Annotated in this window: 29 protein-coding genes, 1 tRNA gene, 1 rRNA gene, 2 pseudogenes and 2 CRISPR repeat arrays (2 of these 35 only partly in view); of the genes and pseudogenes, 32 read left to right on the top strand and 1 reads right to left on the bottom strand. The window is 39.7% G+C overall.

Annotated elements, in window-relative coordinates; genetic code table 11:
- The 30 genes and pseudogenes from H8S51_RS14725 to H8S51_RS14585 all read left to right on the top strand — a co-directional run.
- Positions 1-1,640 (top strand): 23S ribosomal RNA (locus H8S51_RS14725) (it extends 1,253 nt beyond the left edge of the window).
- A gap of 176 nt (positions 1,641-1,816) precedes the next feature.
- Positions 1,817-1,887 (top strand) — tRNA-Trp (locus tag H8S51_RS14720).
- 335 nt (positions 1,888-2,222) lie between these two features.
- Positions 2,223-2,354: a hypothetical protein gene (locus H8S51_RS18135; RefSeq protein ID WP_256451901.1), complete on the top strand. Its 132-nt coding sequence runs from the start codon at positions 2,223-2,225 to the stop codon at positions 2,352-2,354.
- Complete coding sequence (locus H8S51_RS14715; RefSeq protein WP_118210366.1) at positions 2,336-3,913, top strand: phosphoadenosine phosphosulfate reductase domain-containing protein; 1,578 nt, start codon at positions 2,336-2,338, stop codon at positions 3,911-3,913. Before H8S51_RS18135 ends, H8S51_RS14715 begins: the two co-directional genes overlap by 19 nt.
- Positions 3,913-4,767, top strand: coding sequence for a DUF4007 family protein (locus H8S51_RS14710; protein ID WP_186899574.1), 855 nt, complete (start codon positions 3,913-3,915; stop codon positions 4,765-4,767). Before H8S51_RS14715 ends, H8S51_RS14710 begins: the two co-directional genes overlap by 1 nt.
- A 21-nt stretch (positions 4,768-4,788) precedes the next feature.
- Positions 4,789-8,322 carry a hypothetical protein gene (locus H8S51_RS14705; protein ID WP_186899575.1) on the top strand — a complete coding sequence of 1,178 codons (3,534 nt, stop codon included), beginning with the start codon at positions 4,789-4,791 and terminating at the stop codon, positions 8,320-8,322.
- Positions 8,323-8,340: 18 nt separating this feature from the next.
- Complete coding sequence (locus H8S51_RS14700) at positions 8,341-9,495, top strand: aminotransferase class V-fold PLP-dependent enzyme (protein WP_186899576.1); 1,155 nt, start codon at positions 8,341-8,343, stop codon at positions 9,493-9,495.
- A gap of 7 nt (positions 9,496-9,502) precedes the next feature.
- Positions 9,503-11,659, top strand: a complete 2,157-nt coding sequence (locus H8S51_RS14695) for a DUF262 domain-containing protein (RefSeq protein WP_118210362.1) — start codon at positions 9,503-9,505, stop codon at positions 11,657-11,659.
- Positions 11,660-11,745: 86 nt separating this feature from the next.
- Entirely contained in the window at positions 11,746-11,898 is a 153-nt protein-coding gene (locus tag H8S51_RS14690; protein WP_186899577.1) for a hypothetical protein, read from the top strand.
- A gap of 113 nt (positions 11,899-12,011) precedes the next feature.
- On the top strand, positions 12,012-14,030 hold the full coding sequence (locus tag H8S51_RS14685; RefSeq protein ID WP_118210361.1) for an AAA family ATPase: 2,019 nt from the start codon (positions 12,012-12,014) through the stop codon (positions 14,028-14,030).
- Between the two features lie 82 nt (positions 14,031-14,112).
- A complete protein-coding gene (locus H8S51_RS14680) occupies positions 14,113-14,625 on the top strand; it encodes a hypothetical protein (protein WP_186899578.1) in 513 nt (170 codons plus the stop codon).
- Positions 14,626-14,918: 293 nt separating this feature from the next.
- Positions 14,919-18,299 (top strand): type II CRISPR RNA-guided endonuclease Cas9, encoded by a 3,381-nt coding sequence (gene cas9, locus H8S51_RS14675; protein WP_186899579.1) that lies wholly within the window; start codon positions 14,919-14,921, stop codon positions 18,297-18,299.
- An 82-nt stretch (positions 18,300-18,381) separates the two neighbouring features.
- The gene (gene cas1, locus H8S51_RS14670) at positions 18,382-19,287 is read left to right on the top strand and encodes a type II CRISPR-associated endonuclease Cas1 (protein WP_118210358.1); all 906 of its coding nucleotides are present in this window, start codon (positions 18,382-18,384) and stop codon (positions 19,285-19,287) included.
- Positions 19,280-19,600, top strand: coding sequence for a CRISPR-associated endonuclease Cas2 (gene cas2, locus H8S51_RS14665; protein ID WP_186899580.1), 321 nt, complete (start codon positions 19,280-19,282; stop codon positions 19,598-19,600). Before cas1 ends, cas2 begins: the two co-directional genes overlap by 8 nt.
- A 99-nt stretch (positions 19,601-19,699) precedes the next feature.
- A CRISPR array of direct repeats spans positions 19,700-21,315; the repeat unit is 36 nt; unit sequence ATTATATCATACCAAGTGATAACAGGGAATTACAAC.
- A 139-nt stretch (positions 21,316-21,454) separates the two neighbouring features.
- Entirely contained in the window at positions 21,455-23,182 is a 1,728-nt protein-coding gene (locus H8S51_RS14660) for an IS1634 family transposase (protein ID WP_186899581.1), read from the top strand.
- A 95-nt stretch (positions 23,183-23,277) separates the two neighbouring features.
- A CRISPR array of direct repeats spans positions 23,278-23,775; the repeat unit is 36 nt; unit sequence ATTATATCATACCAAGTGATAACAGGGAATTACAAC.
- Between the two features lie 168 nt (positions 23,776-23,943).
- A pseudogene (locus H8S51_RS14655) lies at positions 23,944-24,993 on the top strand (tyrosine-type recombinase/integrase).
- Positions 24,879-25,409: pseudogene (locus H8S51_RS14650) on the top strand (IS91 family transposase); the annotation flags it as partial. The pseudogenes H8S51_RS14655 and H8S51_RS14650, both read left to right, overlap by 115 nt.
- 5 nt (positions 25,410-25,414) lie before the next feature.
- On the top strand, positions 25,415-25,588 hold the full coding sequence (locus H8S51_RS14645; protein WP_186899582.1) for a hypothetical protein: 174 nt from the start codon (positions 25,415-25,417) through the stop codon (positions 25,586-25,588).
- Positions 25,589-25,863: 275 nt separating this feature from the next.
- Positions 25,864-27,591, top strand: coding sequence for a type 2 periplasmic-binding domain-containing protein (locus tag H8S51_RS14640; RefSeq protein ID WP_186899583.1), 1,728 nt, complete (start codon positions 25,864-25,866; stop codon positions 27,589-27,591).
- 67 nt (positions 27,592-27,658) lie between these two features.
- Entirely contained in the window at positions 27,659-28,615 is a 957-nt protein-coding gene (locus H8S51_RS14635) for an ABC transporter permease (protein WP_186899584.1), read from the top strand.
- A gap of 12 nt (positions 28,616-28,627) precedes the next feature.
- Entirely contained in the window at positions 28,628-29,524 is an 897-nt protein-coding gene (locus H8S51_RS14630) for a carbohydrate ABC transporter permease (protein ID WP_117921926.1), read from the top strand.
- Between the two features lie 83 nt (positions 29,525-29,607).
- Positions 29,608-30,756, top strand: a complete 1,149-nt coding sequence (locus tag H8S51_RS14625) for a glycosyl hydrolase family 8 (protein WP_117921955.1) — start codon at positions 29,608-29,610, stop codon at positions 30,754-30,756.
- Between the two features lie 26 nt (positions 30,757-30,782).
- Entirely contained in the window at positions 30,783-32,186 is a 1,404-nt protein-coding gene (locus H8S51_RS14620; RefSeq protein WP_186899585.1) for a family 43 glycosylhydrolase, read from the top strand.
- A gap of 72 nt (positions 32,187-32,258) precedes the next feature.
- Positions 32,259-33,905, top strand: a complete 1,647-nt coding sequence (locus H8S51_RS14615; RefSeq protein WP_186899586.1) for a type 2 periplasmic-binding domain-containing protein — start codon at positions 32,259-32,261, stop codon at positions 33,903-33,905.
- A gap of 19 nt (positions 33,906-33,924) precedes the next feature.
- Positions 33,925-35,841 (top strand): alpha/beta hydrolase-fold protein, encoded by a 1,917-nt coding sequence (locus H8S51_RS14610; protein WP_186899587.1) that lies wholly within the window; start codon positions 33,925-33,927, stop codon positions 35,839-35,841.
- A 1-nt stretch (position 35,842) separates the two neighbouring features.
- Positions 35,843-38,731: a glycosyl hydrolase 115 family protein gene (locus H8S51_RS14605; RefSeq protein ID WP_186899588.1), complete on the top strand. Its 2,889-nt coding sequence runs from the start codon at positions 35,843-35,845 to the stop codon at positions 38,729-38,731.
- A 120-nt stretch (positions 38,732-38,851) separates the two neighbouring features.
- Positions 38,852-40,588, top strand: a complete 1,737-nt coding sequence (locus tag H8S51_RS14600) for an SGNH/GDSL hydrolase family protein (RefSeq protein ID WP_117921930.1) — start codon at positions 38,852-38,854, stop codon at positions 40,586-40,588.
- Positions 40,589-40,635: 47 nt separating this feature from the next.
- Entirely contained in the window at positions 40,636-42,195 is a 1,560-nt protein-coding gene (locus tag H8S51_RS14595) for a glycoside hydrolase family 43 protein (RefSeq protein ID WP_186899589.1), read from the top strand.
- Positions 42,196-42,312: 117 nt separating this feature from the next.
- Positions 42,313-44,070 (top strand): sensor histidine kinase, encoded by a 1,758-nt coding sequence (locus H8S51_RS14590; protein WP_118210368.1) that lies wholly within the window; start codon positions 42,313-42,315, stop codon positions 44,068-44,070.
- Between the two features lie 13 nt (positions 44,071-44,083).
- Positions 44,084-45,676, top strand: a complete 1,593-nt coding sequence (locus tag H8S51_RS14585; RefSeq protein WP_186899590.1) for a response regulator transcription factor — start codon at positions 44,084-44,086, stop codon at positions 45,674-45,676.
- A gap of 70 nt (positions 45,677-45,746) precedes the next feature.
- On the opposite strand, the gene H8S51_RS14580 is transcribed toward H8S51_RS14585, so the two are convergent.
- Complete coding sequence (locus H8S51_RS14580) at positions 45,747-46,550, bottom strand: enoyl-CoA hydratase-related protein (RefSeq protein WP_186899591.1); 804 nt, start codon at positions 46,548-46,550, stop codon at positions 45,747-45,749.
- A 179-nt stretch (positions 46,551-46,729) separates the two neighbouring features.
- Here H8S51_RS14580 and H8S51_RS14575 point away from each other — a divergent pair, with 179 nt between their 5' ends.
- Together H8S51_RS14575 and H8S51_RS14570 are read left to right on the top strand one after the other, a co-directional pair.
- The gene (locus H8S51_RS14575) at positions 46,730-47,908 is read left to right on the top strand and encodes a pyridoxal phosphate-dependent aminotransferase (RefSeq protein WP_117921935.1); all 1,179 of its coding nucleotides are present in this window, start codon (positions 46,730-46,732) and stop codon (positions 47,906-47,908) included.
- Positions 47,909-47,974: 66 nt separating this feature from the next.
- Positions 47,975-48,317: the 5' end (the start) of an A/G-specific adenine glycosylase gene (locus H8S51_RS14570; protein WP_186899592.1), read on the top strand. It continues 845 nt past the right edge of the window; the window shows 343 of its 1,188 coding nt (coding positions 1-343); its start codon is at positions 47,975-47,977; its stop codon lies off the right edge, out of view.

Here is a 48,317-nt window from a genome sequence, read left to right as displayed (position 1 = left end):
GGAGCAGTGGAGGGATAAGAAGAGAGAATGCCGGAATGAGTAGCGAGAGGAAGGTGGGAATCCTTCCGGCCGAATATCTAAGGTTTCCAGAGTAAAGCTGATCTGCTCTGGGTAAGTCGGGGCCTAAGGAGAGGTCGAAAGACGTATCCGATGGACAACAGGTTTAGATTCCTGTACCACATATAAACAGAACTGTGGGGACGCATGTGGAAAGCATAAGCCGGGAATGGAAATACCGGTACAAGCGGAAGAGGTGTCAGGCTGGCAAATCCGCCTGATAAGCCAAAGACGTGATGTGTAGCGAAATAAAAGTAGCGAAGTGTGTGAGCCATGTGCCGAGAAAAGCCGCTATTGTTTTATATGTGCCCGTACCGTAAACCGACACAGGTGGATGAGGAGAGAATCCTAAGGCCGACGGAAGAAGCATTGTTAAGGAACTCGGCAAAATGACCCCGTAACTTCGGGAGAAGGGGTGCCCACTTCAGGGTGGGCCGCAGAGAATAGGCTCAAGCAACTGTTTAGCAAAAACACAGGTCTATGCGAAACCGTAAGGTGAAGTATATGGGCTGACGCCTGCCCGGTGCTGGAAGGTTAAGAGGAGAGGTTAGTCGCAAGATGAAGCTTTGAATTTAAGCCCCAGTAAACGGCGGCCGTAACTATAACGGTCCTAAGGTAGCGAAATTCCTTGTCGGGTAAGTTCCGACCCGCACGAAAGGCGTAATGATTTGAGCACTGTCTCGACAATGCATCCGGTGAAATTGAAGTACCAGTGAAGATGCTGGTTACCCGCGCCAGGACGGAAAGACCCCATGGAGCTTTACTCCAGTTTGGTACTGGGATTCGGTACTGCACGTACAGGATAGGTGGGAGACTGAGAACTTGGGACGCCAGTTTCAAGGGAGTCGCTGTTGGGATACCACCCCTGCAGTATTGGGTTTCTAACCAGCCGCTGTGATCCAGCGGTGGGACAATGCCAGGCGGGGAGTTTGACTGGGGCGGTCGCCTCCGAAAGGGTATCGGAGGCGCTCAAAGGTTCCCTCAGAATGGTCGGAAACCATTTGAAGAGTGCAAAGGCAGAAGGGAGCTTGACTGCGACACCGACGGGTGGAGCAGGTACGAAAGTAGGACTTAGTGATCCGGTGGCATAAAGTGGGATTGCCATCGCTCAACGGATAAAAGCTACCCTGGGGATAACAGGCTTATCACTCCCAAGAGTTCACATCGACGGAGTGGTTTGGCACCTCGATGTCGGCTCATCGCATCCTGGGGCTGTAGCAGGTCCCAAGGGTTGGGCTGTTCGCCCATTAAAGCGGTACGCGAGCTGGGTTCAGAACGTCGTGAGACAGTTCGGTCCCTATCCGGCGCGGGCGGAGGATATTTGAGAGGAGCTGTCCTTAGTACGAGAGGACCGGGATGGACGGACCACTGGTGTATCTGCTGTCGACCAACGGCATGGCAGAGTAGCCAAGTCCGGAAGGGATAAACGCTGAAGGCATCTAAGCGTGAAGCCCCCCTCAAGATGAGATATCCCTCACAAAAGTGAGTAAGATCCCTTGAAGAGTACAAGGTAGATAGGGTAGAGGTGGAAGCACGGTAACGTGTGGAGCTGACTGTTACTAATCGATCGAGGGCTTGACCAAATAATAGCGAACGATGTTCGCATTGGAAGTTGCTTCGCAACTTCACAGATTATGTTATTGATGGTGTTCTGTATGAAGTTTTGAAGGTACTAAAGATAAGACAAAAGTCCTATTGATTTTTGTGAAGCTAATAAGTAAAATAATAAATGACGTATCTGATACGTCATTTTATATATAGGGGATTGGTCAAATGGTATGATAGGGGTCTCCAAAACCTTTGGTGGGAGTTCGATTCTCTCATCCCCTGCTTGTAGAAGCCTTGGTTTTCAAGGCTTCTTTTTTTCGTGTTGATTCTTGTTATATGTTTTCTTTTTTCACACACCATCCAGTTAATATTCTTCACATTTATATATTCCCATACTCAGCAGTTTCAATGTGAGAACGTTCCTTAAATCTTTTAAATTAAGATAATATATAATTGAAATTCTTCTTAACTAAGAATATAATATAGCTATATATTCTTAAAAAATAAGAAATCAGATTATAAAAATATCAGTAATAAAGAAAGACTTATGATAACATATATTTGCCATAATAGAAATGAAAAGACAAAAGAAAAATTTCCATGTTTTGGAACAGTGTGTGAGACGAGTACGTGTCAGTGTTGTGGAGGCAGAACGGATGTACAATCTGTCATTTACTGGTGTGAAAAATGTAATGTTCCAATTTATGAGAACAGATGCAGCAGATGTGGCATGGAGGCAAAAAAGCTGACAACGGATGTAAGACCAGTGTTTCCGGAAGAAAGGCTTTTGATTGAGATTATACTCAAAAAGCCTTTTGAATTTTTAGAAAAGTCTGTTTGGAATGGAACTGGAAATCATTATTATGTCGATGGAAAAAAGATTGCATTTTCTGTAAAAGAATTAAAAAAAACAGATGCAGACGAAGTTCGCAGACAATATGAAAAATATAGCAAACAGAATACATATTACTATTTTGATCAGATGAAAGAACGATTTACTGAGGCTAATAAAGAGCGGTATGAGCATATTACGCAGGAAGCAGGAAACTATATACGAAAAGCAGCGGGTGAGTTTAGTGCGATGGATATGTTTGTTTCTTTTAGTGGGGGGAAGGATTCTACTGTAACTTCTAATCTGGTATTACGGGCGTTAAGTACACCTCAGATCATGCATATTTTTGGGGATACAACATTAGAGTTCCCATTTACTTATACTTATATGGAAAGATTTAAGAAAAATCATCCAAAGACGCCAGTGATTTCTGCACGCAATAAAGAAAAGAATTTTGAGGAACTGTGCAAACTGGTTGGTCCGCCGAGTCGTGTGATGCGCTGGTGCTGCACTGTTTTTAAAACAGGAACGATACAAAAAAAGATACGTTCATTATACAGAGATAAAAACCAGATATTGACTTTTTACGGAATCCGGCGCAGTGAGTCGGTAAGCAGAAGTAAGTATGAGCGTGAATCTGACAGTCCGAAGATCACAAAACAGAGAATTGTATCTCCGATTATCGACTGGATGGATTTTGATATCTGGTTATATCTTCTTACAACAGGAATTGATTTTAATGATGCATATCGCCTGGGGTATGCAAGAGTTGGATGCTGGTGTTGCCCTAATAATAGTGGCTGGTCAGAGTTCCTGTCTAAGGTGCATATGCATGAGCAGTCAGAGCATTTTAGAAATATGTTGATTGATTTTGCAAAAAGTATCGGAAAAGAGGATGCCGAGGTTTATGTAGATGATGGATTCTGGAAAGCACGACAGGGGGGAAATGGTGTCGCATATGCGCAGAAATCAGTCGTGTCATTTACACCGTGTGCCACAGAAGAAAATACTTTTAACTATGAATTACAACGCCCAATTTCAGAACAGTTGTATGAACTTTTTCGTCCATTCGGATATTTGAATTTCGATATGGGAAATACAAGACTTGGAGAAGTCTTTGTACTTAATAAAAAAGAGCAGATAATTTTGAAACTGCAGGGAAGAATTGGAACGGCTAATCTCAAGGTTACCATTTTAAATACACAGCTTGCAGGGGCAAAAGATTTAAAAACAGCAGAAGAACGCATCAAATGTCAGCTTACGAAGTATCAGATGTGTATGGGATGTCTGGCATGCGAAAGTGTATGCAGGTTTAATGCACTTTCTATCAGAGAAAATAAAGATGGCGAGATTGGATACTATATTTCTGATGAAAAGTGTAAAAGATGTGGCGAATGTGTGAATCATTTTACGGCAGGATGTTATATGAGAAAAGTTCTGGCAATCAAAAGACAAAATACGGGGGATAAAGGATAGTGGGAAAAAATAAATATCGTTTTAAAGGACATGAAAGTTTTATCCTTCGTGAAGGATGGCTGAATAAAGGTTTATATGAGGTGTACTATGATCCGAAGGTTTTTTCGGAAAATTATGGAGCGGATGCACTTGGGGTAGGTCCTAATATGGCAAAGTCGATCCGCTACTGGCTTAAGTCGGCAGATCTGATTACAGATTCTCCTAAGACTGGGGCTGCACTTACTGATATTGGAAATTTGATCTTTACACATGATCCATGCGTGGAAGATTATTTTACATTATGGTTAATACATAGCAAAATTGCAAAAAACCGTGAACTGGCGACGGCATGGAATTTGTTTTTTAATGAAGTTTCTTATGAGGAATTCAAAAAACAGCAGATTTATGATGAGATGGAGGCGCTGGTTAGTGATTTAGATGGTGATATCCATATTGCACAAAGTTCTGTTTATGCGGACTGTGACGCAATTTTACGGATGTATCTGCCTGCAAAAGAGACAAATCCGGAAGAAAAGAATACAAGTCCATTTGGAAAGTTGGGATTATTGAAACACACCGAGGGGATTTATTACAGAAAACAACCGGATTTAAACAAATTACCAGAGGATATTATTTGGTTTTTGCTGGTGGATAAAGATAAAAAACGTACCTCCGTTTATCTGGATGATTTATGGAAAGAAATAGATGGTCCGGGAAAGATACTGCAGTTAAAACGTACCGCATTGATAGAGATGTTAGAACGTTTGGAGGAAAAGGATAAGATTGTGATGAACCGTACAGCAGGTCTGAATATGATTTATTGGCAAAAAGGGCTGACTGGGGAAAAAATCGTAGAAAATTATTACGAAAGATAAAGACATATAGGAGTTGCCGGAATGGAACAATGGAGAAATTTAATACATATCAACCGTAATTTTCAAAAAGCAGTGAATTTGCAGCTTGATATAGGAAATCATGGAAGAATTGAAAATTATATACCGACGCGGTCATCAATGCTGATATTAAACAGATATTTAAGAGCTGTGATGGGAGAGGCAAAGGAGCATGCTACTGTTTTGATCGGTCCATATGGAAAGGGAAAATCACATTTATTACTGGTACTGCTTTCCATTCTTTCCGGCGATCTGCCACAGACTGTTTTTGATAAAATACAGGTAACAGATAAAGAGACGGCAGATCTGGTTACAAAGATTAAACAGGAAAATAAAAAATATTTACCGGTACTTATTTCTTCTATCCCGGGCTTTTCTATGAATCAGATCTTATTATTTGCACTGCGCGAGGCATTGGAAAAAAATAATTTATCAGATATTGCACCGGAAACTGCATTTACGGAGGCTTTAAAAATCCTTGAGAAATGGGAAGTGGAATATCCGGATGTTTATGAAAAGTTTTGCGAGCATCTGAGAGAAAATCAGACAGATGAAAAGAATTTAAAAAAGGAATTGAAGAGAAAAAATAAGCAGTCATTGGAATTATTTAAAAATGTATATCCAATGCTGACGGCAGGAAGTACTTTTTTACCGTTGATGCAGTCGGAAGCTGTTAGGTCGTATCAGCAGATCACAAGAATTTTGACTGAAGAATGTGGTTATGCAGGTATCTTTATTATTTTTGATGAATTCAGTAAATACATCGAGGGACATGATAAAACCGGTTTTGCAGAGGATATGAAAACGCTGCAGGATATGTGTGAATTGGCAGAAGGTTCTGATCAGAAACTATTTTTTACGATGGTGGCTCATAAAAGTATTCATGAGTATACCAGAAGTATAGACATTTCTATGAAAAATGCATTTCGTGGAGTGGAGGGAAGAATTTCAGAGATATCTTTTGTGATATCTGCACAAAATAATTATGAACTGATCGCTAATTCAATTCAGAAAGAGGAGCCGGTATTTTCAAAACAATATGAAAAAGAGATTATGGAAAATGAGCAGGGAAAATTTTTGGAATTGTCCTATCAGCTTCCATGTTTTCAAAAACTTTTTTCAAAGCAGGATTTTGATCAGATCGTAGCGAAAGGTTGTTTCCCATTGACACCTCTTGCTGCATATGCTCTGCTTCATATTAGTGAGCGTGTTGCGCAGAACGAAAGAACGATATTTACATTTTTAGCAGATGATGGTCAGGGAAGTTTATCCTGGTTGTTGGAACGAAATAAAGAAGTGTGGGTAGGTATTGACAAAATCTACGATTATTTCAAACCAATGTTTCGGGAGACGGAAGATGCACCAATGATTCATTCTGAGTGGCTGAAAGCAGAGTATGCGTTGGGGAAAGCGGAATCAGAAGAAGAAAAAGCAGTCATAAAAGCAATTGCAGTGATACGTATGCTTCACAGAGAAGATGAACTTCCAGCACAGGATAGTGCGATCTGGTTATCATTAGGGATGCAACAGAAAAAATATTATCCTGCGATGGAAAGACTGAAAAAAGATGGTGTATTAATGTTCCGCAGCAGCGTTGGTGTTTATGCATTTCGCAGCAATGCTGGTGTCGACATGGAAAAAGAAATCGCTAAAAAGGTGAACGAATTGAATGGACACTGTAATTTTTGCAAGATTTTATCAGAAGTTGCAGATGTAGAGTACGAGGTACCAAAACAGTATAATCAGGAATACGCAATGACCCGGTATTTTCAGTATGAATATATGTTTCAGGAAGATTTTATTTCGCTGGAAAGTACAAAGTATCTGTATGATGAAAAGTTTTCTGATGGAAAAATCATAGTAATAATAGATAAGAACAAAATTCAGACAGATAAGATACAAAAACAGTTGGATAAACTTGCGGATAAAAGAGTTCTGGTGTTAGTGTCGGATCGGAATTTTGATAAAGAGGAATTACTGCTTAGGTATCAGGCGGTTATGATGTTAAAGGGGGATAAACGATTCATTGAAGAAAATGAGATACTGATTCAGGAACTTGAATTGTGTGCAGAGGATATCAGGTTTGAAATTAATATCTATCTGGAAGATTATTATCTGCCGGAAGGTAGAAAGGTTACAACATTCCAGGCAGGGAAGGAAAAACGTAAATGTAAGACGGCAGCAGAGTTTAATCAGATATTGAGTACTGTCTGCAAAGAATATTATGGATATGCACCGCGTGTAAATCATGAGTTGTTAAACATTGAACATATTGGTAAACAATATTTAAGAGCGCGAAATCAGGTAATTGATAAATTGTTAAGACATGGGGATCTGTCTGCATATCAGAAAGGCACTATGCCGGAAGCAATGGTATATCGTGCTGCATTTGTACATACCAGGGCAGATGAAGGATGTCGGAAAGTCGACTCAGAGATAGAGAATTTTTTTTCGGAATGTGCTGGAGAAAAAAGATCTTTTCAGATGCTGTATCAGCGGTTACAGGGGGAGAAATTTGGTGCAAGACGTGGCATAATCCCATTGTTTTTAGCAAAAAAATTGTCTGAGATTGAAGGGACAGCAGTCATTTACATCGGGGAAAAAGAATTGGAAATTACCTCAGAAAATTTGAATCATGTAAATGATTTCCCGGAGAATTATGCACTTTATCTGGAGACAGAGACAGTAGAGAAGGAAAAATATTTAAAAGAAATAGAAGCGATTTTTGCATGTAATGAGGAAAACTTTGATGGACAGAGTAGATTTATACAAATTGTGGGGAGTATGCAAAAATGGTATCGGTCACTTCCACAATATACGATGATCACCTTAAATTTACCAGATAAACAGTGCACTGCTATAAAAAAATTACGTAATTTACTTAGGCGAGCAGAGATAAATCCAAGGGAACTTCTATTTGAAAAAATTCCGGCATGTTATGGGAATACAGATTTCGAGAAAACAGTACAAAATCTGGCAGAAAGTAAGAGAATTTTGGACAACGTTTTTTCCGAATTAAAAAAACAGATTGCAAAAGATATCAAAAAGGTATTTGGAAAAGAGCAGAGCGTCAGTTTAAAAGCCTGTCTGCATGAATGGTATTTAGCGCAAAATAATATACCAAAGGCTCATGTACTGACAACAGCAGAGAGTAAGTTTTTTAATTATCTGGAGAAATTAGAAACCAATGATGAGGGAGAAATTGTTTCCGCACTCACTTATATTTTAACAGGAGTGTATTTAGAGGACTGGAATGACAGTAATACTTTAGAATTTCAGGACAATTTGTATACAGTAAAATCTAAAATTGAAAAAATCAGGAAATGTGACAAAGATGCAGAAGGCAGCAGTCGTATTTTATTGACAGATCAGAATGGCAATGCCATCGAGAAGTATTATAATGCGGATATTTCAGATACAACAAGTCTTTACTTAAAGAATATGTTAGAAGAGGCTTTAGAAGACTTTGGAAATACGCTTGAAACGAATCAGAAGGTTGCAGTGCTTGTGCAGACTTTAGAAGGATTATTACAGTAAGAGAAGGGGAGATTGGTGATGGAAGAAATTTATCTTGATAATGCAGCGACAACGTTTCCAAAACCAGAATGTGTATATCAGGCAATGGATGAAATAGCACGAACTGGTGCTGTCAATGCGGGCAGGGGTTCTTATGTGCTTGCACGAAACGCATCTGGTCTGATCGAAGACACGAGAAAACAGATTAAAGAGCTTGCAGGAGCAGATGATGTAGCAGAGGTTGTATTTACAGCCTCTGCTACGTTTGCATGTAACCTGATTTTAGGAGGACTTGAGTGGAAACAGACGGATGTAGTTTATGTTTCCCCGTTTGAACACAATGCCATGATGCGTGTACTGCATTATTATCAGAAACAATATGGATTTAAAATCATTGAGCTTGCGTTAGATCAAAACAAATTAGAAATGGATCTTCCACAGATTAAATTTCAGTTTACGAGAGAACATCCAACTGTTGTTATTTTGAGTCATGTCAGCAATGTAACTGGGTATATTCTGCCAATTGATGAGATAACAGAATATGCAAAGAAGTATGGAGCAGTTGTAGCAGTAGATGGTTCCCAGGCACTTGGACTTGTACCTGTAAAACTGAAGGACAATGGGATTGATTTTTATGTTTTTGCTGGACATAAAACATTATATGGACCATTTGGGGTCGGTGGATTTATCAGTAAAGGGAATATTACTCTAAAACCGTTTCTTGCGGGTGGAACAGGCAGTGATTCATTAAATCCTGATATGCCGGGGCAAATGCCGGGAATGTTAGAGCCGGGAAGCCAGAATATAGTTGCGATTGCGGGATTGCATGCAGCCTTGGCAGATGGGTGTGACAGAAAAACGGAATTAACAAGAGAAAGAGAGCTTGCAGAACATCTGAGCAGACATCTTGAAGAAATAGATGGAGTTTTCATATACTTTCCAAAGGATAAGGAAAAATGCACGGGAATTGTTTCTTTTTCTATAGATGGATACCGTGCAGATGAAGTAGGAATGTTACTTGACGAAGATTATCATATAGCAGTCCGAACCGGCTATCAATGCGCACCGTTGATCCATAAATATCTGAAAGATGAAAAATATGGTGGTGTAGTCCGTGTGGGAATCGGACGTTTTACAAAGAAGAGTGAGTTAGCTGCATTAATTAATGCGATAAAGGAAATTGCGGAAGGATGAAGAAATAATGGAAAATCAACGTTTGGATTTTGGAGAAATCGTCAGAAAAATTGCAGAAGATAAAATGCTGCTGCCGGATTTTCAGAGGGGGTTTGTCTGGACAGATGAAGAAACGCAAAGAAAGATAGTAGCATCTGTTTTAGCAAAAATGCCGATAGGAAGCATTTTGTTATTAAAATCAAAGCCGGATGAATATGCGGCAAAATCTATCGGACTGGGAGAAAAAAATACAGATTTAAATATAGCGGATGGTGAAGTGGAGTTTTTGCTGGATGGTCAGCAACGAATGACAGTACTTACAAATGTTTTCTCAAATGTAATTTATGATAAATGCAGTATGTTTTCGAAATTAATTTCCCAATCATTGAAGCGCAGATTTTTTCTGCGGATTCCAAAATGGGAAAAATGTAAGGAAGAACAGGATTTATTTGGTGTTTATGATTTGAATTTCCGCATTTCTGATTCCGTGGAGCCAGATTTTCTGACCGCAGATATTTTACAGTTTATTGAAGTTGTTGGTTTCTTACATCATGATGGAGAACCGTATAATCCGCAGCAGGAGTTATCAACGCATTTAGATGACTATTGTCTGACATATAAAAAAGGATATTTAGTTCCGTTGTATTTGCTGATAGCACCAGAGAATACAAAAAGAGCACAGATTATGCTGAGATATAATACGATTACAGCTGAAATTGCAGAAAAAATAGGAAATGAGATTAAACAGCATTTTATGAAGCTGACAGAAAAGCAGCAGAAGGATGATTTTATCGAAGAAATTTTTAAAAATGATGAAAGTTGTGAAAAAATAAAAGAAGATTATACGATATTTTGCAGGAAGATTGATGAAAAACAGATGGTATGGAAGATGTGTCTGACAAATTATCTGGATTCCTGTGTGAAAAATGTAGCGCTGAATAAAATAGAAGTATCGGGAGAGCAGCGTGACAGAGCGATTGACATTTATGAAAACCTAAATCGTGGAGGTGTCAGCTTAAATACGTTTGACCTGGTCATGGCAAGAGTTGCAAAGGTAAGTAAAGAAAATTTTTATAAACGTATGTGCTTCTATATTCAGGAAGAAAAAAATTATGATAAACAGGTTTTACCAGATCAGGCAGTATCCATAATTGGAGATAAAATACAAAGCAAAAAGTATAATGCATCATGCAGTACAGGCTGCTATAACGAGGAGAAAAATGATATAGCAGGAAAGTATATAGATGTTTTTTTAGATGTACTATGTCTATATTGTAATAATCAGTTATTCGATCCTGAGGAATATAAACTGGATTATATCAAAAAGAAACGTATTTTGATGTTAGAGCCGGAAGAAATTGACAGTAATGCAAAAAAGGTCTGTGATGCCATAGACAGGGCAATGTTTTTCTTTCAGGGCAGATGTGGAATCCGGAATATACAGGAAATAAATTATTCGTTGATGATCGTTTTAGTTGCAGTTGTCTTTCTAAAGGATGAGTGGTTTAAGGATAAGACTGTTCACAATATTTTAGAAGCATGGTATTGGGCATCTATTTTTTCCGGTGAATATGATAAAGACCAGAATACAAAAATGATCGCACATCTTCAGACCATGATTAAGACAATGCAGGCATCTGACCGGAAGAAAAACATTGAATGGATCGTAAAGATCAAGGATTATGTAATGAATGCACAGAATTTTTCAGATGAGAAATTTTTGCTTATGGAAAAAGCGGATGAAGAACGTATTCCGAAAAAGGTGATGCGTATGTTTATGTGTCAGTATCTGTTATCGAAGACATATAAGGATATGTTTGAGGAAGATAAGGTTTTGAGTGCATATTCAGATGAGCCTGGAGGTTTTGAAGCACATCATATTATACCGCTTGGAAGAGTAAAAAAGGTGGGGGAGTCAACGTCAGCACTTCGTAATGCTGATAAAAATATCTGCAATTCACCTTTGAATTTTGTATATATCACAAAAAAGGCAAACAAGGAAATATCAGATGAATCGTTAAAAGATTATGTGCAAAAGATCAATGCGGAAGCGAAATCAAAATTACATATTACAGCATATACAAGGGCGGATATTCCGGAAAACCAGGTGAAAGATATTTTAAAAGAAAGATATGATTTTTTAAAGGGTGATATTAAAGACCGGATAGGAACATTATTAAATTAGATAAAATTTTGCAATTAGAACAGAAAATGCACAGGATAACGGGTATAGGGTGAAAAATACATTTTTACACGGGAATGGAGGTATTTATGAAAGAGATCAGTGAAAAGGTAATGCGGAATATGATTTTAGAGGTTCTTCATGTAGAACGGAAAAATCTGCGCAGCAAAGCAAAAACAGATCAGCGGATGGCGGAGGAACTTGCAAAGATCATAGTTGATTATGCCAGAATGTCCATGTAAGTAAGTGTGTATCAGGTGGAGAATAGTGTGAAAAATACATTTTTCACACGCAAGATTTGTGTTTCGCACAAACTTGTGATGCGCTTAAAAACAGCGCAAGAATGGAGAATAGTATGAAATTCCAAAGTATTACAATGAATAATTTTATGAGGTATAAAGGCAGAAATGTAATTGAGTTCAGCTGTGATGAAAAAAAGAATGTGACGGTCGTATTGGGGGATAATACGGTTGGAAAAACAACCATTGCACAGGCATTCCGATGGGGACTTTATGGAGCTGTTCTGGCAGAAAGGGGAAAGCAGCAGGAGGATTATCAACTGTTAAATAATGATATTCTAGCAATGATGGATGCAAACAGCAAGGCGGATGTTACTGTGGAATTGATCGCAGTTGATGATGAAAAAAGATATCAGATCAAACGTGAGATCATTTATACACGTGCATATCCACAACTGATCGCAAAAGAATTTTATAAGAAGGTATCGCTGCAAATTTCAGAGAAAGATAATCCGGATGCAGTCATTTCGGTAGAGCAGGAAAAAATAGAAGAAGTGATCCGCGAATTATTCCCTAAAAATCTGTCACATTATTTTTTGTTTGATGGAGAGCGATGGAATGATGTAACAGTCAACGGAGTGCGTGAAAATATCAGAGAGTCTGTACATACACTGACTGGATTATCTGCATATCAGGCAGCTATCTGGCATTTAAAAGACATGGGCAGTCATTCAGTTATTAAAAAGTTTAAAGGTAAAATATCAGGTTCCGGAAACATGTATGACAATCTGGAAAGAGACAGAAATCGTATGGAACATGGGATTGAACAGTGCAAGGAGAAGATAAAAAACATTGAGATCAATATAGAAAATTATGAACAGAAAATTGAGGAAATAGAAAGATATCTGCTTGAAAATAAAAATACAGAGGTGCTTCAGGCGAAATACAATCAATTACTCGTAGTAAAAAGATCGCAGTCAGATCGAATCAAAGATGCATATAAAAATATGGTCAATTTATTCAGCGATAAGGCATTTATGCTGTTTGCACAGCCGATGATCGAGTCGTCCATAAAAATGGTAAAATCAGTGGCTGGAGTAAGGCGGGATATTCCACATATGAGACAGGCAAGTATCGATTATATTATCAAAACCGGGAGATGCATCTGTGGGACACCTATTTTACCGGAATCAAAAGAATTGGAATGTTTAATGGAACAGCGAAATTATCTTCCACCGGCAGATATCGGGTCTTTATTAGGAGAATTTGAACGTACAGGACAGCGTTGGAAAAGGCAGAGTAGTTCTGTATATGATGATATAAGAGAAAGTGCACAAATTGTGGATCAGAGTGTGCGGGCATATGAAGAAACCTGCAATCAGATTGCCGCGATGGAACAGCAGATGGAAAAGCGGACGGATTTTTCGGAAAAGAGAAAGATGCTCCGGTATTATCAGAGTGAAAGCAATAAATTAGGAGTGGAAAAAGGAACCCTGCAAGGACAGATAGAAAATTATGAACGTCAGATTGGAAACATAGAAGCAGAAATGAAGAGTCAGGAAGCAAGGACTGAAGAAAATAAAAAATGGCGTGAACGTATGGAATTGGCAGAAGCGTTGTATACAAGATTGAAAAATGATTTTGAAATAAAAAAGAATAAGACATTTATGGAATTAAATGGACAGATACAGAAAAATTTTGAGCGTATGTTTAATGCGAAAGATAAAAGAATACAGCTGACGGAAAACTATGAAATCCAGATGTTATATCAGACGAATGTAGGCTTTCGTGAAGAAAAGAATCTGTCAGAGGGAGAAAAGATAGCACGTAATTTTGCATTTATTGTTACGATCATGGAATACAGCAGAAATAAAAAGGCAGAGCAGCTTGGAGTAGAGGGAGCAGATACATTGCCGATTGTTTTAGATGGACCGTTTTCTAAACTGGGAGATAAAAATATCAGTCTGATCGCGAAAGTTTTGCCGGAGGTATCAGAACAGGTAATTATTTTTATGTTGGATAAAGATTGGAAATATACAGGACTTGATGAATATGTCGGTGCGTCCTATCATATTGAAAAAGCGGCAGACGAAGCCTATGCATCCATTCGTAGAGTGGAACTAGATCAGCAGTAGCAGTGAGAGAAAAAGAACATGATAAAAAAGAATCATTTTATGTCTTGTTGGGAAACAGAAGCAGCAGAAGAGAGGAAAAAAGATGGGGAACTATGAATTTTTCAAAAAAGAGTTTGAGTTTCATGGTAAGCATGCCAGAATGGCAGGTGAATTGTGGGTAAAAGGGGATTGTGAACATACTTATTTTCGTAGATTGATTGATCTATATATGGTTGCTGCAGTAGTAGGATTTCGTGTAGACCGTAAGGCAAAGGAAGATTTTTCACCGGTTGGGACAAAGAGTATCTTAGCAGAGCAGATAATCAATGCAAAAGAAGAATTGGATTTTATCATGCAGATGATGATCATGTTAGAAGCGAAGGAATATATACCTGCAGAGGAAGCGGTAAAAAAGGCATTCCGGGGAGCTGAGACGGAAGAGGAGTTTTTGGCATATCAGTCTATGTTCCATGATTATGTCAGAGGTGGAGTAGAAGAATTATATGAGAGACTGATCATCCAGAAAGCAGAACCTGACAGTGAATTTTATGATAATAAAACATCTAATCTGATGACTGTTTTAGAAAGATTTGGATATTGTTTACAGGAAAACTGAAAGAAGTAACTATGTTAGAACCAGCAGTCAATAATTTAAAAAAAATTGTAAAAAGTATTTACAAGCGTCGAAAAAAGGGATATAATACAAGAGAATTATATCATACCAAGTGATAATTAGGTTATTACAATAAGGTAAGAAACCTAAAAGCTCTAATCCCATTCTTCGGAATGGGATTATCTTTTATACAGGATTTTTATTCATGAGAAGGATGTATGAGAAATCAGAAAGAATAAAAACAGTTGTCCCGTTCTCAGGTATGAGGGAATGGTTCAGATGAGAGGAGAAGAAAGATGGATGAGAAAATGGATTACCGTATTGGGTTAGATATTGGTATCGCATCGGTAGGCTGGGCAGTATTGCAGAACAACAGTGATGATGAGCCGATACGTATCGTGGATCTTGGGGTAAGGATCTTTGATACAGCGGAGATTCCTAAGACAGGGGAGTCTTTGGCTGGACCGAGAAGAGCAGCGAGGACGACAAGAAGACGTCTTAGAAGAAGAAAACATCGTTTGGACAGGATCAAGTGGCTGTTTGAAGATCAGGGACTGATAAAGACCGATTCATTTATGAAGCGTTATGGTATGGCAGGTCTGCCGGATGTTTATAAACTGCGTTATGAGGCATTAGATCGTAAACTGACAAATGAAGAATTGGCACAGGTACTGCTTCACATTGCAAAACACCGTGGATTTCGTTCTACCAGAAAAGCGGAGACGGCCGCAAAGGAAAATGGTGCCGTATTAAAGGCAACTGATGAAAATCAGAAGCGGATGCAGGAGAAGGGTTATCGTACCGTTGGAGAGATGATCTATTTGGATGAGGCATTTCGTACAAGCTGTCCATGGACAGAAGAAGGATATATCCTTACAGCTCGTAATAAGGCGGAAAATTATCAGCATACGATGCTAAGAGCAATGCTTGTGGATGAAGTCAGAGAAATTTTTGCCAGTCAGAGGCGTCTTGGAAATGAAAAAACAACAGAAGAATTAGAAGAAAAATATTTAGAGATTATGACAAGCCAGAGATCTTTTGATATGGGACCGGGTGTGCAGCCGGATGGCACACCAAGTCCGTATGCAATGGAAGGATTTTCTGACAGGGTTGGAAAATGTACATTTGAGCAGGATGAACTGAGAGGTGCAAAGGGAACCTATACCGCAGAATATTTTGTAGCACTGCAGAAAATCAACCATACAAGACTGGTCAATGAAGATGGAGAAATCAGAAATTTTACAGAAGAGGAACGCCGTGCGCTGGTGGCATTATTATTTACGCAGAAAGAAGTTAAATATGCAGCAGTCCGTAAGAAGTTAGGATTACCGGAGAGTATTCTGTTCTATAATTTAAATTATAAAAAGGCTGCTACGAAGGAAGAACAGACAAAGGAAAATCAGAATACAGAAAAAGTAAAGTTTGTCAGTATGCCATACTATCATGAGTATAAGAAATGTTTAGAAGATCGGATAAAATATCTTTCGGAAAATGAAATCAGAGATCTGTTTGATGAGATTGGCACGATTTTGACCTGTTATAAGAACGATGACAGCCGTATGAAGCGTTTGGCAGAGTTAGGACTTGTGCCAGAAGAAATGGATGGATTGTTAGCATATACGCCAACAAAATTTCAGCATCTTTCGATTAAAGCAATGCGAAATATTATTCCGTTTTTAGAAAAAGGAATGACTTATGATAAAGCATGTGTGGAAGCCGGATATGATTTTAAAGCAGATTCTAAGGGAGTTAAGCAGAAACTTTTAACGGGCGAAAATGTCAATCGGACGATCAATGAGATCACAAACCCAGTGGTAAAACGTTCGGTATCACAGACCGTGAAAGTAATTAATGCGATTATCCGTACCTATGGGAGTCCGCAGGCGATTCATATCGAGCTTGCAAGAGAAATGTCAAAGACATTTGAAGAACGCCGGAAGATAAAAGGTGATATGGAAAAACGACAGAAAAATAATGAAGATGTAAAAAAGCAGATTCAGGAACTGGGAAAATTATCACCGACCGGACAGGATATTTTAAAGTATCGTTTGTGGCAGGAGCAGCAGGGAATATGTTTGTATTCTGGAAAAAGCATTCCTTTGGAAGAATTATTTAAGCCGGGGTATGATATTGACCATATTTTACCATATAGTATTACTTTTGATGACAGTTTCCGGAATAAAGTGCTTGTTACTTCACAGGAGAACCGCCAGAAAGGGAACCGGACACCATATGAATATATGGGAAAGGATGAAAAGCGTTGGAATGAGTTTGAAATTCGTGTAAAGACGATGATTAAGGATTATAAGAAACAGCAGAAACTTCTGAAAAGACATTTTTCAGAGGAAGAACGCAGTGAGTTCAAAGAGCGTAACTTAACGGATACGAAGTATATCACGACTGTTATTTATAACATGATCCGTCAGAATCTTGAGCTAGCACCATTAAATTGCCCGGAAAAGAAAAAGCAGGTTCGGGCAGTAAGTGGAACGATTACAGCATACTTGAGGAAACGTTGGGGGCTGCCACAGAAAAATCGAGAGACCGATACGCATCATGCAATGGATGCTGTTGTAATTGCCTGCTGTACAGATGGTATGATCCAGAAAATATCACGCTATACAAAGGTAAGAGAGAGATGTTATTCGAAAGGCACGGAATTTGTGGATGCAGAGACGGGAGAAATCTTTCGACCTGAAGATTATAGCAGAGCAGAGTGGGATGAGATTTTTGGTGTACATATTCCAAAACCGTGGGAGACATTCCGGACAGAATTAGATGTCAGAATGGGAGATGATCCGAAAGGATTTTTAGATACACATTCTGATGTTGCGTTAGAACTGGATTATCCGGAAGAAATTTATGAGAATATTCGTCCGATTTTTGTTTCACGAATGCCAAATCACAAGGTGACAGGTGCTGCGCATGCAGATACGATCCGTAGTCCGAGACATTTCAAGGATGAAGGAATCGTATTAACCAAGACAGCCTTGACGGATCTGAAGCTGAATAAAGATGGAGAAATAGATGGTTATTATAATCCACAGAGTGATCTTTTATTATACGAAGCATTGAAAAGGCAGCTATTGCTGTATGGCAATGATGCAAAAAAAGCATTTGCACAGGATTTCCATAAGCCAAAGGCTGATGGCTCACAAGGTCCCGTCGTACGGAAGGTCAAGATTCAGAAAAAACAGACTATGGGTGTGTTTGTGGATTCCGGAAATGGAATTGCCGAAAATGGCGGTATGGTCCGAATCGATGTATATTGCGTGAATGGAAAGTATTACTTTGTACCAGTGTATACGGCGGATGTGGTGAAGAAAGTGCTGCCGAATAAGGCTGCGACAGCGAAAAAGCCATACAGTGAGTGGCGTGTGATGGATGATAAAGACTTTTTATTCAGCTTGTATTCGCGAGATCTGATTCATATAAAGAGTAAAAAAGGTATTAAAACGAAATCTGTGGACGGTAATGAGTTAAAATTACATGAAATATATGCTTATTATATCAAATCAAATATTTCAACAGCAAGTATAGAAGGAATAGCTCATGATAATCGTTTTCAATTTAGTAGTCTTGGTATACAAAGTCTGGAAGTGTTGGAAAAGTGTCAGGTTGATGTATTAGGACATGTGTCTATAGTAAAAAGTGAAAAACGAATGGGATTTTCTTAATAAAATTGGAAATTGCATATGTTTTGTCACAAAAATAATAGAAAATTAACGGGGAATTTCTGGGGTTAAGTATGGGGGACAAATGGGATTTCGAAATATTAAGATAGACAGCTATGTAAAGCTGTCTATCAAGGATCAGCAGTTAAATATTGAAACAGATGTATCCAGACAGATTCCGTTAGAGGATATCAATTGTATTATTATTGAAAATCAGACGGTAGCAGTATCTGCATATTTGCTTCAAAAGATGGCAGATATGGGGATAGCAGTTTATGTCTGTGATGAAAAACATCTACCGAATGCAGTACTGCTTCCACTGGCAAAACATAGTCGTCACTTTAAAATTTTAAAATACCAGATGGAAGCAGGGAAACCTCTGCAGAAAAGACTCTGGCAGCAGATTATAGTGCAGAAGATCAGAAATCAGGCATTGTGCCTTTCTTATCTTAAACTGGATGGCGTAGAAGAATTGATGAAGATGTGCAAAGAAGTCCAGTCTGGTGACAGAACACATGTGGAGGCGAAAGCAGCAGCTTTTTATTTTAAGTGTCTGTATGGTTTAGGGTTCTCCAGAGGAAATGATCATATTATCAATTCAGCGTTGAATTATGGCTATGCGATTGTAAGAGGAATCATTGCCCGTTCAATTGTCTGCTATGGATTAGAACCTTCGATTGGTGTATTTCATCACAGCGAATTGAATAATTTTAACTTAGCTGATGATATGATTGAGCCATTCAGACCATTGGTTGACCTATATGTGTCCCAGAATTATGATATAGCAGAAATTGACAGTAATCTTACACCAGAGCGAAAGAGAGGCATTTTTGGTATTTTAAATTATGACATGAATGTGAAAGGAGAAAAACGCATTATCAGTAATTGTATTGATATGCTGGTGGCAAGTTACAGCAGTGCTTTGCAGGAAAAAAGAACCGATTTGGAGTTGCCCGAATTGATGCAATTACAGGTACATAGTTATGAATAAATTTATGAGAATGTTAGTTTTTTTTGATCTCCCTGTAGTAACTGCAAAAGAGAAAAAAGATGCCGCAAAATTTCGTAAATTTTTATTGAAAGACGGCTATCATATGGTACAGTGGTCTGTATATTCGAGAATTTGCAATGGTATGGATGCAGTCGCAATGCATAAGCAACGTTTAAAATTGAATCTACCCATAAAAGGATCGGTGCGTGTATTGGTCTTAACAGAAAAACAGTATGAGTCTATGGAAATTATGCTGGGAACAAAGACATTCGATGATACCCCGGAATCGATAGAATTATTAGATGTTTTTTGAAAAAAGAAGATTTTTGATAGAATTCAACTCTGAAATTAAATATTTTTTTGAACTGAAATCCCCACGAATCCCTGTGTTTCGTGGGGATTTGTGTTCCCTATTATATCATACCAAGTGATAACAGGGAATTACAACTACATTGATAATGCTTTTGCAATATATTCATTATATCATACCAAGTGATAACAGGGAATTACAACTCTGGTTGCTGAAAAGTGTAAGTATCATTTATTATATCATACCAAGTGATAACAGGGAATTACAACATCTACTCCTCTAGCTATCAACTATTTTCCATTATATCATACCAAGTGATAACAGGGAATTACAACTCAGCAGCTTTTTGTGTTTTGCTAAGACTCATTATATCATACCAAGTGATAACAGGGAATTACAACCATATCCACAAGCTATTTTGTGTACGAATGATTATATCATACCAAGTGATAACAGGGAATTACAACATTACCATCCGGTATACAGAGTGTTCTTGAATTATATCATACCAAGTGATAACAGGGAATTACAACACTCTCCTTTTATTAAAATGTACACTATTATTATATCATACCAAGTGATAACAGGGAATTACAACTAACACCTGTTGTTTTGATTCCCTTTGGTTATTATATCATACCAAGTGATAACAGGGAATTACAACTACACCCTTGCTCGTAACTCATCCGACTGGATTATATCATACCAAGTGATAACAGGGAATTACAACCGCCGCATTCCAGGGAAATCATTATTTTCAATTATATCATACCAAGTGATAACAGGGAATTACAACACCAGTAGCGATGAAAGTATTATTAAAGTAATTATATCATACCAAGTGATAACAGGGAATTACAACTGCCGGTGAAGGGGAAGCAGTTACCTGGAAATTATATCATACCAAGTGATAACAGGGAATTACAACAACCGCATCTAGGTTGCTTACACAATGCCATTATATCATACCAAGTGATAACAGGGAATTACAACGAAAAATACAGAAAAGCAACAGAGGAGCTGATTATATCATACCAAGTGATAACAGGGAATTACAACAATAATTCACTGAATACCTAAAAACGGTATATTATATCATACCAAGTGATAACAGGGAATTACAACCTTAAACTTTTTTTTGCGCCTGTGAGTCTGATTATATCATACCAAGTGATAACAGGGAATTACAACATATTTATTTTGCGACTGCGACAGAAGTTAATTATATCATACCAAGTGATAACAGGGAATTACAACCAGGGAAATGTCAATTCATTCGAAATTGAATTATATCATACCAAGTGATAACAGGGAATTACAACCTACGCCAGACCGCCGCGCGGGCGGTTTCGATTATATCATACCAAGTGATAACAGGGAATTACAACTGCATTTCAACTGCTGACATGTTGTATATCATTATATCATACCAAGTGATAACAGGGAATTACAACTTGATATTATTATCATCCTTAAGATATTTTATTATATCATACCAAGTGATAACAGGGAATTACAACTGCTTTCATCAGTCTGTTTTTTCGCCTCTGATTATATCATACCAAGTGATAACAGGGAATTACAACAAGCGTTGTTGGTGCCGGTATTGGTCTTGTATTATATCATACCAAGTGATAACAGGGAATTACAACCAAGATTACAACCTTTTTCAATAACTTTTTATTATATCATACCAAGTGATAACAGGGAATTACAACACGGGAGTTTGACAGTTGAATATTAGAAAATATACTCGCAGGTCGCATAAAACCTGCTTTTTTTGCGTCAATTTTCTTGTTTTACTATATTGCATTTTATTGTAATGTGTTGTATAATAAGCTATGGGAGGATTTTTATATGCGAGTTACGACATCTAAATCAAAAAATTCAGAATCATTTTATATTTCGAAAGGTTATGTTAACAACAAAGGCGTCAGTACTTCTGTTATCATTCGAAAACTCGGAACACTGAAAGAACTCTTGCCTGAACATGGTCCTACCCGTGATGATGTCATGAAATGGGCCCGTGAAGAAGCAAGACTGGAAACACTGAAATATAAAAAAGAGCAGCAAACCAAATCTGTTCAGATAGCTTTTCATTCTGACCATAAACTGGATTATGACCAACAGGTCTTTTACCGTGGAGGGTATCTTTTTCCACAAGCTTTTTATTATCAGCTTCAGTTGGATAAGACCTGCCGAAAACTTCGGGATAAGCATAAATTCAAATACGATATCAATGCCATTCTTTCTGACTTGATTTATGCAAGGATTTTAGAACCAGCCAGCAAACGTTCTTCTTTTAAAACGGCTTCTGAATTTCTGGAAAAACCTTCTTATCAACTGCACGACATATATCGTGCTCTTGATGTATTAGGAAATGAATGCGATTTTATCCAGTCAGAAGTATATAAAAACAGTCATCTTCTTGGAAAACGAAATGATAAGGTGCTTTATTATGATTGCACAAACTATTTCTTTGAAATCGAGCAGGAAGATGGGGATAAGAAATACGGAAAAGGAAAAGAACATCGTCCAAATCCCATCATACAAATGGGAATGTTCATGGATGGAGACGGGATTCCTCTTGCTTTTTCACTTTTTCCAGGAAATGCGAACGAACAGACTTCATTAAAGCCATTGGAAACAAAAGTTCTTCAGGACTTTGGCTGCACTAAATTTATTTACTGCAGCGATGCAGGACTTGGTTCAGAAGCCATCAAAAAAATAAATCATGCCGGCGAAAGAGCATTTATCGTTACCCAGTCGATCAAAAAATTAAATAAGGATGATAAAAGATGGGCGTTGGATAAGACTGGATTCAAACGGGTTTCCGATGATTCTCCTGTTGATCTTTCAAAAATCCCGGAAGATGATATGGGATTATATTATAAAGATAAGCCATATACGCCCCACTCGCTGCACCAGCGTCTGATTATTACATACTCTCCTAAATATGCGAAATATCAAAAAACAATACGCAATGAGCAAGTGGAACGTGCAGAAAAGATGCTCCATTCCGGAAAAACAAAAAAAGAACGAAGGAATCCAAATGATCCAGCAAGATTTATAGGTAAGACTGCCGTTACAGAAGATGGTGAAATTGCTAAGATTGAAAAATATCTGGACGTCGATAAGATTGAAAATGAAGCACTTTATGATGGAATGTATGCGGTAACGACAGACCTTCTGGATGATGATGTAAAAGATATCTTAAAAGTAAGCGAAGACCGATGGAAAATCGAAGAATGCTTCCGCATCATGAAAACTGATTTTGAAGCCAGACCGATATATCTCCAAGAGGATATGCGTATCAAAGCACACTTTCTCATCTGTTTTCTTGCGTTAGTAATCTATCGTTACCTGGAAAAGGGGTTAGGAAATACCTATACTTGTGAAACAATTTTAGACAAACTCAAGACCATGAATTTTGCCGATGTACAGGAACAGGGATTTATGCCCCTGTACACACGTGATAAATTAACCGATGCTTTGCATCAGGTATGTGGTTTTGAAACAGACTTTCAGCTTATTACCAAAAGTCAAATGAAAACAATTCAGAAAAAAAGTAAGGGAAGGAAATAAATTACCATACTTCAAAACGAGAACAAAACACCTCGCAACCAGCATAAACACTGGATTTGCGAGGCGTTTTAGTCTACTCAACTGTCAAAGACAGGATTATATCATACCAAGTGATAACAGGGAATTACAACTTGATATTATTATCATCCTTAAGATATTTTATTATATCATACCAAGTGATAACAGGGAATTACAACTGCTTTCATCAGTCTGTTTTTTCGCCTCTGATTATATCATACCAAGTGATAACAGGGAATTACAACATTGCAGAATAAATTGAAAGAGGTGTTGACATTATATCATACCAAGTGATAACAGGGAATTACAACAAGCGTTGTTGGTGCCGGTATTGGTCTTGTATTATATCATACCAAGTGATAACAGGGAATTACAACACAACTGAATCATTGAAAATGAAACAGTGGATTATATCATACCAAGTGATAACAGGGAATTACAACAACATACTTTCAAATATCGGTACGGGTATGATTATATCATACCAAGTGATAACAGGGAATTACAACGGTGTCGATGAAAACGGAATGACCACCGCAATTATATCATACCAAGTGATAACAGGGAATTACAACATTCCGTCTGATACGCCGTACTTGTCGCCAATTGTACCAAGTCGCTAGCGCGACGGCTAGCCCCAGTTACGTAAAAATTACCACTTTTATAAAAAATAGCAGTTTTTGTATTTATGTTGTATTGTTAAGTTACCACACTCAAACAACCACATAACAACCAAAACTGCTATGCGTATTTTATCATGTTTTTTTAGACTTAACAATTACATATCTTATTTTTTATCCAGATCACCACCTGTTTTTGTGATGTTACTTTATCTTTCACTTATTTCAGGAGGTTATTTCATGGATTATTTAAAACGCTACCCAAAAATGATTTCTCTTCGTGGTCTTACCGACCATACAATGAAATCTTACCAGACTTATATTTCTGCTTATCTCGATCATATCGGGAATACCCTTCACAAAACGCCTTCACAGGTCTCTTACAAAGATCAGCGGCGGTTTCTTGAGATCCTTCAAAAGGAACGGAATCTTTCTGATCGTACGATCAATGTTGCCATTTCCCAACTGCTTTTTTTCACTCTTTACGTTCTTCATAAGCCCTGGGATGACACACAGCTTCCTATGCGGAAATTTGATACCTATCTGCCATTTGTCCCTACAAAAGAAGAAACCAAAATCTTTATCTCTACCATGACCGATCTCAAACCGAAAGCTATGGTTGCTCTCATGTATTCTTCCGGTCTTCGCATTGGTGAAGTCTGCAATCTCCGTTATGAAGACATTCAACGGAAAAATATGCGCATCCACATCACTCATGGTAAAAACCGCTCTGACCGTTATGCCATTCTTTCCAAACAGGCGCTTGACATTCTTACCGAGTACTGGTTTGCCTGTGGAAGACCTGCCGGCTACCTTTTTCCAAAACAGAGAGATTCTTCAAAACCCATTGACACCTTTTAGCTCTCCAGACATATCGCAAAACATGAGGCAGAACTCGGATGGTCAAAACGCCTTACCTGTCATTCTTTCCGACATGCTTTTGGAGCACACCTCTATGAAAACGGTGCTGATCTTATGACCATAAAAACCCTGCTTGGTCATAAATCTCTGGAATCCACAACCATCTATGTTCATCTGGCTGTCAACGGCAAACATACCGCAACTGCCCGAACTGTCAGGCTGTCAAAAAAGAACTCTGGGTGGATAAACGCAGAGCCGAAGTCATTGACTCGCCGTATTTTCATGTGGTCTTTACACTTCCACACGAATTAAGTCCGCTTCTCTATAACAATCAGAAGCTTTTATACGGTCTTCTTCACAGATGTTCCGCCGAGACACTTTTGGAATTGTCTGCCGACAAAAAGTATCTCGGTGCGACACCCGGGATTATTCAGGTTCTCCACACCTGGAACCAGACACTTGATTATCATGTACATATGCACTGCATCGTATCCGGCGGCGGCATTACACCGGATGGGAAGATCCGTAAATCAAAAGGAAAGTTTTTTATCCCCGTGTTTGTGTTACGGGATAAATTTAAGGGAAAATTCCTATACCATCTGAATGTCCTGTACCAGTCAGATGTTCTGAAAGTACCCGTTTCTTTCTACAGGCAGGAAACATCCTTTTGCTGGAATACCTTTAAAGACTCCCTCTATCAGAAAGACTGGTGCCCTTATATCAAAGAAATGATGTGGCAAACGCATACCAGACAAGTTTTTTAAAACCACTTGCGCTTGCGCGGACAGAAGCAGATAAGTTTGTGATGCTTGTTGACTGTAAGAATCTTAATCTGGATAAGTTACCACAGCTTTTACATAGAATTTATGATAAGCAGGATATAAGGATCGATCTGTATGGCAGATGAGGGATTTATTATGTACCGGAAGATATTACATTGCAGGTGTCAGATATGTGTGACCGTGCCAAACTTGCAAAAACCTATATCCCGAATCAGTATGTGAAACCATATGCCATATTTAATGAGCAGATGAAAGAGGATTATGAGCAGAGAAGCAGGGCACTTCTTTGTCGTTCTATCCGAATATCTATAATTTACCCTGCTTTTTACTATACTTAGTCTGATTGTTTGTACGGCAGGAAAAGGTAAAATAGTCTTATCGAAAGGGAGGTAATTACAATATGAAAAGAAAAAAACTTGTAAGCATGTTATTGATCACAGCAATGACAGCAACACTTTTCGCCGGATGCGGTGGCAACAGCGGAAATAACGGAAAGACCTCAAATGCAGGATCTTCTGCTGCGGGAACAGAAAGTTCTGCAGATGCAGGAACAGAAAATGGTGATGTGAAAGAGTTTACAGCATTCTTTGCAGTACCGGGATCTGAGATCAATGATGACAATGAGATCCAGCAGATCATTGCAGAAAAAACAGGGGTGAAGGTAAAGGAGACATGGCTTACCGGACAGACAGCAGATGAGGCAGTCGGAACAATGATTGCCGGTGGCGAATATCCGGACTTTATTGAAGGTGGAAGTGGACAGATGCAGTTATATGAAGCAGATGCATTGATTCCACTGGATGATTACATTGAGCAGTATCCAAATATCAAAAACCTTTTCACAGATTTAGAGTGGGAAAAACTTCGTCAGGATGATGGACATATTTACTGGATTCCACAGTTTAGCTGCATTAAAAATGAAGAAAAAGTTTGTACACATAATGATGAGGCATTCTGGATCCAGGCAAGAGTTTTAGAGTGGGCAGGCTACCCGGAAATAAGAACCATGGATCAGTATTTTGATCTGATCGAAGCATATAATGATGCAAATCCTACCATGGAGGATGGAACAGCAAATATTCCCTATACTATTCTCTGCGATGACTGGAGATATTTCTGCTTAGAGAATGCACCACAGTTCCTTGATGGATATCCAAACGATGGAAGCTGTATGGTAGATCCGGATACACTTACAGTACTTGACTACAATACATCTGATACAGCAGTGAAATACTTTAAAAAATTAAATGAGGAGTACAAAAAAGGTATCGTAGACCCGGAATCTTTTACACAGACATATGATGAGTATATCGCGAAACTTTCTACCGGACGTGTTCTTGGTATGATCGATCAGTGGTGGGATTTCGCTTACACAGCAGGTGATGCATTAAAACAGGCAGGCTTAGATAAACAGGGCTGTGATTACATTCCACTTCCGGTCACAATTGATGAGAGTGTGAAAAACCAGTGGCATAACTCAGGCGGAGCTTTCAATGAAGCAACAGGTCTTGCTATCACAACAGGATGTGAAGATCCGGATGCAGCAGCTAAATTTGTCAGTGATCTTTTAGATCAGGATACACATAACCTTCGTTTCTGGGGTGTTGAAGGTGTTGATTATCAGGTAGATGAAAACGGCGAGTTTATCAGAAATGATGATCAGAGAATACAGGCTTCTGATACAGCATACAAAGCATCACATTTATGCTCATACTCATACTTCCCACAGTACAGTGGAACAAGTGATGACGGAATCAATGCAAACAAACCGGAAGGACAGGCAAACGAATTCTTTGATGGTTTAAATGAAGATGTAAAAAAAGCATTTGAAGCATATGGCGTAGAAACTTATGTAGAGATGCTCGGAACAAATGAGGCTCCTGGTGACTGGTATCCGATGTGGTCTTTCTCAAATAACTTTACGACAAGTACACCGGGTGGTATGGCATGGACAAAGATTGGTGAAGTAAAACATGAACAGCTTCCACAGGTTGTCATGGCAGATGATTTTGACAGTGCATGGGCAGCTTACATGGATGCATATAATGCATGTCAGCCGGAAGATTTCCTTAGTGAATTACAGACAGAACTTGATACAAGAATGGAACAGGCTGCTCAGTTCAAATAAGAGAAGAAATATAATTTAAAAACGGGCAGATGGAAAACATCTGCCCATTTTTTTAAGGGGTGAAGTCATGTCGTTAGCGAGAACAAAATCAAAAGAAAAAATAAAAGAGAACCGGACTAAAATTACATGGAAAGAGATCAAGAGGCAGAAAGTTTTACTGTTCTGGGCTGCGATCCTTGTCATCTATGGAGTGATATTTTATTATCTGCCACTGGCAGGATGGGCAATGGCATTCCAGAATTACAAACCAAAGCTTGGTATCCTCCATTCACAATTTGTCGGATTAGACAAATTTAAAATGTTATTCTCGGATATGACTTTTATCCGGGTAATCAGAAATACACTTGCAATGGGTGTTATTAACCTTGTGGTAACATTTGTGACAGCGATCGCATTTGCAATTTTATTAAATGAGATGGTCACAAAAGGCGGGAAAAAAGTGGTACAGACGATATCTTATCTGCCGCACTTTCTTTCCTGGATCATTGTAACAGGTATTTTACATGATATGCTTTCCGGAACCGGAATCATAAATGAAATGCTTGTAAATTTACATCTGATAGAACAGCCGATCAACTTTTTTGCACATCCGGGATATTTCTGGCCGATCGTTGCATTTGCAAATGTCTGGAAAGAAACAGGATGGAATGCGATCATTTATTTGGCAGCGATCACAGCGATCGACCCGTCACTTTATGAAGCAGCAGCGATTGATGGTGCCGGAAGATGGGCGAAAATTAAATATGTTACTCTGCCGGGAATCAAACCAACTATTATTATTTTACTTTTAATGAATGTAGGAAATGTCTTAAATGCAGGATTTGAGATTCAGTATCTGTTAGGAAACGGACTTGTACAGAAAGTATCCCAGACCATTGACATTTATGTATTAAAATGGGGTATCAGTCAGGGAGATTATGCAATCGGTACTGCAGCAGGTATCTTCAAGAGTCTTGTAAGTATTATTCTGATCGTAATTGCAAACCAGATTGCAAAACGAAATGGAGAGGAACAGTTATTCTAGGAGGTTTTGGTCATGGCAAAGACACAAAAAAGAAAGAAAACAAAAAAGATACAGGTATTTCCGATCGTAAATGCGGTCATAATGATCCTGTTTGTGATCATTACCCTGTATCCGGTATTAAATACATTGGCAATTTCATTAAACGATGGAACAGATGCCTTAAGAGGCGGGATTTATCTGTTACCGAGAAAGTTTACATGGAAAAACTATACGACTGTGCTTCAGAAAGATAATCTGATCACCGGAGCTTATATTACAGTCGCAAGAACGATCATCGGTACGGTTCTTGCACTGATCGCAAATGCGATTCTTGCATTTATCGTCAGCAGAAAAAGATTTTTATTCAAAAAAGAAGTATCTCTTTTCTGGGTTATCACCATGTATGTAAATGGTGGACTGATTCCGACCTTCCTTTTATACAAAGGACTTGGACTTACAAACAGTTTTTGGGTTTATGTAATTCCGGGCATGGTAAGTGCATTTAATATGCTTGTCATCCGTACATATATGAATGGTATACCTGACAGTTTAGAGGAATCTGCGCAGTTAGATGGTGCGGGATATACAACGATTTTCTTAAAAATTTATTCTCCGCTGTGTAAACCGGTATATGCGACAGTTGCATTATTTGTTGCAGTCGGGCAGTGGAACTCATGGTTTGATGCAATGTTATATAACCGTATGAGTGATAACTTAACAACGCTTCAGTATGAGTTAATGAAATTATTATCATCCGTAACAAACCAGGGAACCAACGCAGAGGCTATGAAAAATGCAGTAGGAACCGTTACACCAACTTCTGTTCGTGCTGCAGCAACCATTATCACCATGCTTCCTATCATCTGTATTTATCCGTTTTTACAGAAATACTTTGTGACAGGACTTACCCTTGGCGGTGTCAAAGAGTAAAGGATAGAAGATCAGGCTGTGCAGAATTTGTGCCGGAGCACAAACTAAAAATGCCCTGGAAAGCGGCAGGAATGGAGATTAAAATGGCAGGAGCAGTTTTGACAGGAAAATACCGCAATGTTTTTAAAGAGTGCGGATATTCTGAGGATGAGATAACAAAAAGAGTAGAGCAGACATTTGAAACCATTTTTTATGGAAAAGAGGAGGAAAGGTTTTACCATGAAGTGGGAGATGACATGGCTTATATGGAGGATACCGGAAACCATGATGTCCGTACCGAAGGCATGTCCTATGGGATGATGGTCTGCGTACAGATGAATAAAAAGGAAGAATTTGATCGTCTCTGGAAGTGGGTACGCACTTATATGTATATTGAAAACGGACCAAATAAAAATTATTTTGTCTGGTCCTGCGGGTTAGATGGAAGTAAGAATGCAGACGGTCCTGCTCCGGATGGAGAAGAATATTTTGCAATGGCACTGTTTTTTGCGTCTGCACGCTGGGGAGACGGAGAAGGAATTTTTAATTACGGCGCAGAGGCAAAAGCGATATTAAGAGAATGTGTCCACAAAGGGGAAGCATCACATCCGGGAGAGCCAATGTGGGAGCCATCAAACAAACTGATCAAATTTGTGCCGGGATTTGATTTTTCTGATCCATCCTATCATCTGCCGCATTTTTATGAGTTATTTGCAAAAAATGCAGATCCCTGTGACCGGACATTCTGGGAACAGGCAGCGGAGGCAAGCAGAGGTTATCTGCATTTGGCATGCCATCCGAAGACCGGATTGTCTGCCGAGTATGCGGATTATGATGGAAAGCCTCATATTGGGCATCAGGAAATTTTCGGACGTCATGACTGGTATTACAGTGATGCTTACCGTACCATTGCAAATATAGGCATGGATCATCTCTGGTTTGAAAAAGATCCCTGGCAGGTTGAGATCGCAAACAGATTACAGAACTTTTACTGTGCCGAGCAGAAGGAACACTGGGACGGAGTATTTCTGACCGATGGAACAAGATTAGAGGAGAAGGCACTTCATCCGGTTGCCATTGTTGCAGTAAATGCACAGGCATCTTTAGCGGCAGACGGGCCATATGTGAAAGAATGTGTGGATCGTCTGTGGGATACGCCGCTTCGTACCGGAGACAGAAGATATTATGATAATTTCCTTTATATGTTTGCAATGCTCGCACTTTCCGGAAATTACCGGATCTATCAGAAATGATGTTTTATACAGGAATGGGGATGGAAATGAAAAAACAGGTATATAATCCATATCTGCCATCGTGGGAATATATCCCGGATGGTGAACCATATGTTTTCGGGGACAGAGTTTATGTCTTTGGATCACATGACAGATACAATGGGCATGTGTTCTGCCTGAATGATTATGTGTGCTGGTCTGCGCCGTTAGACAGTCTGGGGGAATGGCACTGTAGTGGAACCATTTACCGGAAAACAGACGATCCTTTGAACAAAGACGGGAAAATGTGTCTGTATGCACCGGATGTGACAAGAGGGGCAGATGGAAGATATTATTTATATTATGTTCTGGATAAGGTATCTGTTGTATCTGTGGCAGTAGCAGAAAAACCGGATGGCCCGTATAAGTTTTATGGGTATGTGCATGATAAAAACGGAAACCGGATCGGGGAGCGCAGTCAGGATGAACCGCAGTTTGATCCGGCTGTACTGACAGAGGGCGATAAAACGTATCTCTATACAGGATTTTGTGCGGCGAATGATGCGTCAAGGCACGGTGCTATGGGAATGGCACTTGGTAAGGATATGCTGACGGTCATAGAAGAACCCCGGATCGTTCTGCCAAATCATGTTTACGGAAAAGGAACCGGATTTGAAGAACATGAATTTTTTGAGGCACCGTCAATCCGGAAAAAGGGAGATTATTACTATCTGATATATTCTTCTGTTGTGATGCATGAACTTTGTTATGCAGTCAGTAAAAATCCTCTGGAAGGTTTTACTTATGGAGGCGTGATCGTCAGCAACTGTGACGTTGGCATTACAAATGGAAAACCGGCGGAAAAACCTGTGGCATATGGTGCAAATAATCATGGAAGCATCATAGATATCATGGATCAGTGGTATATTTTTTATCACAGGCATACAAATCATTCCTGGTATTGCAGGCAGGGATGCGCAGAACCGATCGTATTTCAGGGAGAACGTATCTGTCAGGCAGAGATGACATCCTGTGGACTAAACGGAAGTCCCTTAAGAGGAGAAGGGACATATCCGTCTTATATCGCATGCAACCTTTTTACGGACAAAGAAGAAATGTATGTCGGTGGGGAAAAACAGCCGTATATTATGCAGGACGGGTGTGATGGTGATTATGTCCCTGCCTATATTACAAATATGACAGATCATGCAACAGCAGGATTTAAGTATTTTTCCTGTAAAGGAATCAAAAAATTAGGAATCTGTGTCAGAGGATATGCAAGAGGAGAATTTGAGGTCCGGACTGTATGGGATGGTCCTGTCTGTGGAAAGATTCCTGTTGAGTTTACAAATGTGTGGGAAAACTATGAGGCACCTGTGAAAATAGAGGATGGAGTACAGGCACTTTATCTGACATTTCGCGGAGAAGGTACTGCAGATTTAAAATCTTTTACGTTTGACGACAATACATAAGTTATCCTTTACTTTAATATGTAAATTTCCTATAATAAACATTTATAAAAACGAAAAAGGAATTTATATATTATGAAAAAAAGAGTGATAGCAGCACTTTGTGTAGTTGTATGTATGGCAGGTCTGGTACATGTTTCAAAAGGGAGCAGTGTACCGGATAAAAATATAAAACATTTTACCGCTTTTTTTTCGGTAGAAGGAGATACGTTAGAACCAAATAACGAAATCCGGCAGAAGATCGCACAGCTGACAGGTGCAGATTGTGAGGAAATATGGCTTGTCGGGCAGACAAAGGAAAATGCATTGAATGCTTATATAGTGAATGGGGAATATCCGGATTTTATATCAGGAGAGGTCAGTTTATATGAAGCAAATGCATTGATACCATTAGATGAATATTGGGATAAATATCCGAATATCAAAGGATATCTGACTAAGGAACAGTGGGACAGATTCCGGCAGGCAGACGGTCATATTTACTGGATTCCGCAATTTGGAGTATCCCATGGGGAAGATGTGGAGGTAACACATACCGGAGAGGCATTCTGGATACAGACAAGAGTATTGAAATGGGCAGGATATCCGAAGATTCATACCGTAGATGAATATTTTGATCTGATCGAACGCTATGTTGCAGCAAATCCTGCGATGGAGGATGGAACGAAAAATATTCCGTTTACGGTGCTGTGTGATGGATGGAGATATTTCTGTCTGGAAAATGTGCCGCAGTTTCTGGATGGTTATCCGAATGATGGAAGCTGTATTGTTGATCCTGATACGCTGCAGGTAGTGGATTATAATACGACAGATACGGCACAGTGGTACTTTAAAAAGCTGAACGAAGAATTTCATAAAGGGATTCTGGATGCAGAATCTTTTACTGCAACTTATGATGATTATCTGAAAAAGCTGTCTACGGGTGCTGTGTGTGGCATGCCGGATCAGTGGTGGCAGTTTTATTATGCAATCGTGGGTGTCTATGACCAGAACGGGTTGCGGGATTTAGGGTGTGATTATGTCCCTCTGCCAATTACACGTGAGGAAGGAATCAAAAATAAATGGCATGTGACACGTTCCGCAGAACTTGACAGTTCGACGGGATTATCCATTACAGTATCCTGTCAGGATATTGATGGAGCCATGCAGTTTATCAGTGATCTGATGGAACCGGAGATTGTTAAGTTACGTTTCTGGGGAGAAGAGGGAATTGATTATTCTGTTGATGAGAATGGCATGTTTTATATGAATGAAGAACAGGGAGAGAGACGGAGCGATCAGGAGACTGCAGAAAATCATTTCTGTTCTTATTCTTATTTTCCAAAAGTAGAAGGACTTCTGCCGGATGGGAAAAATGCATTTTCCATGGAATATCAGTCAGCGGAGTTTTTGAAAAATCAGCCACAGGATGTGAGAGAATGTTTTGAGGCTTATGGGGTTACAAATTATGTTGAGATGCTTGGAACAAATGAAGCGCCTGGCGCCTGGTATCCGATGTATTCTTACACAACAGCACTGTCAGTTAATTCACAGGCAGGGCAGATCAGGGAACAGTTAGATGAGGTAAAACATAAATGGCTTCCGCAGGTTATCATGGCAGATGATTTCGATACTGCATGGGAAAATTATATGCAGGAGTATAACGCATGTGATCCGGCTGCATATCTTGAAGATCTGCAGTCAGAGGTAAATAAAAGAGTGGAACAGGATATCTCTGATTAGGAAGCAGAAATGAGGGGTTATGGTAAAAAACGGGGGATTAGAACAGTATCCGGTAGGAAAGGATATGGCGGGGAAAAGAAGACCAGTAACCGTACATGAAGATGGTACGGTTACTTTTTGCATGTATGCACCGAATGCAAAAGAGGTACAGGTTGCAGGTGCAGGCGGTTATTTTTCAAATGAGAAAATTACACTGGAGTCAGATGGAAGGGGAGGATTTTGTAGAACAGTACCTAAGATGCACTGGGCAATGCATTACTATTTCTGGTTTGTGGATGGCGAGCGTGTCTGTAACCCGGATGCAGGAATATCCTATGGCTGTTTTACACCGATTAACACGTTTGAGATACCGGAAGACGGTGTAGATTTTTATTATGCGAAGGAAGTTCCACATGGTACAGTGCATATCTGTAAATATGTATCAGAGGTAAGCAGACATCTGAAGGAATGTTATGTTTATACGCCGTATGGTTATGAACAGGATCTGGATGAAACCTATCCGGTTTTATATCTGCAGCATGGGGTTGGGGAGAATGAGACCGGATGGATCTGGCAGGGAAAAATGAATTATATTATGGATAATCTGATCGCAGAAAAAAAATGCGCACGGATGATTGTTGTTGCAGGCTGTGGTTATGCATTTTATAAAGATGAAAAACCGGTATTTTATCCTGGGGATTTTGACCGGGAACTGATATATAATATAATTCCTTATATAGAAAAACATTTCCGGACGAAAAAAGGCAGAAATAACAGGGCACTGGCAGGATTGTCATTAGGTTCTGCACAGGCGACTGACAGCGTGGCGAAACATATGGAGCTGTTTTCGGCATTAGGAGTTTTTTCCGGTGTTGCGCTTCATGAGGTTGAGCGGATCTGTCAGAATGAGCATCAGCTGGAAGAAGTATTTTTATCCTGCGGCAGTGAAGAAAAAGAAATCAGACACGGTATGGATGAGATGCAAAAAAAGTTGATCCAGGCAGGAAAACCTTGCAAAACTTTTGTTTATGAGGGTTATCATGAATGGCATGTCTGGAGAAAAAGTCTATATGATTTTGTGCAGCTGCTTTTCCGGTGGGATTCCTCTGAGATGGCAGATATTGCATGTATGGAAGATGTAAAAGTGGAAGATACACAGTTGAAGATCCAGACGAAAGAAGAACAGATGCTTTTCTTTGATCCGGTGTATCGTCAGATTCAGTTTGAAACAGATAAAGATGGAAAACCGGCAGGAGTATACCCGGATGTTTTGCACGGTGTCGTTGTTTTAGAACCGGGGATGGCAGAATTTAATTTTTATGCACCGGAGGCGTCAAAGGTGACCGTAAAGGTAGATGGCTGCGAGGAGCAGGCATTAGAGCGGTCGCAAAAGAAAGAAGGATATTGGACAAAAGTAGTGAAAAATATCACAGGTGGATATCACAGAGTATGGTTTTCTGTAAATGGAACAGCAGTTCTGAATCCGGATGCACCGGTGGGGTATGAGGATGGAACAGCAGTAAATTATCTGGAAATGGAAGAGACGGATTTTTCACTGGCAGAACTGGCAGATGTGCCGCATGGGCAGATACACATCCACTATTTTTATCATAAGGAAGCAGACAGAGTTGATATGATCTATACTTACACATCTGCAGGGGATTCTAAAACAGTGCAGAACCGGGAAAATGTCATCCTGTTAAAGGCACTTATGGATGAGACGGCATCCTGTTTTCTGCATCAGGGAAAGGCAGCCAATATAGCTGACCGCATCAGCACAGAAAAAGACGGAGTAAAGCAGCTATTAATTATGGTGAATGAAGATGCATCAAAGGAGCAGATAAATGAAGTCTTAAATAAGTATGGTGTCTGCGAAGAAATGAAAGTAATAGAGCGGATGAAAGGGGAAAACTGGACTGCTTTCAGACACCGGCTGGCAGTGTTTATGGAGAGATAAAATGAGACTGATCGTAGAACAGAGTGCTTATTCAGGTGTCATTAAGATCGCAGAAAAAGTAGCGAAGGATGCAGAACTTGTGACTGGAAGAAAAACGGAATATCTGGCAGCAGAAAATATCACAGAAGATATGTTACGGGTGCCGGATGAATTAACAGTTGTGGCAGCAACGATAGGCAAAAGCGCAGTTCTGGAAAAAGAAGAGATAAGACGAAGGATTCCACTTGATCAAATAGAAGGGAAAAGAGAATGTTACTGTTTTGCGTTTCCAGAGAAAAAAGACAGTGAAAATCCACATCTTTTAGTGATCGCAGGCAGTGACAAGCGGGGAACGATATATGGTTTGTTTCACCTTTCCGAGCAGATGGGAGTTTCTCCATTTGTTGACTGGTGTGGGATAAAACCCTGCCATAGAGACAAAATTATTCTTGCGTGGGATATGGAGTGTGTTTCAAAAGAACCGTCAGTAGAATACCGGGGATTTTTTATCAATGATGAGTGGCCTGCGTTCGGAAACTGGTGTATGCATCATTTTGGCGGTTTTGGTGCAGATATGTATGAGCATATTTTTGAGCTGCTTCTTCGTCTGAAAGGCAATTATCTGTGGCCGGCGATGTGGAGTGCAAGATTTGAGGATGACGGACCTGGCCTTAAGAATGCCATTTTAGCAGATGAATATGGCGTTATTATGGGAATGTCACACCATGAGCCCTGTTTAAGACAGGGAGAAGAGTATAAATATCTCCGCGGGAAAGGTTCTGTTTATGGTGATGCATGGAATTTTCGGACAAACAGGGATGGAATTATACGGTTCTGGGAGGACGGATTAAAACGGAGCGGACAGTTTGAAAATGTCATAACTGTGGGAATGCGTGGAGAGGCTGACACGGCAATCCTTGGAGAGAATGCTGCGGTTGCGGATAATATTGCGCTGTTACGGGAGGTTCTTAGGGTACAGAATCAACTGATCCGGGAAAATGTAAATAAGGATTTAGAAAAAGTACCGCGGATGCTTGCACTTTATAAAGAGGTGGAGGAGTTCTTTTACGGAACAGAAGATACGGCGGGACTTTTAAAGGAACCGGAACTGGAAGATATTATTTTGATGCTCTGTGACGATAATTATGGAAATTTAAGAACGCTTCCAACAGAAGAGATGAGGAAACATAAGGGCGGATATGGGATGTATTATCATCTGGATTATCATGGGTGGCCGGTTTCCTATGAATGGATCAACAGTTCCTATCTTCCTAAAATATGGGAACAGATGAGTATGGCGTATGATTTTGGTGTCAGGAGATTATGGATGGTCAATGTCGGTGATATTGCAACGCAGGAACTTCCATTGTCTTTTCTTATGGATATGGCTTATGATTTTGAGCGCTTTGGAAGCAGGGCGGTAAATTGTGTGCAGGAGTATGTCAGGCAGTGGGTTAGAAGATCTTTTGGCAGTTTTTCAGAAGAAATCAGACAGAAAATTGCAGAGATATTAAACGGATATACCAAAGTGATTCACAGGCGCAGACCAGAAGCATTGGGAGCGGATACCTATCATCCGGTCAATGAGGAGGAGAGTGAACGGATTCTGTCAGAGGCAGATGATATCATAAAAAAAGCAGAAGGAGTCCGTACAAAATTAAAGTGTGAGTCTGCAGATAATCAGGCAGCGTTTGCAGCACTTATTTATTATCCCGCTGTTGCGACAATGAATCTGGTGAAGATGCAGGTCTTTACCGGGTTAAATCATTATTATGCCGGAATCGGGGCGGCAATTGCAAATGATTATGGGAAAGAGGCAGCAGCGTGTTTTTCCTGCGACAGGAAACTTACCGAATGGTATCACCAGTTAGACGGGCAGAGATGGTATGGTATGGGAGCCTCACAGCATATCGGGTTTACGCACTGGAATGAGGATGAATGTCAGAATCCGGTTATCATGCAGGTCTTATTACTGGATAAACCATCGGTGATAGTAGCAGTGAATGGTACAAGCCAGCATGCCGAAGGAAGCATGTGGTTAGATAACAGAATGATACTGGAGAATTTCCGGAATCCGGAATGTATGGAGGCATATGTTACCGTTTATGGCAGGAGTAAGACAGAGAGCCATTTTTCTGTTAAGGAAAAAACGGACTGGATCAAAACAGATGTCACAGAAGGCAGTGTGGATGGGATTTTACACAAAAAACAGACAATTAAAATAACGATTGACGAGGGCAGTTTCCTTCAGGACAAAGAAAATGTAAGTGGAACACTTGTGATAGAAACTCCGGCGGGGCAGTGTGAGATAGAAATTCCGGTAAACAGAAAAAAATATTTGTCTGCAAAAAATGTTTTTGAAGATACGGCGGGATATATTTCTATTGAGGCAGAACATTTTTATGATGCAAAACCTGGTGCATGGATCAAAAATCCGGATGGAGAGAGTGGATTTGGCATTTTGCAGGGATATGGAAAAACATTGTCAGCCGTTAAATATTTTCCTTCGACGGCATATTTTTCATTGGATGAAAACGCACCTTATCTGGAGTATCGTTTTATGTTAAGAGAGGGCGGTACATATGAGATAGAATTTTATCTGCAGCCGTCAAATCCGGTGACAAGGGATAATGAGATCCTCTATGGTGTGCAGATGAATGAAGCAGAAACTGTGATTTATAATGAAGTAGACAGGGACTACCGTATCGGGGACAGGGAGGAAGCCTGGTCAAAGGGAGTATTAGAACAGATCCGGAAGCAATGTGCAGAGGTTGTCTGCCAGAAAGGGGAAAATGCTTTGCGTATTTATCCACTGACACCCGGATTTGTATTGGAAAAGTTTGTGATTTATCCGAAGGGATACAGGATCAGAGAAAGTTACTTAGGACCGGCGGAAACATTTCATACGTGAACATGTTTAATTGTAAAATGTGAAATAAATGCGGTGCTTTTATATACTTTATCGGGTAGAAAAAGGAGCAGGGACTGCTACAATAAAAGAAAACGATAAAGATAAAGAGAGGGTATTGATATGAGAGGACCGGCAGCACCGAAAGATCCGGAAAAGGCAAGACCATATTTTTATATTATAAAAGAAAAAGATATTTTTGGATCAAGACAGGAAGACGGAACAGGGATACAGTTTATTTATGAGAATGATGGACGTCTGATCAACAGTGCGCAGATTGTTGGAAATATCACAGATGAAAAAATATTAAAACTGCTGGGGACAGTGGACGGGTTTGCAGAGCTTGTTCACAGTATCGGGATATCCGTGGAAACGGATGATCCAAATGACTCCGTCAATTTTATTTTCCAGATGTATGGAAAAAAAGATTTATATGGCGGCGGAACAAATCTTAAGGCAGAAGTAACCTGTGACGGAATGGAACATAAGATCTATCTGGCAGATGAAAAGTGGACAAAAGATGATGATGTTCCGGGACAGATCAAAGTAGTGTTTCAGACACCGGAGCAGATGGGAAAGCTCAGTGTCCGTTTTTATTTAAATGATGGATATGATGCACCGCCTGAGATCAAAGATGAGGCGGTGGATGCCGGTTCGGAAGCGTATTGTGAGATGATCAGTCATTCTTTAATGAATCTTGGAAATACATACCGTATCCGGAAGGCGATTGAAAAATCCAGGGCAGGAAAAGAGGTAACACTTGCTTATATCGGAGGATCTATTACACAGGGGGCAGGTGCAACGCCGATCAATACAGAATGTTATGCATATAAATCTTATCAGTTATTTCAAAAACGTTTTGCTGTATTGGATAATGTAAAATTTATCAAAGCAGGTGTGGGAGGAACACCATCCGAGCTTGGAATGATACGGTTTGACCGGGATGTATTGAGAAATGGAGAAAAACCGGATATTGTAGTCATCGAGTTTGCAGTCAATGATGAGGGGGATGAAACGAAAGGAAACTGTTATGAAAGTCTTGTTCGGAAGGTATTAAATCTTCCGTGGAAACCGGCAGTCGTGCTTTTATTCTCTGTATTTGCAAATGACTGGAATCTTCAGGAGAGGCTGCGGCCGGTAGGAGAACGCTATGATCTGCCGATGGTAAGTATCATGGATGCAGTAACGCCACAGTTTACAAAGAAGAAGGAAGAGGGAAAAGTACTTTCGAAAAATCAGTTTTTTTATGATATGTTTCACCCAGATAATATTGGACATACCATTATGGCAGATTGTCTGCAGTATCTGTTTGAACGCTGTGAAGCGGCAGAACATGCGCGTCTGGATACATTTACCAAGGGGATGACGGAGGAAGAAATTTTAGAGCAGCAGCTTTTCGAAGGTACTGCGATCGGTGCAGATTTTGAACAGGTAAAACTGCTCGATAAGAGGGATACATATTCTTATGCTGACATTTCAGAAGGTGGTTTTGTCTGGACAGATACCAAGCTTCAGAGTGTGGAAATGGATACCGATCTTACATTAACGCCGGAATTTCCATATAACTGGATGTACGACGGAACAAAAAGCAAAGAAAACTGGTTTGAAATGACGATCCGGTGCCGGTCGCTCCTTCTGGTATTTAAGGATTCCGGAGAAGTCAATGTCGGAAAGGCAAAAGTATATGTAGATGGTGATTACTGTCTTACCGCAGACCCCCATATCAATAACTGGCAGCATTGTAATGCGGTGATACTTTTTGTGGAGAAGGAAAGAAAAGAACACAAAATCCGGATTGAGATCGCAGAGGAAGATCTGGAAAAACAGTTTACGATACTGGGATTTGGATTTGTGGAATAAGCACGGACAAAAGGTGCGCAAAAGACAGCGCAGGAATGGAGAATGACATGGTAACAGTAAAAAACCCGATTTTATGTGGATTTTATCCTGATCCTTCTATATGCAGGGCGGGGGAGGATTATTATATTGTAAATTCAAGTTTTGTTTATGGACCGGGAGTTCCGGTTTTTCATAGCAGGGATCTTGCACACTGGGAACAGATCGGTAATATTTTAGACAGAAAAGAGCAGCTTCCAGTAAAAGGAAGTGAAATTTCAGAAGGAATTTATGCACCAACGATAAGGTATTATAATGGAACATTTTATATGATAACAACGAATGTCAGCTATGGGGGCAATTTTATTGTGACTGCCAAAAACCCGGCAGGCCCGTGGTCAGATCCATATTATCTTGGAGAGGAAGCACCGGGTATCGATCCGAGTCTGTTCTTTGATGATGATGGAAAATGTTATTACTGCGGAACAAGACCGAACCCGGAAGGTGTCCGGTATAATGGGGACTGGGAAATCTGGGTGCAGGAGCTTGATCTTAACACCATGAAACTTGTAGGCGAAAGCATGGCGATCTGGAAAGGTGCGGTAAAGGATGTGATCTGGCCGGAGGGACCACACCTTTATAAAATAGACGGATATTATTATCTGATGCATGCAGAAGGAGGGACAGGTCCGGAACACAGTATCAGTATTGCAAGAAGTAAGAAGCTGTTCCAATGGTTTGAGGGATGTCCGAGAAACCCGGTTTTTACACACCGTAATCTTGGAATGGATTATCCGGTTGTTTATGCAGGTCATGGCGATCTGGTGGATGATGGTCATGGAAACTGGTATGTTGTCATGCTTGCATCAAGGCCATGTGAAAGACACAGCAGCATGGGAAGAGAGACATTCCTTGCAAAAGTGACATGGGAAAACGGATGGCCGGTCATTGCAGAGGGAGTCGGACATCTTGAGGAAGAACTTGAAATTCCAATGGAAGAATGCAGGCTGACAGAGGAGGTTGGTGCTTCTGATTATATCCAGTTCTGGGATGCAAAGTTAGACAAGCGGCTGGTAAGTATTGAGAGTTTAAATGGGGAGACTTATTCCCTGACAGAGCGTGCTGGCATGTTGAGACTCTATAACAGAAAGGAACGTATTGCAGATAAGAACAATTGTGCTTATTTTGGAATACGGCAGAAAAGTTATCAGTTCTATGCCGAGACCGGGGTAGAGTTTGAGCCGGTGCAGGAGAAAGAAACTGCAGGTATGGTATTGTATCAGAATCATGCAAACCATCTTCGTATGGAGATCATGAGGAGAGATGGAAGAAAATGTTTTGCAGTGACATCCTGTATACAGGGAGAGGAAAAGATCATTTCTGTGACACCGATGGATGGTAATGAAAAGATAACCAGAATCCGTATTTTGTGTGACAGGCAGAAAGCATGTGTATGGATTCAGACAGGAGAAGAATGGATTTTGTGTGCGAAAGATATCAGCCTTCTTCCGTATACAACAGAGGAAGCCGGAGGGTTTGTAGGCTGTACGATCGGTATGTATGCATCTGCAAACGGAGTGGAAAGTCAGAATCATGCAGATTTTGGCTGGTTTCTTCAGAAAGCACTATAAAATGTCATTGCAGGGAATAAAAATATTGCGTATAATAGATATATACGTTGAGAGCAGGCAAAAAAGTGTCTGCTCTCTTTCGGTTATGTGAAAGACAGCGCAGGAATGGGTATTTTTATGGAAAAATTATTGAATCGGATAGATCATTATATGAATAATCTTACGATCAAAAAGAAATTTTATATATTTTATATTTTATGTGTTCTGATTCCATTGATCATTACGGATAGTGTAGTCATTTTTATGGTCGGTAAATTTGACAGGGAACGCAAAGTGCATGAGATGGCAAATATCGCAAATGCGGTAGAATACAGTATCAGCAGTATGGCTGGAAATGTACGGGAGATCGCAAACAGTATCTATACAAATAAGGACTTTAATAATTTTCTGTCGAAAAAATATTCGGATTCTGCGGAATATGTTTCGGCTTATCAGCAGTTTTTTGGTAATACATTGTTAGAAAATGCATTAGGAATGAACAATATGGTTTTTACATTGTATACGGACAATGATACCATTGTAAATGGCGGACGTGTAAACAGCCTGAAAAAAATAAAAGGGACACAGGGGTACCAGCTCTTAAAGGATAGTGGAAAAAGCAAGGGAATCTTTTTTGTCTATGATGACAGCAGCTCGAAGATGACAAAAGAAAGAAGGATCATCTATCTGCAGAAGATGGATTTTTATGATGCTGGTACGGAAAAATATCTGAAAATTGAATTTGATTATAATAGTATGATACGAATACTCAGAAACATGAATTATGATAATGAGGTTTTGGTATGTGAGGGTGACCGGATTGTTCTTTCTAATGGCAATTATGGAAGTTATGGAAATGAATTTCAGAGTATAGAGGGAAATACGAAAGATGCATATAAACATTCATTCAATTTTTATGGGACAGAGTTGCAGATTTATGTAAAAAAAGCAGAGAATGGATTTTGGAACGGCATTAAAAATGAAATGCCAATATTGCTGCTTCTTGTTATGATAAATGCTCTTTTTCCATTTTGTTTTGTACAGATTTTTAACCGGTCATTTACGAAGAGGATCACAGAACTCAGCAGGGTATTTAAGTCCGTGGACAGTGATCATCTGATCCCGATGTATTATGAGGGTGGAAAAGATGAGATCAGCAGCATGATACGGAATTATAACCGCATGGTAGACAGGACGAATGAACTGATCCAGACAGTATATAAAAATAAGATCCGGGAACAGGAAATGTTAGTAGGACAGAAAAATGCAGAGCTTTTAGCCCTGCACAGCCAGATCAATCCACATTTTCTGTTTAATGTTCTTGAGAGTATCCGAATGCACAGTATTCTGAAAAATGAAAATGAGACAGCAGATATGGTGGCAAAACTTGCCATCATGCAGAGACAGTATGTGGAATGGGGAAATGATTCCGTAAGCATTACAGATGAAATCGAATTTGTAAAAGCATATCTGGCTCTTCAGAAATACCGGTTTGGGGACAGATTAAATTACAGCATTGATGTGGAGGAAGGGTGTGATACATACAGGATTCCTAAATTAACGATTGTAACATTTGTTGAAAATGCCTGTGTACATGGGATTGAGGGTAAAGCATCGCCGGGATGGATATTTGTGAGAATAAACAGACAGGATGAAAAACTTTACATTGAAATTGAGGATACGGGAACCGGAATGGAAGAGGAGAAAATTTTAGTACTGGAGAAGAAAATGAATAGTGCCAATATTGAAATGTTAAAGAGCAATGGAAGAGTTGGAATCTTAAATGCCTGTGTCCGTCTTAAACTGGTTACAGAAAATCAGGTAGAGTTTCAATTAGACGGAGAAGAAGGTGTGGGAACTACGGTTCTGATACAGATACCATTGCAGTATGTATAGGGGGATTAGGGAAATGTTAAAGGTTTTACTGGTTGATGATGAGCCCTTCATTTTAGAGGGACTGAAGCATCTGATTGATTGGGAACAGGAAGGATTTGAGATTGCAGGGACGGCTGCAAATGGACTTGAGGCATTGGAGTTTTTACAGAAGAAAAAAGCAGATCTGATCATTGCAGATATCAAGATGCCGCAGATGACGGGATTAGAACTTTTAGAGAAAATCCGTAAAGAATCAATTTCTGATGCATGTTTTGTGGTTTTAAGCGGATATGCGGAATTTGGATTTGCACAGCAGGCAATGCAGCATGGGTGCACAGATTATATTTTAAAACCGGTAGACAGAGAGATCCTGTTAAAGATGTTAAACAAGGTGATGGCTTTAAGCAGTCAGGAGAAGTCGGACATTGAAAAGAATAAAAAAATGAAACAGGCATATCTGGCAAGACATATTATTTCACTTGTCCAGGGAAAATTTGACCAGCTTAATCTTGAATATGTCCGTGAGCATATGGAATGTACGAAAGGCGTACGTTATGTGGAAATCCAGATGGAAGAGATTTTTGATGAAGAAAAAACGTCCGATCAGGAAATGAGGGTGGCACAGAGAAAACTTTACCATCTGTGTATGGAATATTTAAAGGAAGATGCCGATTTATGCGTGTTTGATGTATCGGTAAATGAAAAAATCTATGATGTTTGTTTTTTATATTTTGACCGTGTTGCAAAGAAAGCAGGGATGTCAGAACAGGATTATTTAGAACATTTCCGTGAGTATCTGGAAAATAATATGAATCAGCCGGTCATTATGTTAGTCGGGAAAAAAGTACAGGACATCAGTAATATAGCAAGGTCATATGGCAATACCTGTATGCTTCGTTCTTTTCAGGGATTCCGGAGTAAAAAACAGATTTACTATTATGAAGAGGAAGTTCAGGTATCGCCGGATGGTATTGTTTTATGTAAGGAAAGTTTAGATGGGCTGTTAAAAATGATCGAGCAGAACAATCATGTCGGAATCCGCAGTGCGGTGGAATTTTTCTATGAAGAAATGGGAAAAAGGGGAATCTGCGGTGAGACAATGACGTTGAATATCAATTATCTTCTGTTCCAGCTGATCCATCTTGCCTGTGAGCAGGATGATGATGTGAATCAGGAAAAAATCTTAAGGCTGATCAGTGAAAGCAGCTTTGAGACCGGGGTAAAGAGAGGAAGTAAGGCACACCTGACACGTTTTGCCTGTGAATATGCAGACTATCTTTCACAGCTTCGGAAAAATGTTTCCAGAGGTGTCTTAAGTATGGTAGAAAAAGAAGTGAAAGAAAATTTTGCATCAAATATCACGTTAAAAAGTCTGAGTGAAAAATATTATGTCAACAGTGCATATTTAGGACAGCTGTTTCGAAAAAAATACGGACAGTCGTTTAAAGATTATCTGAATAATTACCGGATGGAACAGGCAGCAGACTATTTGCTTCATACAGATAAGAAGATCGCACAGATCGCAGAAGATGTGGGCTATCGTGACCTTGATTATTTTGTAAACCGTTTTATACAGGTAAAAGGCTGTACACCGGCAAAATTCCGGAAGAACATGTTACAAAATTAAAATAGCAGAAGTACAAAAAAGGCACTGGAAGCATCTAAGCTCCAATGCCTTTTTATATTTTAGAAAAATCCTAGAAATCTGTTAAATCAGCGGCTCTTCTCTCTAAGAAAGCAGTCATGCCTTCTTTTTTGTCGTGGGTAGAGCAGGTTACGCCGAATAAGTTTGCTTCCATCTCAACAGCGTTCTTGATGTCCATATCATAACCGTTGTTGATAGCTGCTTTTGCAACGGAAACAGCATAGCTTCCTTTGGAGATGATTTTCTTTGCCATAGCTTTTGCTGTGTTCATTAACTCTTCCGGAGCAACTACTTTGTTTACAAGACCGATGCGGTAAGCTTCTGCTGCATCAACGGAATCACAGGTAAAGATCATCTCTTTTGCGCGTCCCATGCCTACTAAACGGGCAAGTCTCTGTGTACCGCCGAATCCAGGAATGATTCCAAGACCTGTTTCTGGCTGTGCGAAAGTAGCGTTGTCAGATGCGATACGGATATCACATGCCATGGAAATCTCACATCCACCGCCAAGTGCAAAACCATTTACAGCTGCGATCGTTACCTGACGCATGTTCATTAATTTGAAGAATGGTACGGAAGCTCTCATACCGAAAGCTCTTGCCTCTGCTGCGGTAAAGTTTACCATCTCAGAAATATCAGCGCCTGCTACGAAAGATTTGAATTCGTTGCCTTTCTTGTCAGGACCACCTGTTAAGATTACAACTTTGATGTCGTCTCTTGACTCGATCTCAGTTAAGGCTGTGTTTAACTCGTCTAAAGTCTCGCTGTTTAATGCGTTTAATGCTGCTGGTCTTGAAATTGTAAGAACTGCAATCTCCTCAGCAACTTCCAGTTTTAAATTGTTAAAATCGCTCATCGTTTGGAACCCTCCTGAATAGTTTGATAAAAAATTAACAATATACGTTATTAATAGCGTACAGCTTTTCCTAGAATTTGTCAATAGATTATGGGAAAAATTCACTATAAATTCGGTAGAAAAAGTGCTATGATAGGTGGTATGATATTTTGACAAAGATACAGAAAAGAGGAAAAACCATGGGCACAAGCAAATCATACTTATCTAAGGTAGTAAAGGAGATGCCGGATTCAGGGATCAAGGACTTTTTTGATATTGCAAATACGATGGAGGGAGCATTGTCACTTGGTGTCGGCGAGCCGGATTTTCCGACACCGGAACATGTCAGGGAGGCAGCGATCGCTTCTATAAAAAGGGGAGAGACAAAATATACGGACAACCGTGGCACCGTAGAGCTTCGTGCGGCAGCTGCAGAATATCTGGAAAAGTTCGGACTTCATTACGACAGGGAAGATGAGATATTGATCACAATGGGGGCAAGCGAAGGAATAGACCTGGCACTTCGTGCACTGGTAGATCCGGGGGATGAAGTACTGGTTGTGGAGCCTTGTTATGTTTCCTACATTCCGTGTGTAGAATTATGTGGAGGTGTTCCGGTTTCAATTCCATTAAAAGCAGAAAATAAATTCCGTCTGACAAAAGAAGAACTGGAAGAAAAGATCACAGATAAAACAAAGGTTCTGCTGATCTCATTTCCGAACAATCCTACCGGAGCGATCATGGAAAAAGAAGATTTAGAGGCGATCCGTGAGGTTGTGATCGCACATGATATTTTTGTGATCACTGACGAAATTTATGCAGAGCTGACTTACGGCAAAAAGCATGCGTCGATTGCTGCACTGCCGGATATGTATGAACGCTGTGTGGTATTAAATGGTTTTTCAAAGGCATTTGCAATGACAGGATGGCGCATGGGTATCGCAGCAGGTCCGGCGGAAGTCATTTTCCATATGAATAAGATCCATCAGTTTACAACCATGTCTGCAGGAACGACTTCACAGGTGGCAGCCCTTGAAGCACTGACAAGTCCGGTTCGTGACGAAGAGATTGAAGTCATGCGGAAGGAATATGATGAGAGGCGAAAGATCATGGTGGACGGATTTCAGAACATGGGACTTGATGTGACAGAGCCGGAAGGTGCATTTTATGTATTTCCATCGGTGAAAAAGACAGGACTTACCAGTATGGAATTTTGTAACCGTCTGTTACAGGAGCAGAAAGTAGCAGTCATTCCGGGGGATGCATTTGGAAATTGTGCAAAGGGTTATATCCGCTGTTCTTATGCTTATTCCAAAGACATTATCCGGCAGTGTTTGGATAAGATCGCAGTATTTGTCAGCCGGTTTGACTTAAAGTAAAGTGCTGGACTGTGTAAAAATGAGCACAGAAATGAAGAATATTATAAAAGAAAGTTTGAGAGATACATGTTAAAAGATTACGACTTAAAGCAACTGGTATCCCCATTATTAAAGTGGTTTTTAAGCCATGCCCGCATACTGCCGTGGCGTGAAGAACCGACGCCATACAGGGTGTGGGTTTCAGAGATCATGCTCCAGCAGACAAGAGTGGAGGCAGTAAAATCATATTTTGAACGTTTTACGAAGGCATTGCCGGATGCAGGTGCACTTTCTGTCTGCCCGGAGGATGAACTTTTAAAACTTTGGGAGGGATTAGGGTATTATAACCGTGTCCGGAATATGCAGAAAGCTGCTGTGGAAGTCGTGGAAAACTATGGTGGACAACTTCCGGCAGATTATGAAAAACTGT

Source organism: Roseburia rectibacter, assembly GCF_014287515.2.
Taxonomy (GTDB): domain Bacteria; phylum Bacillota; class Clostridia; order Lachnospirales; family Lachnospiraceae; genus Roseburia; species Roseburia rectibacter.
The sequence above is the reverse complement of the archived record's forward strand: the minus strand, read 5'-3'. Positions and strand labels throughout refer to the sequence as shown.

What these genes read in the sequence shown, in the direction of transcription:
- H8S51_RS14715 (WP_118210366.1), top strand. Translation starts at nt 2,336, where the DNA reads ATGGAGGCAAAAAAGCTGACAACGGATGTAAGACCAGTGTTTCCGGAA.
- H8S51_RS14705 (WP_186899575.1), top strand. Translation starts at nt 4,789, where the DNA reads ATGGAACAATGGAGAAATTTAATACATATCAACCGTAATTTTCAAAAA.
- H8S51_RS14700 (WP_186899576.1), top strand. Translation starts at nt 8,341, where the DNA reads ATGGAAGAAATTTATCTTGATAATGCAGCGACAACGTTTCCAAAACCA.
- H8S51_RS14695 (WP_118210362.1), top strand. Translation starts at nt 9,503, where the DNA reads ATGGAAAATCAACGTTTGGATTTTGGAGAAATCGTCAGAAAAATTGCA.
- H8S51_RS14690 (WP_186899577.1), top strand. Translation starts at nt 11,746, where the DNA reads ATGAAAGAGATCAGTGAAAAGGTAATGCGGAATATGATTTTAGAGGTT.
- H8S51_RS14685 (WP_118210361.1), top strand. Translation starts at nt 12,012, where the DNA reads ATGAAATTCCAAAGTATTACAATGAATAATTTTATGAGGTATAAAGGC.
- H8S51_RS14680 (WP_186899578.1), top strand. Translation starts at nt 14,113, where the DNA reads ATGGGGAACTATGAATTTTTCAAAAAAGAGTTTGAGTTTCATGGTAAG.
- cas9 (WP_186899579.1), top strand. Translation starts at nt 14,919, where the DNA reads ATGGATGAGAAAATGGATTACCGTATTGGGTTAGATATTGGTATCGCA.
- cas1 (WP_118210358.1), top strand. Translation starts at nt 18,382, where the DNA reads ATGGGATTTCGAAATATTAAGATAGACAGCTATGTAAAGCTGTCTATC.
- cas2 (WP_186899580.1), top strand. Translation starts at nt 19,280, where the DNA reads ATGAATAAATTTATGAGAATGTTAGTTTTTTTTGATCTCCCTGTAGTA.
- H8S51_RS14660 (WP_186899581.1), top strand. Translation starts at nt 21,455, where the DNA reads ATGCGAGTTACGACATCTAAATCAAAAAATTCAGAATCATTTTATATT.
- H8S51_RS14640 (WP_186899583.1), top strand. Translation starts at nt 25,864, where the DNA reads ATGAAAAGAAAAAAACTTGTAAGCATGTTATTGATCACAGCAATGACA.
- H8S51_RS14635 (WP_186899584.1), top strand. Translation starts at nt 27,659, where the DNA reads ATGTCGTTAGCGAGAACAAAATCAAAAGAAAAAATAAAAGAGAACCGG.
- H8S51_RS14630 (WP_117921926.1), top strand. Translation starts at nt 28,628, where the DNA reads ATGGCAAAGACACAAAAAAGAAAGAAAACAAAAAAGATACAGGTATTT.
- H8S51_RS14625 (WP_117921955.1), top strand. Translation starts at nt 29,608, where the DNA reads ATGGCAGGAGCAGTTTTGACAGGAAAATACCGCAATGTTTTTAAAGAG.
- H8S51_RS14620 (WP_186899585.1), top strand. Translation starts at nt 30,783, where the DNA reads ATGAAAAAACAGGTATATAATCCATATCTGCCATCGTGGGAATATATC.
- H8S51_RS14615 (WP_186899586.1), top strand. Translation starts at nt 32,259, where the DNA reads ATGAAAAAAAGAGTGATAGCAGCACTTTGTGTAGTTGTATGTATGGCA.
- H8S51_RS14610 (WP_186899587.1), top strand. Translation starts at nt 33,925, where the DNA reads ATGGTAAAAAACGGGGGATTAGAACAGTATCCGGTAGGAAAGGATATG.
- H8S51_RS14605 (WP_186899588.1), top strand. Translation starts at nt 35,843, where the DNA reads ATGAGACTGATCGTAGAACAGAGTGCTTATTCAGGTGTCATTAAGATC.
- H8S51_RS14600 (WP_117921930.1), top strand. Translation starts at nt 38,852, where the DNA reads ATGAGAGGACCGGCAGCACCGAAAGATCCGGAAAAGGCAAGACCATAT.
- H8S51_RS14595 (WP_186899589.1), top strand. Translation starts at nt 40,636, where the DNA reads ATGGTAACAGTAAAAAACCCGATTTTATGTGGATTTTATCCTGATCCT.
- H8S51_RS14590 (WP_118210368.1), top strand. Translation starts at nt 42,313, where the DNA reads ATGGAAAAATTATTGAATCGGATAGATCATTATATGAATAATCTTACG.
- H8S51_RS14585 (WP_186899590.1), top strand. Translation starts at nt 44,084, where the DNA reads ATGTTAAAGGTTTTACTGGTTGATGATGAGCCCTTCATTTTAGAGGGA.
- H8S51_RS14580 (WP_186899591.1), bottom strand. Translation starts at nt 46,550, where the DNA reads ATGAGCGATTTTAACAATTTAAAACTGGAAGTTGCTGAGGAGATTGCA.
- H8S51_RS14575 (WP_117921935.1), top strand. Translation starts at nt 46,730, where the DNA reads ATGGGCACAAGCAAATCATACTTATCTAAGGTAGTAAAGGAGATGCCG.